Origin of the sequence: Streptomyces sp. YIM 130001, from assembly GCF_003574445.1 — a bacterium.
Lineage (GTDB): Bacteria > Actinomycetota > Actinomycetes > Streptomycetales > Streptomycetaceae > Streptomyces.
In genome coordinates, this window is sequence record NZ_KZ984560.1 from 1 (window position 1) to 57671 (window position 57671).

A 57671-nucleotide genomic window follows, 5' to 3' on the forward strand; every position below is an offset into this window, starting at 1 on the left:
GTCGTCCCCGATCCCTGGGCGGCGATCTCGAGCCTTCGACAGGGAGGGCGCCCCAAGAGTGGCCGGCGAAGCTCCCCTTGGCCGGCCACCATGCCAAGCATCTGCATGCTGCGCGTTCTCATGTCATGGGCTGTCTGTCCGTCCGCCAAGCCTCACCCGACTGCGCCCTGTTCTGCATGTTCGCCTTCTCCGGGGAGTTGGACGTCACCAGCGTCGGCACGTTCGCCGATACTGTCGTCCGTTCCCTCGAACAGGGCGGGCGGCACTTCTGCCTCGATCTCTCCGGCCTCACCTGGTGCGACAACGGCAGCCTCTTCACCCTGCTCGGGATCCGGAACGCCGCCAACCACGCAGGCGGCAGCCTCTCCTGCACTGCCGTCAGCACACCCGTCCGCGAAGCTCTCTACCGCACCGGCCTTAACGAACTCCTGCCGGTCGTACCTGGCTAGACGCCTCGCGGGTCCGGGCAGCCGGGGCCACATCCCTCTTCCGATCAGGCCGGGCGTCTTTCTATTCTCCATGTGGGGCCCGGCTCATAGCCGTTCCGCCCCTGGCCCCCTGCCCCCGGGTCGTGACGCAACCACCTGCCCGCTGGGGCCGCACTGCCGACAAACACGGCTCCAGCCCGGCTCTTCAGGCGCGACAGGACAGTGGGGCCACTCCCGCGGCCCGCACCTCTCATGCCAGAAGGGCCCCGCGGGGACCGAACGAAGGGGAGCTCCGGTCCCCGCGCCCGTCCCGGCTGCCGCCCTCATAGCGGCAGCCGGGGCCGTCAGCGTCCCACTCCACCGACGCCACGTCTGCACGACGGAAGCTCCGACTCAGACCACCCTGCGACCTGAACCTGAAACGCAGCACCAACAGCCCGGCGCCCCTTGCCGGACAGCGCACGTTCTCAAACAGGCACTTACCACTCCTGCGTGACATTTTGTCTCCGTGGACATGCCGGTGAGGAACTGCCGACCGAGTCGCCGCGGTGCAGCACTCTTGGCAGCGCCTGCGCCATGTCGTAAATCTTGCTGGCCGCTGTGGCATCCTGCTCGGCTCTCAGGGGGATGGTTGATGACCGAGGCTCTGTACGGCCTGCTCGGCGCGCTCGGAGGTGCTCTGATCACCAGTGCTGCCGCCTACTGGGGTCCGCTGCAGATGCAGCGCCGTGCCTTCACGGCCGACGCCGAGCGCGCCGAATTGACCCGGCGGGAGGCAGAGTCCGAACGCGAATCGGCCCGGCAAACGGCAGGAAGTCGTCGACGCCCAGGCGGTTCCACGGTGGCATCGGCATCCTGGCCGGGGCCGGGCTGGCCGCGTCGAATGCCCACAGGTCGTCCGCCGACGCCTCGCTCCACCACTTGCCGCGGCTCCACAGGAAATCGAAGAACAGGCAGTAGTCGTCCGTGTAGTTGCGTTTCGTCTCCGGCGCGAGATGGGCGAACGACGACCGGCACAGGTACCAGTTCAGCACCTCGTCGATGCGGAAGTCCGGAGAAAGAAGAATCGGATCTCCAGGATGAATCCCAACACGATCCTCACGTACAGCCAGGTCCTCCCACCCGGCCAGAACCGCTACCCGACACCCCGCCACCCGACGATCCTCGGGCACCCAGAACGTACGCCAACCCGGCACGCCACCATCCCTGCTCGATCCGCTTCAACACGCCAATCCAACAGGGAAGACCGGGACTCCGATCTCCTCCGCCACTGGCTCACCCGAGCCCTCGCCGCCGAGAACGCCCAGGACATCTTCGAGACCGACCAGCCCCACGACCTGCTGCCGGTACTCGACTTCGAGACCGAGGAGCGCCATGACCCCTGACCGGACTCCCCGAAAGCCCTACAGCCCCGTCGAGATCCAGGCCCAGGAGCAAGCCCGAAAGGGCCTGCTGCTCATCCTCGACAGCCGCGGCATCGACGTCCCCGAGGACGTCCGCCGACGCATACTCGGCTGCCAGGACCTCAAGGTTCTCCGCACCTGGCTGACTCGAGCCGCCACCGCTCCGACCGCCGCAGCCGTCACCGCCGACGCCGGCAACGAGGCGTAGTCGCGGGTCGGCGCCGCCACCCCGTCCGCTCCCCGCACCAGTGACCCAAGCCCGTCCACAGGTGACCGGAAGACCCTTGACGCTGCCCGGGGCTGGAAATATCTTTCAAGGGTGAGCAATCAGCTGAAGGAAATTTTCACCGGCGACGCGCCGCCCGCCCCGGCGGCCCTCGCGGCCAAGGTCCGCACGCTCGGGCCGTCCATGACGCGGTCGATGCACCGCGTCGCCGAGGCCGTGGCCGGTGATCCCGCAGGCTGCGCGGCGCTGACCGTCACCGGTCTCGCCGAGCTCACCGGCACCAGCGAGGCCACGGTGGTCCGTACGGCCCGCCTCCTCGGGTACCCGGGATACCGGGACCTGCGGCTCGCCCTCGCCGGGCTCGCCGCCCAGCAGCAGTCCGGCCGCGCGCCCGCCGTCACGGCCGACATCGCGGTGGACGACCCGATCGCGGACGTCGTCGCCAAGCTCGCGTACGACGAGCAGCAGACCCTCGCCGACACCGCCGCCGGACTCGACACCCACCAGCTCGGCGCCGCCGTCGGCGCGCTCGCCGCCGCCCGCCGCATCGACATCTACGGCGTCGGCGCCTCCTCGCTCGTCGGCCAGGACCTCGCCCAGAAGCTGCTGCGCATCGGCCTGATCGCCCACTCGTTCAACGACCCGCACCTCGCGGTGACGAACGCGGTGCAGCTGCGCGCCAAGGACGTGGCCATAGCGATCACGCACTCCGGTTCGACCGTCGACGCCATAGAGCCGCTGCGCGTCGCCTTCGAGCACGGCGCGACGACGGTCGCGATCACCGGCCGGCCGAGCGGCCCCGTCTCGCAGTACGCGGACCACATCCTGACCACGTCCACGGCCCGCGAGAGCGAGCTGCGCCCGGCGGCCATGTCCTCACGTACGTCCCAACTCCTCGTCGTGGACTGCCTGTTCGTCGGCGTGGCGCAGCGGACGTACGAGACCGCGGCGCCCGCGCTCAGCGCTTCGTACGAGGCGCTCGCCCACCGCCACACCCCCCGGACGAGCCGATGACCACGATCGAGTCCGCCGCCCGTGCCGCCCCCGGCCCGCGAGCCGACCCCGCTCCCCGGGCCGCCCCCGGCGACCTGGCCGAGCAGCCGACCTGACGGCCCCGGCCGCCCGAGACGTCCCGCCACCCGCACCCGTCTCCCCGCACCGCGCACACCTCCGCGTACACGAAAGAGCCGCCACCCCCATGACCTCCACCACCGACGCCACCACCCCCGCCGGCCCCGGTAATTCCACCGGCGGCTCCGGCACCTACGGCGAACTCCGCGCCCAGTTGGCCACCCTCACCACCGAGGCGTTCCGCCCGGAGCTCGCGGAGATCGACCAGCTCTCCACCGAAGAGATCGCCCGGACGATGAACGGCGAGGACAACACGGTCCCCGGCGCCGTCGCCGCCCAGCTTCCGCAGATCGCCGCCGCGATCGACGGCACCGCGGAGCGGATGGCCCGCGGCGGCCGGCTGATCTACGCGGGCGCCGGCACCGCGGGCCGGCTCGGCGTGCTGGACGCCAGCGAGTGCCCGCCCACCTTCAACACCGACCCGGCGGACGTCGTCGGCCTGATCGCGGGCGGCCCGTCCGCCATGGTCACCGCCGTCGAGGGCGCCGAGGACTCCAAGCAGCTGGCCGCCGAGGACCTGGACTCGCTCGGACTGACCGCCGACGACACGGTGGTCGGCATCTCCGCCTCCGGCCGCACCCCGTACGCGATCGGTGCCGTCGAGCACGCCCGTACGCGCGGCGCGCTCACCGTCGGCCTCTCGTGCAACGCGGACAGCGCCCTCGGCTCCGCCGCCGAGCACGGCATCGAGGTCGTCGTCGGCCCGGAGCTGCTCACCGGTTCGACCCGCCTGAAGGCGGGCACCGCCCAGAAGCTCGTACTCAACATGCTGTCGACGATCACGATGATCCGTCTCGGCAAGACGTACGGGAACCTGATGGTGGACGTCCGTGCGTCCAACGAGAAGCTGCGGGCCCGCTCCCGCCGCATCGTCGCGCTGGCGACGGACGCCTCGGACGAGGCCATCGAGTCCGCACTCACCGCTGCCGACGGCGAGGTGAAGACGGCGATCCTGATGATCCTCGCCGATGTCGACGCCGACACGGCGAACACCCTGCTCACCACCTCCAAGGGCCACCTCCGCGCGGCCCTGACCTCCCACACCCCCGCCACCGACGGTCCCTCGACCGTCTGACCCGGCACCGCCACGACCCCGTACCGCTGAGCGAACAGCGCCGAACAGCAAGGCCCCGCACCATGGCTTCAGACAACAAGAACCGCGACACCGCCGCCGCGATCCTCCCGCTTGTCGGCGGCGCCGGGAACGTCACCTCGGTCGCCCACTGCATGACCCGGCTCCGCCTGGGCCTGCGCGACTCCTCCCTCGTCCAGGAAGAGGCTCTCAAGGCCCTGCCCTCGGTGATGGGGGTCGTCGAGGACGACACGTACCAGATCGTGCTCGGCCCGGGCACGGTCGCCCGGGTCACCCCGGAGTTCGAGCGCCTCGTCGAGGAGGAGCGTCCCGACGACGAGGCCGGGGCGCCCGCCGCCCCGGGCGGAGACGGGCACGCGGCGACCGCCGAGGAACTCGCCGAGCAGGGCGCGGCGATACGCGCGGCCCGCAAGGCGAAGAACCAGACGCCGTTCAAGCTCTTCCTGCGCCGGATCGCGAACATCTTCGTTCCGCTGATCCCGGCCCTGATCGGCTGCGGCATCATCGCGGGTCTCAACGGCCTGCTGATCAACCTGGAGTGGCTGCCCTCCGTCACCCCGGCGCTCGGCGCGATGGCCTCCGGATTCATGGCGCTGATCGCCGTGTTCGTCGGCTTCAACACGGCGAAGGAATTCGGCGGTACGCCGATCCTGGGCGGTGCGGTAGCCGCGATCATCGTGTTCCCGGGTGTGGCCGACATCGAGGCCTTCGGCCAGAAGCTCGCGCCCGGACAGGGCGGTGTGCTCGGCGCTCTCGGCGCCGCTGTCCTCGCCGTGTACATCGAGAAGTGGTGCCGGCGCTGGGTCCCCGAGGCGATCGACGTCCTGGTGACCCCGACCCTGACCGTCCTGGTCTCCGGTCTGGTGACCATCTTCGGCCTGATGTTCGTGGCCGGTGAGATCTCCACGGGCATCGGTACGGCGGCGAACTGGCTGCTCGACAACACCGGCGCGTTCGCGGGCCTGGTCCTCGGCGGGCTCTTCCTGCCGCTGGTGATGCTGGGCCTGCACCAGGCGCTGATCCCGATCCACACCACGCTCATCGAGCAGCAGGGCTTCACCGTGCTGCTGCCCATCCTGGCGATGGCGGGCGCGGGTCAGGTCGGCTGCGCGATCGCGGTGTTCAAGCGCCTCAGGCACAACACCTCGATCCGCAACACCATCAAGTCCGCGCTGCCCGCGGGCTTCCTCGGGGTCGGCGAGCCGCTGATCTACGGCGTCTCGCTGCCGCTCGGGCGTCCGTTCATCACGGCGTGCGTGGGCGGTGCTGCGGGCGGTGCGTTCGTCGGCTTCTTCTCGATGATCGGCGACAAGGTCGGCTCGACGGCGATCGGCCCGTCCGGCTGGGCGCTCTTCCCGCTCCTCGACGGCAACAAGGGCCTGGGCTCGACCATCGCGATCTACGCGGGCGGTCTCCTCGTCGGCTACGTGGTCGGCTTCGTGGCCACGTACTTCTTCGGCTTCAGCCGGGAGGCACTGGTCGAGCTGAACAGCGAGCAGGCGTCCGGCCCGGTCGTCGCGGCCGGTACGGGAGACGCTTCCGACGGACCCGACGACGGCCCGGCCGGCGGGACTCCGGCGAAGGAACCAGTCACGGTCTGACCCGGCGGCATTCGGGACTTGAACGTACGAGGGCGGCTCTCACCGAGTGGGGGCCGCCCTCACGCGTTCCCGGGACTTCCGTTCCGGTTCGGGAGCGTCGCGTCCGGTCCGCCTCACCCCTCGGTCCGGTCCCGGTCCCTCCCGGCCCGCCGCGCCCAACTCGGCGCCCATGTACCGCCGTCGACGACCTCGGCTCCACCGATCGCCACCTCGGCCGCTCCATCCACCGCTCCGCCGTCCACGAGGACGGAACGCGCCCCTTCCAGGTACCGGCGGAACGCCCCGAGCCCCGGATGCGGATTGTCCGTGCGCCACAGCAGGCAGTGCGGATAGACCGGCATCGGCCGGTGCAGCGGAATGCGGCGCAGATCGTGCCCACCGGGCCACACCAGCGGCGTCCGCTCGCTCATGAACGTGCCCAGGGTCGACGACTCGGCGACGGTGTCGAGCAGCACCTCGACGCCGAAGTCCGGGCCGACCTTGTCGATGACCAGGCCGAACTCGGCGGACAGATCGTCGTAGTACACCTCCCATTCGGTGCCCGGAGCATTGCCGGGCATCCAGATGCGGCAGCCGTCGAGCTGGTCCGGCCGGACCGCACGGGCACGGGCGAACCGGTGCCCGGGTCCGACCACGAGCTGCAGCGGCTCGTCCAGGACGGGCAGGCAGCCGACACCGTCGGGCAGTACGGTCCCGGGCTTGCTGACGGCCCGGAACGTCGCGTCGATCGTGCCGTCCAGGAGCGCGGCCACGGCCTCCTCGGCGTCGAAGAGAGTGACCACGTCGAGGTCGGTCTCCGGATGCCGGCGGTGGAACTCCCGCAGCAGTCCGGCGGGCGCCACGCGGCGCCCGATCACGTCGACCCGCAACGCCCGCCGCCCGGGCCGCACCGATGCCGCGGCCCGCTCCTCCGCCTGCAGCAACGCCCTGGCGTGCGGCAGGAACGCCTGCCCGTCGATGGTGAGCCGCGCACCGCGCGCGGTGCGCACGAACAACGGCACACCGAGCGCCGCCTCGAGCGCGGCGACGCGCTTGGACACGGCCTGCTGGGTGAGCGACAGATCGACGGCGGCCTGCTGGAACTGGCCCGCGTCGGCTGCCGCGACGAAGGTGCGTACGGCGTTGAGATCCACGGAGGACACCGTATCCCCGGGGCCTCTTCGGACAACGATTGGTTGTGGCTCATGGGCAGCCAGTTGTTTGATCCCAGGCCCGGCAGCTCGCTTGGATGTGGCGGGTCAACGGGAGGTTGATTCACCGGTGCCACGTTCTCTCGCCCCGAGCAGCTCCGCCACGAGCGGTTCCGATTCATTCGTCCACCTGCACAATCACACCGAGTACTCGATGCTCGACGGCGCACAGAAGCTGCGCCCGATGTTCCAGGAGGTCGCCCGCCAAGCCATGCCGGCGATCGCCATGAGCGACCACGGCAACATGTTCGGCGCCTACGAATTCGCCCGCGTGGCCAAGGAGTTCGAGGGCGTACGGCCGATCATCGGCATCGAGGCGTACGTCGCGCCGTCCTCGCGCTTCTCGCGCCGGCAGGAGTTCTGGGGACCCGGCGGCCGGCGCGCGGTCGGCGAGGACGGCGAGGGCTCCAAGGACGTCTCGGGAGGCGGCCGCTTCACGCACATGACGATGTGGGCACGGAACGTCGAAGGGCTCAGGAACCTGTTCTGGCTGAGCACCCGGTCCAGTTACGAGGGCCAGTTCCCGGCCGGCAAGCCGCGCATGGACCGCGAGCTGATCGCCGAACGGCCGGGCGGCATCATCGCCACCACCGGCTGCCCGTCCGGCGAGATCCAGACCCGCCTGCGGCTCGGCCAGTACGCCGAGGCGCGGGCCGCGGCGGGTGCGTACCAGGACATCTTCGGTCGGGAGAACTACTTCCTGGAGCTGATGGACCACGGCCTCGGCATCGAACGGGACGTCCGCGCCGACCTGTTGCGCCTCTCCGCCGACCTCGGCATCCCGCCGCTCGCCACCAACGACGCCCACTACGTCACCGAGGACCAGGCCGACGCCCACGACAACCTGCTGTGCATCGGCGTCGGCAAGAACAAGGACGACCCGAAGCGCTTCCGCTTCAACGGCTCCGGCTACTACCTCAAGTCCCCCACCGAGATGCGCCGCCTCTTCGACGGCCTGCCCGAGGCCCCCGACAACACCCTGCTGATCGCCGAACGCATCGAGCCCTACGACGAGGTCTTCGACCAGGTCGACGAGATGCCGCGCTTCCCGGACGTGCCCGAGGGCGAGACCCAGGAGTCCTGGCTGCGCAAGGAGGCGACCGCCGGACTGGTGAAGCGCTACGGCGACCCGGTGCCCGCCCACGTCATGGAGCGTTTCGAGACCGAGATGTCGGTCATCGGCCCGATGGGCTTCAGCTCGTACTTCCTGGTGGTGGCCGACATCTGCCGGCACGCACGGGAGAACGGCGTCCCGCTCGGCCCGGGGCGCGGCTCGGCCACCGGCTCCCTGGTCGCGTACGCCACCCGCATCACCGAGCTCTGCCCGCTGGAACAGGGCCTGCTCTTCGAGCGGTTCCTCAACCCCGAGCGCATCAACCCACCTGACGTCGACCTGGACTTCGACGACCGCCGCCGCGACCGCATGGTCCGCTACGTCACCGAGAAGTACGGCGACGAGTACACGGCCATGGTCAACACCTTCGGCCGGATCAAGGCCAAGAACGCCATCAAGGACTCCTCCCGCATCCTCGGCTACCCGTACGCGCACGGCGAGCGCATCACCAAGGCGCTGCCGCCCGACCAGAACGGCAAGTCCGCCCCGCTGGACGCGATCTTCGACACCGGCCATCCGCGGTACGGGGAGGCCGGCGAGATCCGCTCGCTCTACGAGGCCGATCCGGACGTGCGCAAGGTGATCGACACCGCCCGCGGGGTGGAGGGCCTCACCCGTGGCACCGGCGTGCACGCCGCCGCGGTCATCCTCTCCAAGACCCGCCTCACCGACCGGATCCCGCTGCACATGCGGGCCGCGGACGGGGTGCGCATCACCGGCTTCGACTATCCGTCCTGCGAGGCGATGGGCCTGGTCAAGATGGACTTCCTGGGCCTCAGAAACCTGGGTGTCATCGACCAGGCCATCGAGAACATCCGGGAGAACCGCGGAATCTCGCTCGCCACCGTCGACCCCATGGACGGCGACACGTCGAAGACGGTGATCCCGCTCGACGACCCGAAGACGTACGAACTCCTCGCCGCGGGCCACACGTTGGGCGTCTTCCAGCTCGACGGCGGCGGCATGCGCGCCCTGCTCAAGCTGATGGAGCCCACCCGCTTCGAGGACATCGCCGCCGCCAACGCCCTGTACCGGCCGGGCCCGATGGCGGCGAACGCCCACACCAACTACGCCCTCCGCCAGAACGGCAAACAGCGGCCCACACCCATCCACCCGGAGCTCGCCGACGCCCTGGAACCGATCCTCGGCCCGACCCACCATCTCCTGGTCTACCAGGAGCAGATCATGGCGATCGCACGGCAGTTGGCCGGCTACTCACTCGGTGGTGCCGACATGCTGCGGCGCGCGATGGGCAAGAAGAAGCCGGAGGTACTGGCCGCCGAGTGGGAGAAGTTCCACGGCGGCATGCGCGACAACGGTTACTCGGACGAGGCGGTCCAGGCCCTGTGGGACGTGATGCTGCCGTTCTCCGGCTACGCCTTCAACAAGTCGCACACCGCCGGATACGGCCTGGTCTCCTGCTGGACCGCGTATCTGAAGGCCAACTATCCGGCCGAGTTCATGGCCGCACTGCTCACCTCGGTCGGTGACGACAAGGACAAGGCCGCGCTGTATCTCGCCGACGCCCGCCGGGGCGGCGTGCGCGTGCTTCCGCCCGATGTGAACGACTCGGTGTCCGAGTTCACGGCGGTCGGCGACCATGTGCGGTTCGGGCTCAAGTCCGTGCGCAATGTGGGGGACGCGGTGATCGAGGCGGTCGTGGCGGCCCGGCGGAGCAAGGGCCGGTTCACCTCGTTCGCCGACTTCCTCGACAAGGTCGAGCTGCCGGCGCTGCACAAGAGGGCCGTCGACTCACTGATCAAGGCGGGCGCCTTCGACTCGCTGGGGCACACCCGCAAGGGCCTGTCGGCGGTGCACGAGTCCGCCATCGACGCCCTCATCCCGGTGAAGAAGGCCGCGGGCTTCGGCCAGGACGACCTCTTCGCCGCACTCGACGGCCCCGCGGCCGATGACGGGCCGGCCTTCGGCCTCGACTTCCCCATCGCCGATGCCGAGTGGCCCCGCCTCCAACTCCTCGCCACGGAACGGGAGATGCTCGGCCTGTACGTCTCCGCCCACCCGCTGGACGGCGCCGACCACATCCTGTCCGGCGCCCGCGACTGCACGGTCGCCGAACTGCTCGCCTCCGGCCGCACCGGCGGCGACGTACGCCTCGCGGGCCTGGTGGTCGACGTCCAGCGGCGGATGACGAAGCAGGGCAACACCTGGGCCGTGGTGAACCTCGCCGACCGTGACGGCACGGTCGAGGTGCTGTTCTTCCCGGCCGCCTACCGCCTCGTCGAACCGGCCCTCACCGAGGACAACGTCCTGTCCGTCACCGGAAAGATCGAGGACCGCGACGGGAGCCTGAACGTCTTCGGCCGCGAGGTCACCGTCCTCGACGTCTCCTCCGCCGAGCACGGCGCCCATCCCCCGATCCGCCTGACCCTGCCGTCCCACCGCATCACCGAGCGCTCGGTGCACGAACTGAAGCGCATCCTCACCGACCACCCCGGCGAAAGCCCCGTCCACCTCACGGTCCGCGGCCCCCGCAGAACCACGGTCTACGCCCTGGCCGCCCACGTGGACGCCACCACGATCGCCTCCGACATCAAGGGCACCTTCGGGCCGGAGGCGTGGACGGGGACGACGTGACCGGCCGGCCCGGCGTCGGGCGAGCGATCAGCCCGTCTCAGACCGGAAAACGTTCCGTCGGCAGGGTCGCGTCGAGCGCCTCGAGCCGGACCGCCTCACCGAACGGCACCCGCTCGGCGTGCTTGTACGCCCCGTTCAGCGGCCCGGTGAACAGAGTCGTCGTCGGTCCGTGCTCGTCGAAACGGTCGATGAGCAGGTAGGACTCGACGGGAGCATGGGCGTAGGCCCAGAGCTTCTTCGTCCGGTCGTCCCTGGCGTTGCTCTTCGAGGTGATCTCGACGACCAGCAGGGCGTCGGCCGCGTCCATCGGGTCGTTGACGTCCGGGTCCGCGCCGTCCACCAACTGCCGCTCCATCACCACCAGATCAGGGACGTACAGCTTGTCGAGCGGGGCGATGTGGATTCCGAGGGTCTGGTAGATGCCCAACTCATCGGAGATGCCCTTGTAAAGACTGCGCTGCACGGCGTCGGCGATGCCGTTGTGCAGCGCATGTGGCGGTGGTACCAAAACGATCTGCCCCTCGTCGATCTCCGCGCGCCAGCCCTCCGGCACGTCCAGGTCGCGCCATGACCGCAGCAGGTAGTCCCACTGGCGACCAGGGTGTGCCTGGCCGGACTCGACCATCGCAGCGGTCATCGCGGGTCCCTCCTCCATCGGCTTGCTGTAGGCCGAGCGTAGATCGACGGATCGGCGGACGGGCCGCCTTCTCCCAGCGTCGCACGATCGGGTGGGCGACGCAGCCACCCGTAGGGCCTGGCTGCAGGGCCGAGAACGCGATGCTGGGTGGGACCCACCGATCACAGGCGTACATGTTCCTGTACGTACAGGATTCGGTACGTGAATGATCTACACCCGAGGAGACCCTCACGCGGACGATGACTGGTCCCGCCGCATCACCGACGAGCACCGCCTCGTGTACAAGATCGTCGAGGACGAGATCCGCGTGGCCGCCTGCCGCTACCACTACGAGCGGTGAGCGACGCGGGCACGGAACGGAGAACGCCGAAGGGCGGCACCCCCCGAAAGCTGGGGTGCCGCCCTTCGGTTCAGGACGGTGATCGACCGGGGTCGATCAGAAGTCCATGTCACCGCCCGGCATGCCGCCCGGGGCGCCGCCGGCAGCGGCCTTCTCCGGCTTGTCGGCGATGACGGCCTCGGTGGTGAGGAACAGCGCGGCGATGGACGAGGCGTTCTGCAGGGCAGAGCGCGTGACCTTCGCCGGGTCGATGATGCCTTCGGCGATCATGTCGACGTACTCGCCGGTCGCAGCGTTCAGGCCGTGACCGACCTGGAGGTTGCGGACCTTCTCGACGATGACGCCACCCTCGAGACCACCGTTGACGGCGATCTGCTTGAGCGGGGCCTCGAGCGCGAGCTTCACGGCGTTGGCGCCGGTCGCCTCGTCACCCTCGAGCTCCAGCTTCTCGAAGACCGAGGAGGCCTGCAGCAGGGCCACGCCACCGCCGGCGACGATGCCCTCCTCGACGGCCGCCTTCGCGTTGCGAACGGCGTCCTCGATGCGGTGCTTGCGCTCCTTGAGCTCGACCTCGGTCGCGGCGCCGGCCTTGATGACGGCCACGCCGCCGGCCAGCTTCGCGAGGCGCTCCTGGAGCTTCTCGCGGTCGTAGTCCGAGTCGGACTGCTCGATCTCGGCGCGGATCTGGTTGACCCGGCCGTTGACCTGCTCGCTGTCGCCGGAACCGTCGACGATGGTGGTCTCGTCCTTGGTGATGACGACCTTGCGGGCGCGGCCCAGAAGGTCGATCGAGGCGTTCTCGAGCTTGAGACCGACCTCCTCGGAGATGACCTCGCCGCCGGTGAGGATGGCGATGTCGTTCAGCATCGCCTTGCGGCGGTCACCGAAGCCCGGGGCCTTGACGGCGACGGACTTGAAGGTGCCCTTGATCTTGTTGACGACCAGGGTCGAGAGGGCCTCGCCCTCGACGTCCTCGGCGATGATCAGCAGCGGCTTGCCGGACTGCATGACCTTCTCGAGGAGCGGCAGCAGGTCCTTGACCGAGCCGATCTTCGAGTTGGCGATCAGGATGTACGGGTCGTCGAGGACGGACTCCATACGCTCCATGTCGGTGGCGAAGTACGCCGAGATGTAGCCCTTGTCGAAGCGCATGCCCTCGGTGAGCTCCAGCTCCAGACCGAAGGTCTGGGCCTCCTCGACCGTGATGACGCCTTCCTTGCCGACCTTGTCCATGGCCTCGGCGATGAGCTCGCCGATCTGGCTGTCGGCGGCGGAGATGGAGGCGGTCGAAGCGATCTGCTCCTTGGTCTCCACGTCCTTGGCCTGCTCGAGCAGCGCGCCCGAGACGGCCTCGACGGCACGCTCGATGCCGCGCTTGAGGGCCATCGGGTTGGCACCCGCGGCCACGTTGCGCAGGCCCTCGCGGACCAGCGCCTGGGCGAGGACGGTCGCGGTCGTCGTGCCGTCACCGGCGACGTCGTCCGTCTTCTTCGCGACCTCCTTGACCAGCTCGGCGCCGATCTTCTCGTACGGGTCCTCGAGCTCGATCTCCTTGGCGATGGAAACACCATCGTTGGTGATCGTGGGGGCGCCCCACTTCTTCTCGAGGACGACGTTGCGACCCTTGGGGCCCAGGGTCACCTTGACGGCGTCGGCGAGCTGGTTCATGCCGCGCTCGAGGCCGCGCCGTGCCTCCTCGTCGAACGCGATGATCTTGGCCATGTGAAGTGGTCCTCCCGGACAGAAGGGGTCCCCCCACGCTCCCTTGGGAGCAGAGGGGGCGGATTTCTCCGGACCGCGCTGGCGCCCGCGACGGACGGCCTGCATGCTGTGTGGTTCCTTGCCCCACCCGGCTGCCGGCCTCACCGACCCGGTCCTTCTTTGTCACTCTCACTCGGAGAGTGCTAACGCCAATGATTAGCACTCACCCCACCCGAGTGCAAGCGCCTCGGGAGAGGCCGTACAAGGCGACCGACCGCCCGAACTCCTTGTACGGCCAGGGCTCCACCCCCTCGCACGACCCCGTCCGACGAAGGTCAGCGCAGGCTGTGAACCCGGTACGAAGCCGCGGACCACGCGGGCGCCCCGTCGACGGGCGTCAGCGTCACCGTGATCTCGCCCTTGCCGGCGGAGACCCGGCCCGGAATCTGGTAGACGTCCTCGAGCCAGCGGCGTTCGCTGTTGGCGAGCGGCTGTTGCCAGTCGGGCAGCTCGACACCGTCCACCGAGACCTTCACGTGCTGTCCCGCCGACCGCTGATCGGACAGGCGGCGCAGTTCCACTCCCTGGTTGCGGCGGTCGGTCGCGAGCGTGAAGGAGACCGGTGCCCGGGTCGCCCTGGTGTCGGCCTCGAGCGCCGGCGCGTGCCGCAGATCGCCCTCGAACCTCGAGTCGAGACCCTGGACGGGACCGGGAACGGCCGAGGTGTAGTCGTGCGCACGCTCGCTCTCGGCGTTCCCGAGGGTCAGGGTGTCGGTGCGGTGGCCGGACGGCTCGGACCGTCCGTACCAGTACGCGGTCGAGGAGTAGTCGGCCGCCACGTCGTTGGTCGGGCCGTGCTCGATGTCGAAGTCGATCGAGGAGGAGAACGGCACCGCGTCGTGCAGCATCAGGCGGAAGGCGCCGGTGCAGTCCTTGCCCTCGCCGCAGCCCGTCACGCCGCCCAGGTGAGTCGGGTTGCCGTGCCAGGGGGTGGAGAACGTCTCCCGGTTGAAGTACCAGCCCGCCTGGTAGAAGTCCTCGGACCCGGTGCCGTGGATCTGCGGGGTGCGTGCGCCGTCCACGTACACCCGCTCGTCGCCCTCCAGGAAGAACCGGTTGGCCGGGCCCTCCATGGAGTGCGTGACTCCGGCGAACTTGCCCTGTCCGGTGGCCTTCAGGAAGGTCCAGCTGCGGCCCTCCTCGGTGGGGCCCGCGTGCGAGTCGGTACGGAAGACCCCCTGGGCCCCGCTGCGCACCGCGCGGGCGTGCGCGGCCGAGGGTGCGGAGGTCACCTCGGCGTCGCCGGCGGTGACGGCGGTGTCCGAGCCGTTGTAGAGCTCGACGGTGGCCCGGGAGGAGAACGGCATCGGCCACCACGCGGACAGCGTGGACGACTCCGCGTCGATGCCGTACATCAGCGACCGCGCGTCGTTCATCGCCTGCCCGGAGCCGAAGAACTCACCGAGCGGGGAGTCGACGGTGCGGCGGCCGTCGAAGGAGATCCGCAGCCGGAGCCCTTCGAGGAGCTTGCGGGCGGCGCGTGCGTCGGCCAGCTCGTCCTCGTTCAGCGCGAGGGCGAAGGTGTGCTCGCCCTCCCAGGCCTGACCGGTGATCGCGTAGGCGTGCGCGGTCTCGTCGGCCGCGTCTGCGACGTCGACGGTGTCGGTGCGGCGCGCCTCGCCCCCGACCATGCTGTCGACCCAGTACGTGAACTCGTTGTAGTCGAGGGACGAGGAGACGAACTCGTTCGTCACGGTGATCCGGGACTTGCCTGCGGTCGCGGACGCGGGCAGCTCGACGCTCTGCTCGGCCCACACCCCGCCGCCGGCCGGCTCGCTCGCGGGCCACTCGGCGACCTTCTCGCCGTCCACGTGGATCGCGGCGACCTGCTCGTCGATGGACGGATCGAGACGCCGGGTGAGCCTGACTCCGTCGTTGTCCGGGTCCACGGCGACGGTGAACTCGCTGGAGCCGCCCTCGCCGAAGGCACGGCCCTCGTCGCTCTCGGTGCGCGGGGCGACGTGCTCGGCCTCCGGCAGCCGCACCTGGAGGGCGGAGAGCAGTCCGGGTCGGTTCGTGCGGGCGAGCGTCTGCGTCTCGCCCGGCGCGAGGTCCAGCTTCGCCTTCGCCGTGGCGGCTCCCGGGAGCGGGCTCTTCGGGTCGGCCGTGCCGGCCTTCCGCAGCGTGCGCACGACGTCCTCGGCCGGGTCGCCCGGATCGAAGGTCTCGACGCCGTCCGCGTCGGCGAAGGTGCGGTGCGAGACGTGGTGGAAGAGCGGGTTGCGCTCGGTGGTGATCCGCATCGACTCCCGGTACGGCATGGGCACTTCGATGTACACGCCGCCGGAGCTGTCGTCCGCGTTGCCGACCAGGGGGCGGACGAAGGGGGCGCCGAGTTTGCCGTCCACCACGTCCTGAAGCGGGGCGTCGACGACCTTGCGGCCGTCGAGTTCGACGGTGAGGTTGCCGGTGCGGCTGACGTCGCCGCCGTCGCGGGTGAACCAGAGGGCTCCGACCTCGCCCGCGCCACGGTGTTCGGCGATGACGCACCCGGCGTCGCTCTCGCGCAGGCAGGAGTAGCGGCCGTCGAAGCCGTCGTGGTCGTTGCCGCCGGTCCGGTCGAAGCTGGAGAACTGCTTCGTCTGCACGCCGCTGGTGAGGCCGGGCAGCCGGTCGAGCCCGCGGTACGTGTCCCAGCCGACGGGCCCCTTGGCGTCGCCGGAGCGCTGCGACGCGGCGGGGACCGGCCCGGGCGCCGCCTGCGCCGCCGCCGGTGGCCCGAGGGCGGCGGCGAGGATGAGGGCAAGGGCGGCCGCCACGGCGCCGCGTATCCCTCTGCGCTGTCGTCTCACGTGTGCCTCCTGCATCGATCGACCATGGGGCGGGCCCCTGATGACTGCTGTAATCGATTTCAAGCAATGAGCGGGAACGTAGAGGCAGTTGGAGGGCGGGTCAACGGTCCCGTACGCCTCGATTCCGAGGCATCGACCGTCACTGGAAGCTCAACAGGGGCTTTGCACAGGGCAGTTCGTGCAATCGATTTCACAACGCACGGGCGCCCGGCCGGAGTCGAAGCGGAGGTCAGCGGGTGATCGCGATCTCCGCGGCTTCGCCGGGCGCACGCCGAAGGGCCCGCACCCCGTGGGGTGCGGGCCCTTCGTCACGTCGTTGCGACCAGTCGCGCCGGCGCGTCTCAGACAGCTACGCGGACCATGTCCGCCTGCGGTCCCTTCTGGCCCTGCGAGATCTCGAACTCGACCCGCTGACCCTCTTCAAGGGTGCGGTAACCGTCCATCTGAATCGCGCTGTAGTGGACGAATACATCCGCACCACCGTCGACCGCGATGAAGCCGTACCCCTTCTCCGCGTTGAACCACTTGACGGTGCCCTGAGCCATGCCTAACTCCCCTATTACTGGCCCTTGCACGGAACCGCACTTCACGGATCCGGGTCAGACCTCACCCCCCAACGGCTTGGGGGTGTGCGCCGGAACGCGTCGACCGCGGCTGAATGTATCTGCCCAACTGCCGTCTGCAACAGGTCAATCGGACGAGAAATCTGGGCACGCCGGTTCGGGAGTATGCGGAGGATTCCCTGGAACCCAGGGCAAGTCGGGCCCGGCAAAAGGAATATAGGGAGCGAATTGCTCGAACACTTTGGCTACTTCTCATCGCAGAACCGGGCGGTTCTCATATGCTTCCGGCACACTCCAGGCACAGGGCGAAGCAGCGTTCCCAACTGTACCCCTCTCAACCATGCAGAATTGCCCCCTCCGCTTCTCTCTCGGAGGGGGCAATTCCGGTAACGCAGAGTGGTGCTGGGCTCCGGTGGCTCAGCCGCCGGCCACCGCCGGAATGATCGAGACGCCGGCGCCGTCCGGAGTCGCGGTCTCGAGGCCCTGCTCGAAGCGCACGTCGTCGTCGTTCACGTAGACGTTCACGAAGCGCCGCAGCTTGCCCTGGTCGTCCAGGACGCGCGCAGCGATCCCCGTGTGGTTCTTCTCCAGGTCCGCGATGACCTCGGCGAGAGTCCCGCCCTCGGCGGAGACCTCGGACCGGCCACCGGTGTAGGTACGAAGGATGGTGGGGATACGGACGTTCACGCTCATGAGTTCACCTCAAAATCTGGCCGCTCCGGCGGTTCGGGAGCGGGGGCCGGGGGCAGCGCCTCCGGTTTCGGGAAGGGGCGGGGTGGGGCTATTCGGCCAGCCCCGCGGCACGGAACGCGTCGAGCGACGGCTTGATCACCGCAGTGGCCTGCGACGTCGACGCCACCGCGTCCAACGTCTTCAGACCGTCCCCGGTATTGAGCACGACCGTGGTCAGCGCCGGATCCAGCGCCCCGGACGCGAGCAGCTTGCGGGTCACACCCACCGTCACCCCGCCCGCGGTCTCCGCGAAGATCCCCTCCGTACGGGCGAGCAGCTTGATCGCGTCGACGACCTGCTCGTCGTCCACGTCCTCCACACCGCCACCGGTACGCCGCGCGATGTCCAGGACGTACGGCCCGTCCGCCGGGTTGCCGATGGCGAGCGACTTCGCGATGGTGTCCGGCTTCTGCGGGCGCACCACGTCGTGGCCGTCCCGGAAGGCCGTCGACACCGGCGAGCAGCCCTCGGCCTGCGCACCGAAGATCTTGTACGGCTTGTCCTCGACCAGACCGAGCTCGATCAGCTCCTTGAGCCCCTTGTCGATCTTCGTGAGCTGGGAGCCGGAGGCCACCGGGATCACGAGCTGGTCGGGCAGCTGCCAGCCGAGCTGCTCGCAGATCTCGTACGCCAGGGTCTTGGAGCCCTCCGCGTAGTACGGGCGGAGGTTGACGTTCACGAAGCCCCAGCCCTCGCCGAGCGAGTCGCCGATGAGCTCGGAACAGAAGCGGTTCACGTCGTCGTAGTTGCCCTCGATACCCACGAGGTCGCCGCCGTAGACCGCGGCCATGACGACCTTGCCCTGCTCCAGGTCGTGCGGGATGAACACACAGGAGCGGAAGCCGGCGCGGGCGGCCGCGGCGCCGACGGCACCGGCCAGGTTGCCGGTGGAGGAGCAGGAGAGCGTGGTGAAACCGAAGGCGCGGGCGGCCTCGATGGCCTGGGCGACGACGCGGTCCTTGAAGGAGTGCGTCGGGTTGCCCGAGTCGTCCTTGATGAACAGGCCGCCGGTGACGCCCAGTTCACGGGCGAGGTTGTCGGCCTTGACGAGCTTGGTCCAGCCCGGGTTGATGTTCGGCTTCGACGCCACGTCGGCGGGGACGGGCAGCAGCGGCGCGTACCGCCAGATGTTGTCGGGGCCGGCCTCGATCTGCCGGCGCAGCGCCTCGGGGTCGCCGGTGGGCAGGTCGTAGGCCACCTCGAGCGGGCCGAAGCACAGCTCGCAGGCGAAGATCGGGCCGAGCGCGAAACGCTCGCCGCACTCGCGACAGGACAGTGCCGCGGCGGGTCCGAGATTCACGGACGCGGTGTCGGCGGCGGGGGTGGTGTCTGCTTCGGCGGATTGCACAGCCATGGAGGCGAGGCCCTTTCTCCTCATCTTTCTTGCGACGCACTTCGCCGCAAGACGGATTTGGCACCTTCCCTAGTCGGGAGCCTCACTGTGCTGATCACCGGTCCTTGGCACCGTGCGGTGCGGACGGGTGGCGAGACCGACTGGAGGGTTGCCGGGGCTTCAACGGGCCGTTCCCTCTGCCCCTCTGGATGAGCGGTATGTGGTTGTCGGCGGACGCCCCCGGCATGCGACGGTCATCCGCGTTGTTCAAGACTGTAACCGAAGGCAGTCACTGTTGAGATAGTCGTCCGAACGGCGAGATGGATCACAGCGCTACGCCTCGGACCGAACGACGACACCTGCAGGCGAGGGGACACGGGACGTGCTCGAAGAGGTGGAACGCTGGCTGACCAGGCGTTCCTGGTCGGTTTCCGACCGCCGGACGGACCTCCTGCTCGACGCGAAGGCAGGCCGGGGCAGCCGGATCAGCGTCGTGCTGCCCGCGCTCGACGAGCAGGCGACGGTCGGCGCGATCGTCTCGACCATCCGGCGCGAGCTGATGAGCCCGGCCGTCCCGCTGGTCGACGAGCTGGTCGTGATCGACTCCGGGTCCCGCGACCGCACCGCGGAGGTCGCGGCCGCGGCGGGTGCCCGGGTCGTGCACCGGGACGCGATCCTGCCGCGGATTCCCGCCCTGCCCGGCAAGGGCGAGGTGCTGTGGCGTTCACTCCTGGTGACCGGCGGCGACATCGTGTGCTTCGTGGACGCGGACCTCAGGGAGTTCTCCGCCGACTTCGTGCGCGGGATCGTCGGGCCGCTGCTCACCGATCCGGACGTGCAGTTCGTGAAGGCCATGTACGACCGGCCGCTCGGCGAGGTCGCCGACGAGGACCACGGCGGCGATCCGGGCGGCGACCAGGGCGGCCGGGTGACCGAGCTGGTGGCGCGGCCGCTGCTCAATCTGCACTGGCCGCAGCTGGCCGGTTTCGTGCAGCCGCTCGGCGGCGAGTACGCGGTCCGGCGCTCGCTGCTCGAGCAGCTCCCGTTCCCCGTCGGCTACGGCGTGGAGCTGGGCCTGCTCGTCGACGCGCTGCACACCGTGGGCCTCGACGCGCTCGCCCAGGTCGACGTCGGCGTGCGCAAGCACCGGCACCAGGACAGCCGGGCGCTCGGGCGGATGGCCGCCGCGATCTACCGCACCGCGCAGCTGCGGCTCGCCCGCGGTCATCTGGTGCGGCCGCGGCTCACCCAGTTCGAGCGCGGGCCCGGCGGTTTCGAGCCACACACCCGTCCGGTCGACACCGAAGAGCGCCCCCCGATGGGAAATCTCGCCGAGTACCAGGCCCGTCGTGTGGCGTAACGCATGATTGCTCCGCTTATTGCATAAATTCCGCCTTTATGTGGTTCAGACGGACAAAAGGGAAGCGGCCGCGGGCCGCCGCACGATTCACCGGGGCCCTGATCGCCTCGGCCACGGCCGCGACGGCGCTCGTCGGCACCGCGTCACCCGCCGCAGCTGACGTGATCGAACCCTTCACCAAGCGCTACGACGAATCCCTCTACGGCGATTTCAGGACCATCGGCAACACGGTCATGGGCTGCCCGACCACCCCCGCCGACATGGCGGCGCGATGTGCGGTCGCGGCGAGCGGCGAGGGCTCCGACAACAACAACACCTTCGACATGCAGCGGGTCGACACCACGGGCACCACCCCCGGCTACGGCTCGAGCACCGGCCAGGTCGAGATCCCGCCCGGCGCCGAGGTCGCCTACGCCCGCCTCTTCTGGGGCGGCAACGACGGCACGTACAAGTTCGGCAGGAACCAGCTGCAGCGCTGCGACGTGTCCGGCGCAGATGTCGAAGGCTCCCCCGGCGACCCGCTCGACGCCGTGCCCGAGGTGGGCGTCGCGGGCGGCGCGGCGAGCAAGGTCTCACCGCGGAACATGGTCCAGGACCCGACGGACACCAACGGCCCGCACTACTACACCGGCGAGGCCGACGTGACCTCGCTGTTCAGCGGCGTCACCGGCACCGGCGCGCCCCTCCCGGTCTCCGTCGGCGGCGTCTGGGCGCCGAACGGCAAGGGCTGTGTGGCCGGTTGGTCAATGACAGTGGTCTACCAGTACGACGCCCCGAACGAGCGGTACGCCCCGGACCGCCGCAACGTCTACGTGTACGGCGGCCACGTCCTGCAGCGCTCCACCTCGCCGGCCACCACGGTCGGCGTCGACGGCTTCTACCGCACCGCGGGCAAGCCGCGCGCGAGCGTCACGGCGTACGAGGGTGACTGGAACACGCCGGGCGACCGCTTCCTCGTCGACGGGCAGAACGTCACCGAGGCGCACACCGGCAACACCAACAACTTCTTCATCAGCGAGGACGACGGCTCGGTCGACCCCAGGTACCGCAACAACCTGAGCATCGACGCGAAGGAGTTCGACGTCCCCGAGGGCGCCATCCCGGAGGGCGCCACCGACGCCGATCTCACCTTCGAGACCAAGGGCGACACCTATGTCCCCTCCGCTCTCGCCTTCTCCGTCCCGGTGCCGGACCTGGAGGTGACCAAGACGGCGAGCCCGGCGAAGGTCCACCCCGGGGACACCGTGACGTACACGGTGAAGGCCAAGAACGTCAGCCGACTCCCGTACCCCAACGCCAAGTTGACCGACGACCTGACCGACACCCTGGACGACGCGACGTACAACAAGGACGCGAAGGCCACCATCGGGCAGGTCGGTTACGACGAGCCGCGGCTCTCCTACACCGGGGACATCCCGGCCGGTGAGACCGCGACTCTCACCTACTCGGTCACGGTCGACGACCCGATGCGCGGCGACGGCAAGCTGCGTAACGACGTGGATGTGCTGACCCCTCGCTCCAACTGCGACGAGGACAGCACCGACCCGGCCTGCGGCGCCACGCCCGAGGTCGATCCGTCGGCCCCGCCGGTGCCGCCCCTGACCGTGGAGAGCAGCCCGCAGGACGGCGAGATTCCGCCGTGCACCTCCACCACCAACACGGTCAGGATCACCAACCAGAGCAAGGACCCGCGCAGGGACGCGTCCTTCGAGTGGCCCGTCCGCAAGGGCGACAAGCCCGTCGCGAGCAGCGGCGAGATCGTCCGTGAGGGCTCGACGTACGTGTGGCGGGGCGACGTCGCCGCGCGGAGCACGGTCACCGTCACGCAGGAGGTGAAGGCGTCCTGCACCGCGGGCGAGAAGGTCGTGATCCCGGTGACCTCCCGGGTGGAGAAGACCAACTGCCCGTCCGCCGCCGAGCGTCCGGCGCGGGGCACGGGCCCCTGCGTGTCCGTGATCCTCGCGGAGCGGGAGCAGCACCGTCCGCCTCCGGCGTCGGAGTCGCCTGATCCCGGTCACCATGACGGCGGGCCGAAGCCCGGTCACGACGGTGGGCCGAAGCCCGGTCACGACGGTGGTGGCCTCGCCAATACGGGATCCAGCGACGGCACGCTGCTGTACGGGGGCCTCGCACTCGCCCTCGGCGCGCTCGGCGTCCTGATGCTGGCGCTCTCACGCCGCCGCCGGTAGCCGGAACACGGCCCCGCTCCCCGGACGCAGTCAGGGGAGCGGGGCCGACGCCGAGGGCGGCCGCAGGACACCGGGGCACCCCCGACGTTTGCCGGTCCCCCGCACCGGCTAGGTAACGCCACATGCCCGATCAAGCAGCGCAGCTGCTCGTCGCGTCGAATCGCGGCCCCGTCTCGTACCGCCTCACCGGCACCGACCCCCGCACGCTGGAAGCACAGCGTGGCGGGGGCGGTCTCGTCTCGGGGCTCTCCGCCATCGGTCCCGACGCCGGCGCCCTGTGGGTGTGCGCCGCGCTCGGTGACGGCGACCGCGAGGCGGTCGCCCGCGGGGTCGGTGAGCCGGGCGTGCGGATGATCGCGATCGAGCCGGAGGTGCAGGCCGACGCGTACAACGGCATCGCGAACTCGGTCCTGTGGTTCGTGCACCACATGCTCTACCAGACGCCCCAGGAACCGTCGTTCGGCCCGGATTTCCGCCGCCAGTGGGCACATTACGAGAGGTACAACCAGGCGTTCGCCGAGGCTCTCGCCGCCGAGGCGGCGCCGGGTGCGGCCGTGATCGTGCAGGACTACCACCTCTCGCTCGTCCCCGGAATGCTCCGCGAGCTCCGCGACGACCTCCGCATCGGCCACTTCTCGCACACCCCGTGGGCGCCCATCGAGTACTTCCGCCTGCTCCCGGACGACGTGGCGCGACAGCTCCTCGAGGGCATGCTCGGCGCCGACCGTCTCGGGTTCCTCACCCGCCGCTGGGCCGACGCCTTCACCGCCTGCTGCACGGACCTGCTCGGCCCGGACGCCCTCGACGGCACCGAGACCGGTGTGCACGGTCTCGGCGCGGACGCCGGCTTCCTGCGCGAGCGCGCCCACCGCGCGGACGTCGAGGAGCGCATCACCGCACTGCGCGAGCAGATCGGCGGCACGGACCGCCGCACGATCGTGCGCGTCGACCGCACCGAGCTGTCCAAGAACATCGTCCGCGGACTGCAGGCCTACCGGCTCCTCCTGGAGACCCGCCCCGAGTGGCGCGAACGCGTCGTACACCTCGCCTTCGCCTACCCGTCCCGCCAGGACCTGGCCGTCTACCGCGACTACACCGCGGAGGTCTCCCGGGTCGCCGAGGAGATCAACTCCACGTACGGCACGCCTGGTTGGACGCCGGTGGTGCTGCACCTGAAGGACGACTTCGCCCGCTCCCTCGCCGCGTACCGCATCGGGGACGTGGCCCTGGTCAACCCGGTCCGCGACGGCATGAACCTGGTCGCGAAGGAGGTCCCGGTGGTCTCCGACGACGGCTGTGCCCTCGTCCTGTCCCGGGAGGCGGGCGCGGCGGCGGAGCTCTCGGACGACGCCCTCGTCGTCAACCCGTACGACATCTCCGCCACCGCCGAGGCCCTGCACCAGGGCCTGACGATGCCCGCCGCGGAACGCACCGCCCGCACCGCACGCCTCACCGCCGCCGCTACCGCCCTCCCGCCGGAGCGCTGGTTCCTCGACCAACTGGACGCCCTGCGCGGTCCGGCGACCTGAGCGCCGGAAGGACGGTTTCGGCCACTCGGTGGGCCTCCTCCAGGAGGGGATTGCCGGACAGGATGAAGGTGTCGACGCGCAGATCCTCGTACTCCTTGAGGCGCTCGACGACCTGGGCGGTCGAACCGACCACTGCGGTGCCGGGACCCGGCCGGAACAGGCTCATCCCGGGCCAGAGGTTGGGGTGTTCCTCCAGTTCGCGGGCGTGCGCCGGCACCTTGCCGCCGTGCTGCCGGAACTGCCGCTTCCAGCCGACGCCGTCCTCGTCCGCCCGCTCGCCCAGCTGCCGGGCGTACGTCGCGTCGCTGGTGACGTCGAGCAGCCGGTCGGCCGCCGCCCAGGCCTCCTGCTCGGTGTCGCGGACGATGAGGTGGAGGCGCAGCCCGATGCGCAGGGTGCGACCGTACGCGGCGGCCCGTTCGCGCACCCGGTCGAGCTTCTCCTTGAGCAGGTGCGGGGGTTCGCCCCAGGTCAGGTAGACGTCCACATGTTCCGCGGCCATCTCGATGCCGGGGGCGGACGAGCCGCCGAACCAGAGCGGGATGTGCGGATCCTGTACCGGCTTCAGGTCACGGAAGGAGGCGCCCGCGTCCGAGAGGTCGTAGAACTCGCCCTTGTGGTCGAAGACTTCACCTGCGGTGAGCCGCTTCACGATCGACCAGTACTCGGCGCTGAGCTCGTAGCGCCGGTCGTGCTCGACCTGGAGGCCGTACTCGCGCAGGGTCCGGGTCGAGCCGTTGACCACGTTGAAGCGCAGCCGGCCGCCGAAGAGGGTGTCGAAGCTGAGCGCCATCTTGGCCAGCAGCGTCGGTGAGATCAGTCCCGGGTGGACGGCGAGCAGTGGCTTGAAACGGGTGCTGGTGGATGCCGCGAGCGCACTGCCGAGCGGCCATACGTCGTAGAGGTCGGTGGCCAGGAGTGCGCCGGTGAAGCCGAGACGTTCGACGGAACCGGCCAGTTGCTGGAGATAGCCCAGGTCGACGGGCCTGCGTCCGGCCGGCTCCCAGGGGTAGGCGCCTTCGCGCGGAATGATGTACCAGAGGACTTCGGAAGCCATCGCCGTCCGCCCTCAGCTCTGCGCGGTGACGGTATGCGCGACGGCGGCCGCCACGGTCACCGGGCGGTCGATGAAGCCCGTACGCAGGAAGATGTCGGCCGCTTCCTGCTGCTCGGCGAGGAACGCCTCGTCGACCTGCTCGATGCGCCACGGCAGGGACCGCAGCGCCTCTTCCCAGTCGTCGACCGTTCCGGGCTGCTGCTCGGACGCCAACCGGGCCGTCTCGTCGGGGTGTTCGGCCGCCCAGGAGTCGGCGCGCGCGAGCGCCCGGGTCAGCGCGTCGACGACCTCCGGCCGCTGCTCGGCCAGGTCACGCCGGGTGAAGAACACCGAACGGTCGCTGATCACCTCACCGGTGGGGACCAGCACCCGCAGGCCTCCGGCCCGGCGCGCGGCCGCCAACTGCGGGCCCTGCGCGACCCAGGCCGCGATCTCCCCGTCCCGCAGCAGCCGCTCGCTGCCGGCGTCGCTGCGGACGGCGGTGATGTCGGTGGCGTAGGAGAGGCCGGCGTCGTCCAGGGCCTTGGCGATCAGATGGGTCTGCCAGGAGCCGATCGCCAGGTGGACGGTGCCGCCCTTGAGGTCGGCGACGGTACGCGCCGGGCTGTCCTCGGTGACGAGGAGCGCGCCGTGCTCGGGGCGCGGCGCGGAGACGGCGGTGTAGACGAGGTCGTGGCCGGCCGCCTGGGCGGTGACGGGCGGGGTCGAGCCGGTGCCGCCGAAGTCGATCACACCCTGGCTGAGCAGCTCGCCGGTGCGGACGCCGTTCGTGTACGGGTGGAAGGCCACGGTCTCGCCGACGGTGGCGAGTTCCTCGGCCGCGAAGTCGAGGTGGGGGCGGCCGGACAGGTGGGCGAGGTGGAAGAGGGTCGGGTTGCTGTGGTGCACACCGATGGTGATGGTCATTCAGATCACTCCGGATTCGACGGGGCGGGTCGGTTCTACGGGTTCGGCGGACTCGGTGGGTTCGGCGGATTCCGCGGATTCCGCGGGTTCGGCGGGTTCAGCGGGTTCGGCGGTTCGGGCTGGTGTGGTGGCACCCGACGCCGTTGCCGGTTCGGCGAGTTCGCCTGGCGGCTCGGCAACCTGCACCCCCAGGTCGTTCAGCAGCCGTCGGCGCAGCGCCGCCAAGGCCGGGTCTCCGGGATCGCGCGGCCCCGGCACGCCGACACGTTCGTCGGTGACGAGACGGCCGTCGCGCAGGACGCACACCCGGTCGGCGAGGCGTACGGCCTCCTCCACGTCGTGGGTCACGAGCAGCACGGCGGGCCGGTGCACCCGGCACAGTTCACCCACCAGGTCCTGCATCCGCAGCCGCGTCAGTGCGTCGAGCGCCGCGAACGGCTCGTCGAGCAACAGGAGTTCGGGCTCACGCACCAGCGCACGGGCGAGCGCGACCCGCTGCGCCTCACCGCCGGACAGCGTCGCCGGCCAGGCGTCCGCGTGCCGTTCGAGACCCACCTCGGCGAGCGCCCGGCTGCCGTGCCCGGCCCTGCCGCGCGGCAGACCGACGGTCACATTGGCCAGGACCCGCTTGGACGGAACGAGCCTGGGCTCCTGGAAGACGATCGTGCGTGCCTCGGGTACGAGCACCTCTCCCCCGTCGGCCCCGTCCAGCGCACCCAGAATTCGCAGCAGGGTCGTCTTGCCGCTGCCGCTCGCTCCGAGCAGCGCCACGAACTCGCCCCTGCCGATGGTCAGATCGAGCCCGTCGAGCACGGCCCGATCCCCGAACACCCGGCGCAGGCCGCTGACTTGTACGGCGGTACTCATCGGCCCGCCCCCGCTCCCGGGCCTGCCGTGCGCCAGGGCATCAGCACCCGCTCGAGCAGCCGGACGATCCCGTCCGCCGTGAGGCCGAGCAGCCCGTACACCAGGATGCAGACGGCGAGGATGTCGGTCCGGGCGTAGCTCTGCGCCTGGGACATCAAGTAGCCGATTCCCGCAGTCGCGTTGATCTCCTCGGCGGCGATCAGAGCGATCACGCTGAGCGTCATCGAGAGCCGCAGTCCGGCCAGCAGCGACGGGAGCGCGCCGGGCAGCACGACCTCGCGCACGATGCCGATCCGGCCGACGCCGAAGCTGCGCATCGCCTCGATCAGCTTGCGGTCGGTGTTGCGGACACCGCCGGCCGTGGAGACGTACATCGGGAAGGTCGTGGCGACCGCGATCAGCAGGATCTTCGCGATCTCGTTGATGCCGAACCAGACCATGAACAGCGGCACGAGCGCCAGGAACGGGATGGTGCGCAGCGTCTGCAGCGAGGAGTCGAGCAGCTCGTCGCCGAGCCGGGTGAACCCGGTGACGACACCGAGCGTGAGGCCGACGACGAGCCCGATGAGCAGGCCGATCCCGGAGCGGGTGAGCGAGGTGGAGAGGGCGTCGGGCAGCTGACCGTTGCCCCACAGCTCGCCCGTGGCCCGTACGACGTCGGCCGGTGAGGCGAGTACGTCGGGCGTGAGCACTCCGGTCGCCGCGGCCGCCCACCACAGGGCGAGCAGCGCGAGCGGGCCGAGGGCGCGCACGGTCAGGGCGTACGTCCGGGAGCGGGCCTTGCGGGCCGGCGGGCGCGGGGCGACCAGGCCGGCGGTCGCGGTGTCCCGCTGGGGCTCGCCGGCCTTCTGCCCTTTCTCGTAGGGGAGTTGGGCCGTCGCCATCACAGTTTCCCGATGTCGAGGATGTGTTCGGCGACGTCGACCTTGGTCCGGGTCACCTTCTGTTCGGCGTAGAACTCGGCCGCTTCCTCGAACCGTGCGACGTCCTGGTCGGTGACCGGCTCGACCGTGCCGCCCTGCCGGATGAAGTCGATCTGCACGGACTTGGCCTTGCCGGTGAGCGCCTGCGGGCCGCCGTCGGTGTTCACGTTCAGGTACGCCGCCGGGTCCTTCTTCTGCCGCACGCTGCCGTCGTGCAGATAGCGGTAGAGGGCCTTGACGACCTCGGGATGCTGCTTCGCGAACTCGGTGCGTACGGCGGTGAGGCTGTAGTTGTCCGAACCGATGGTCTTGCCGTCGGTGACGAAGTGCGCCTTGCCGGTGCCGAGTTCGGACACGGAGTAGGCGGCCCAGACGGCCCAGGCGTCGACCTTGCCGGTGTTGAAGACGGATGCGGTCTGGTCGGGCCGCAGATACACCCGCTCCACCTTGTCGGGCGGGATGCCTTCCTCGGCCAGCGCCTTGAGCAGCAGGTACTCGCCGGTGCCGCCCTTGTTGACCGCGACCTTCCGGCCGACCAGATCCTTGACGGAGTCGATTCCGGAGCCCTTCCGGGCCAGGATGCCCTCGCCCGCACCGTCGGGTGCGGTGGCGGTGAAGAACTTGAAGCCGGGTGTCTGGGTCAGCGAGGTGATGCCGGAGGTGATGGAGCCGGTGGCGACGTCGAGCTGGTCGGCGTTCATGGCCTGCGCGGACGGTTCGAAGGGGCCGGAGCTGCCGGTCCAGGCGACCTTGGCATTGACCTTGCCGAGCGCCTTGTCGAGCGATCCGTCCTTCTTTCCGGCGGCGAGTACGCCCGCATTGCCGGGGTCGGGAATGCGCACGGTGACCTGCTTGCCGCCGGAGCCGGCGGACGAGTCGGCCTCCGATGTCCCGCAGCCGGAGAGCGCGGCGAGCGCCACGGCGGAGGCGAGGGCGACGACCGCGGTCCGGGGGACTCGGGGCGTTCGAGGGTCTCGGGAGGTGCGGGGGGCTCGGGAGGTGCGGGGGATGCGCGCGGGGGTGCTGGGGATACGCATGGGGGTCCTTAGATGTCCTGACGGGGCGGGGTCGGGGAATCTGGCGAGGCGGGGCCGGGCGTTCCGGCCTCGTGCAGCCGGGCCGCGGCGCGGGTCAGCGGTCCCGGGTCCGCCCACTCGCCGACGTCGACGCGCTCGGGCAGGAAGCCGTGGCCGCGCAGCGCCTCCTCCTGGCGGACGAGCAGGGCGAGCCGGTCCTCGGAGAGGCCGGGGTGCAGAGTGCGGTGGGTGCCGGGGCGGTAGGCGCCGAGCACGCCCGTCGAGCCGGCTCCGGTCTCGGCGCCGAGAATCCGGTTCACCTCGTCCGGCCGGTCCGCGGCCCAGTCGGCGGCGCGCAGCAGGACGGCGAGGAAGCGGTCGACCAGGTCGGGGCGGGCGTCGAGCAGGTCCTGGTGGACGGTGATGGGGCGCGGCGTCCCGTTGTTCACCCGGTGGGCGGGATCAGGGAGTTCGTCGAGTTCGACGGCCACCTCGGCACCTGCGTCGCGCGCCGCCTCGACGGCGAGTGCCCCCTTCACGTAGACGGCGTCGACCTCGCCGCGGCGCAGGGCGTCCAGTTCGGCCGCCCACTGCCCGGTGTGCCGGCCGGCCGGGACGTCGACCCGTACGGCGTCCTCGGGAGCGAGTCCGGCGGAGGCGAGGGCGCCGTCGAAGCCACGCAGCGCCATGGCCCGCCAGAAGTCGATGTCCAGGTCGTGCCGCGGTACGGCGAGGCGACGGCCGCGCAGGGCGCCGGCGCCCCGGATGCCGGACGTCGGCGAGACGAGCACCGTCTGCCGTTCCTCGATCCAGGTGAGGCCGACGAGCCGGGTGCGCTGTCCGCGTGAACGGGCCCACAGGGCGGGCACGTTGCCGCCCTCCCGGAAGAGTCCGGGCAGGGCGTGCGTGTAGTGCGTACGCCGGGCGGCGGCGTCCACGTCCCGGCCCCCGTCCTGGAGCGACCGTACGGCGATGCCCTCGGGGGCGAACTCGTCGGCGAGCCAACCGCGGTCGGCGGCGATACCGGTCGCGGTGGGGACGGGACAGCGGGTGTACCAGAGGGTGTCGGGTGTGGCGAGGGTGGTGGAGGGCGGTGCCGTGGTCCGGTGGGCGGGAGCGATCGGCATGGTGGTTCCCGGGGTTGGGGTGCGGAAGGGTGCGGGTGCCCTGGGCTGGGCGGGACGGGACGCGGCGGACTGGAGGCATCGCCGTCATCGCAGGCATCGACGACATCGCCGGTTCCCGTCCGGTCGTACGCAAGGGCGGCAGCAGGCGGCAAAGAGGCCGATCGGCGGGCGCGTGTCCGTCGGAGGAGGCCTACAGGGGGTGACCAGTCGGCGGTGCGTGCTCCTGGCTGTACGCATGGCCGCGCCGACGCATGCGCTCACGGCTGTCGGCGACAGCTCTGCTCACGGGTGCGCTCATGGCCCTACCGACGGATGTGTTCACGCACGTGCCCGAAGGCCCGCTGATGAGCGCGATCACGGCGACCCGTCGCCGCGGGTCAGCAACAGCAGGCGCTGGAGACGCGGCCCAGGTCGATATGGCGGCGCAGGGTGAGCCCGTACGGAGCGGGCGTGAGCGGAACGGAGGCGGTGACGGACAACGCGCTGCTCCCTTCCCGCCTGCGCCGGCCCGGTGGCCGGCGACGATGGAAGCAGCCTGGCACGGCCCACGGAAGCCGGGCAAGCACCTTCCCATGATGTGGGACTCACTGTGAACTCAGTGTTTCCTGCCCGGAGTAGGCACGTTTTCGGCTGCCGTAATGTGGGATCTCCGAGGGGCCGTAGCCGACGCCGCCGGACCGACGAGGAAGGCCACAGGTGACATTCGTGAGACAGGCGGAGGCCGGGCGCGCGCCCGGCGGCGCGCAGGCCGTGCAGCGGGCCCTCGACATACTGCACTGTTTCCACGACAACGCCCCCGACCTCAGCGCCTCGGAGCTCGCCGGACGGCTCGGGCTCTCCACCTCGACCGCGCACCGGCTGGCCAGGACCCTGCTCGGCGCCGGGTTCCTGGAGCAGGACGCCCGGACCGCCCGCTACCGACTCGGGCCGGCCGTAACGGAGTTGGGCCGCCTCTCGTACCACCAGCGCGGCCTCCACCTGGCCTCGCCGGAACTGGCCGAGCTGGCCCGGCGCACGGGCGCGACCGCCGACCTGGCGATCCGCAGCGGCCCGTACGCGGTGATCGTGGCCGGCGGTTCGGTCACTCCGAAGGTCGGCCTGCGCAGACCACTGCACTCCACGGCCCTCGGCAAGGTGCTGCTCGCCTGGCCCCGGCCGGGCGAGGGCGGCCCCGAGACGCTGCCGCCGCTGCGCGCGTTCACCGATCGCACGATCGTCGAAGTCGAGGCTTTCGCAAGAGAGTTGGAGCAGGTGCGGGAGGCCGCCCACGCCCTCAACGACGGCGAGTCGGCCCACGGCGTACGCACCCTCGCCGTCCCCGTTCTCGACCGCGGCGGCTCCGCCCGCTTCGCCCTCGCCGTCCGCGCGACCCCCGAGGTGATCACCGACGAACGCATGCCCTGGTTCGTCGACCAGGCTCGCGCCTGCACCCATGCCCTGGAAGTACTGCTGCTCCCGCCGGGCGAGCGCGGCGGCCCCGCGTCCACCTGAGCGCGCACCCAACACCCCGGTAGGTCAAGGCAGTTGGGAGGCCAGCGCAGTCAGGAGGCTTGCGACTCCGGCCGGGCCGGGGACCACCAGGTCGGCGCGGGCGGCGAGTTCGGTGACCTCCGTGCTGCCGCTGCAGACCAGCAGACCGGTGCGGCCCGTGCCGTCGGTGCGGATCCGCTCGACCGCGGCGAACGCGGGCAGGTCGCCGAGGTCGTCGCCGGCGTAGAGGACGGATCGTGCGTCGTACCGCCGCAGGTGGTCGGTGAGTGCCACGCCCTTGTCCATGCCGGGCGGGCGCAGTTCGAGGACGTAGCGACCGGGTTCGACGATCAGTTCGTGGCGGGCGGCGAGCGCGTCCAGCGGTGCGCGCAGCGCGTCGAACGCGGCCGCAGGGTCGGTGGCGCGGCGGGTGTGCACGGCCACCGCACGCCCCTTCTCCTCGATCCAGCTCTCGTCGCGCAAGCCCGAATCGGCGATCACGGAGGGGAGTTCGGCGAGCGTCGCGGCTACACCCGGGTGCGGCGGGGGCGCCTGCACGGTGCGGTTGACGGCGTCCCAGCGCTCGGCTCCGTAGTGACCGAGGACCACCAGATGCTCCAGGCCCGGCACTTGGCCGAACCCGCCGTACTCGACGGCGACGGCAGCGGGCCGGCCCGTCACCACGACGACGGACGCGACCTTGGGCGCCAGCGCGGTGAGCGCGGCCAGGACCGCGGGGTGTGCGCGAGCACGGGTGGGGTCGGCGACGATCTCCGCGAGGGTCCCGTCGAAGTCCAGCGCGACGACGGCGCGCTCCGGCTCCTCCCGCACGGCCCGCAACGCGTCCCGCCCCGCGGGCGTGGTGGGTTCGGGCAGCGCGGCACGGTGCGACTCGGTCCCCATGGCAGCGACCCTACCGAGTTCCCGCCCCTCCGGCGATCGAGGACATCGTGGGTCCGGCCCGACCGGCGCTCGAAGGTGGCCCGCGGGGCCGCCGCACCGAAAGGGCCGACAAGCCCTACCGCGCGCCCCTCCGCGCCTCCCGCAGCCGACGGAGGCGGTTGACCGTGACGGGGTCGTGGGCAACGGCCCGGACATCGTCCAGGAGCGCGCCCAGGCGCTGGTAGTAGCGAGCCGGCGACATGCCGAGGTCCTCGCGGATCGCCCGCTCCTTCACCCCGGGCGAAGGCCACTCGCGCCGCTCCATGGCCAGTACGGCCAGGTCCCGCGCCGAGAGCCCGCCCTCGGGACCGTCGGCCGCCGCCTGCTCCTCCTCGCTCATGCGCCCACGCTAACGCGCACCACGGACACCCCCAGCGTCCGCTACTCCGCCGCCTCCGCGGCCGTCGCGGCGTTCTGCAGACTGCTCAGCACGTCCGCCGCGCTGCCGGCATCCGATACCGCCCCACCGATCTGCTTCTTGATCTCCGCGCTGACCTGCGCCCAGGAGGTCTTGCCGACCGGGTACAGCTGCGAGGAGTCGAGCTCCTCGATGAACGGCTTGAGCGCCTTGTGCGAGGTGTCCGCCGCCATCGCTTCGGAAGCCGACGTCGTCACCGGCAGGATGTTGTAGCGCTCGGAGAATTCGACGACGTTCTTCTCGCTGTACGCGAAGTCGAGGAACTCGCCGATCTCCTCGCGGTGGCCGTTCTGCTTGAAGCCCATCATCCAGTCGGCCACACCCATCGTGGCCTCGGACTTCCCGTCGGGCCCCGGCATCGGCACCATCCCGAAGTCGACGCCCTTCGCCCTGGCCTGCTTCATCAGCGTCGGATGGCCGTTGAGCATCCCGACGTCGCCGCTCGAGAACGCGTCGAAGGCGTCCTGCCGGTTGAGTTCGGCCGGCGCCACCGGACCGGTGAGGCCCGGGGCGACCAGCTTGTCCTTCAGCCAGCCGAAGGTCTTCACGTTCTGCTCGTCATCGAGCGTGTACGCGCCGGTGTTGTCGGTGTAACCGGCGCCGCCGCTGAGCATCCAGATCAGAGTCTCAGCCGGCGCCTCCTCGGCGCCGAGCGGCAGCGCGAAGGGGTACTTCACCCCGTTGGCCTTCAGCTTCTGCGCGTCCTCGGCGAGCTGCGGCCAGGTCTTCGGCGGCGTGAGCGAGGCGTTCTCGAAGAGCTCCTTGTTGTAGAAGAGCAGTCGGGTCGAGGACGCGAACGGCAGGCCGTACTGCGTGCGCTTGAGTTCGCCGGCCTCGGTCAACGAAGGCAGGAAGTCGGACTGCACCGGTACCGAGAGCAGTTCGTCGGCGCTGTAGAGCTTGCCGCTCGCGGCGTAGTCGGCGTACGCGCCGATCTGGGCGATGTCCGGGGCCTCGCCCTTGCGGACCATGGCGGCGACCTTCGCGTCCACGTCCTTCCAGGAGTAGACGTCGACGTCGACCTTGATGCCGGAGTGCTCGGCCTCGAAGTTCTTCGCCAGTTCGTCCCAGTACTTCTGCGAACTGTTGCCCGCGTTGTCGCCGTAATCGGCAGCGACCATCTTGAGTGTGACCTCGTCCGAGCCGGAGGTCATCCCGCACCCGGCGAGCACCGCCGTCATCCCCAGTGCGGCCGTCGCCGCCGTCAGAACAGTCCTACGCCGCTGCACCGCTTGTTGCCCCTCATATGTTGCCGCAGTCCTCCGTCGGCCGCTCCCCCGTGCAAAGGCCGCCCAATAGGTCTACACCACCCACATCTCGCTTCTGCAACGGCCAGGGCGCTGCCGCACGGCGGGCGCACCGTTGCCCGCGGTCCTTCCCACCTGCTATGCACGTGCCATCCCGCTGTCCTGCCTGTTCGAGGAGCCGCACGCGCATGTCACGTACCGCAGCAGAAATAGCAACGCAGCCGAGCTGCTGGCGCCGCGCGGCCGAGGCCGCCGCGGTCTTCGAAGGGCTCCCGCAGCCCGGCGAGCGGGTCGCGGTCACCGGTTGCGGCACGTCCTGGTTCATGGCGATCGCCTACGCGGCGCTGCGGGAGGCCGCGGGACAGGGCGAGACCGATGCCTTCGCGTCGTCGGAGTTCCCGGGCGGGCGGGCCTACGACCGGGTGGTGGCGATCACCCGGTCCGGCACCACGACCGAGGTGCTCGACCTGTTGCGCGAACTGCGCGGCACCGTACCGACGTCGGCCCTCACCGCCGATCCGGGGACGCCCGTGATGGACACCGCGGACGCCGTCGCCGTACTGGACTTCGCGGACGAGGAGTCCGTCGTACAGACCCGATTCGCGACCACCGCGCTGTCGTTCCTGCGGGCCGGGCTCGGGGACATCCCCGGGGTGAAGTCCGTCGCGGACGCGGCCGTCGACGCGGAGCTCGCGGTGACCGAGCCGCTGCCGGAGGCGGTGCTCGGCGCCGAGCAGTGGACGTTCCTCGGCCGCGGCTGGACGTACGGGCTCGCGCTCGAGGCGGGCCTGAAGATGCGGGAGGCCGCGGGCGCGTGGACCGAGGCGTACCCGGCGATGGAGTACCGGCACGGGCCGATCTCGATCACCGGACCCGGGCGGGTGGCGTGGATGTTCGGGAGCCTGCCGGAGGGTCTCGCCGGGGACGTGGACCGGGTCGGCGGCCATCTGGTGGCCCGCCAGGACGCGGACCCGCTGGCGGATCTGATCCGGGCGCAGCGGCTGGCCGTCGCGCTGGCCGAGTCGAAGGGCTACGACCCGGACCGGCCGCGGAACCTCTCGCGGAGCGTGATCCTCTCCTGACCGAGCCCGGTCCTCCGGCGTTCGACGGCGCCGGAGGACCGGGACGCGGGCCCTGCCGCACACGCCGAAAACCGGGGTGACGCACCGCCCGGAAGCGGGGATCATAGGGGCCATGTCCGGCCCCTATGTGATCCGAGGAAACGTCGCCCTGCCAGAGTCCGAACTGGCATGGCGCTTCACGCGTTCCTCAGGACCCGGCGGCCAGCACGTCAACACCAGCGATTCCCGCGTGGAGCTCCGCTTCGACCTGGCGAGGACCGAAGCGCTGCCGGACGTCTGGAAGGAGCGCGCCCTGGAGCGCCTCGCCTCCCGCCTCGTCGACGGCGTGATCACCGTACGAGCCTCCGAGCACCGCTCCCAGTGGCGCAACCGCGAGATGGCCGCCACCCGCCTCGCCTCCCTCCTCGCCGAGGCGACGGCCCCGCCACCGCGCCCCCGCCGCGCGACGAAGATCCCCCGCGGCATCAACGAACGCCGCCTCCGCCAGAAGAAGGCCCGCAGCGACACGAAGCGCGGCCGCTCCGGCAAGAACTGGACCTGAGACCGGTGCCTGCCCGGACACTCCGCCCGGCGTCGGCGGGCGACGTCGAAGCCGTGGCCGCACTCCGCGCCGTCGTCCTCCGCCCGGACCTGGAGCGCCTCGGGCGCTACGACGAGCACCGCGTACGCAGGCGCCTGCGCGACAGCTTCGCGCCCGCCCATACCCAAGTCATCGAAGTGGACGGCGAGTTCGCCGGCTGCGTGGCCCTGCGCCCGGCCGCGGACGCCCACTGGCTGGAGCACTTCTACCTGACCCCGCACCTCCAGGGCTCCGGCATCGGCACCAGCGTCCTGCGCGAACTCCTCGCCCGGTGCGACGACCACGCCGTCCCCGTCCGCCTGAACGTCCTGCGCGGCAGCCCGGCCCGCCGCCTCTACGAACGTCACGCCTTCACCGTCGACTCCGCGGACCCGGTGGACGTCTTCATGTCCCGGACGCCGGCGGTCGGGGCGATGCCACGGGTGGCGAGCTGAACACGAGTCGCCCTCAGCGCCGCGCACAGCGCATCTTCAGGCGTCCGATCCGACGGTCCCGAAGACACGGATCCGCAAGCCGCCGGGCCGGGCACGCCTGGGACCGACCGTGCGGCGCACGCCCTTCCACTCGGTGCGCAGGCCCTCGACGCCCGCCGTCGCATCGCGCGGAACCCTGATACGGGCCCCGCCGGTGCCGAGCAGCAGCTCCACACCGACCATCCAGTACTCGAGGACTGCCGGCCCGCAAACAGGCGCGGGTGCCCCCTGCCGAAGGCGGACTCGACCTTGAGTGCCCCTGGTGCGAGTGCCGCCGGCCGGCTCCAGAGACTGGCCGAAGCTCTACGCGACGCGGCAGGACTCGGCGAGCGGTCGCAGGGCGTGCACAGCGTGCGTCGCCGAGCCCCACGCGGTCACCGACTCCCGCGACGCCCTCCGCCGGATGACGCTCGACATGAAGTCCGGCAGGGCCGAGCGCCTGCTCCGAGCGGGCCGAGCCCGCGCGGGACGCGGTGACCCGGCATCGAGGCCGCCGCGGGCCCCGGTCACCATGGTGCGATGGATCATCGCTACGTCGGCATCCCGGAGTTGACCGGCGTCCCCCGCGTCGCCGTCGTCATCGACGTGATGCGCGCCTTCACCGTGGCCGCCTGGGCCTTCTCGCGCGGCGTCGAGCGGATCGTGCTCGCCTCGACGGAACGTGAAGCGCTCGACCTGAAGGACGCCAACCCGGGTTGGCTGGCGCTGAAGGACGGGGCACCGGCCGCCGGATTCGACGCGGTGAACTCGCCCGGCCTGCTCAGGTCACGCGATTTCACCGGGCGCACGTTGGTGCAGAAGACGACGGCAGGGACCGTGGGCGCGCTGGCCGTGGCGGACGCCCCGATGGTCCTGTGCGCGAGCTTCGTGGTGGCCGGCCCGACCGCGCGGTTCCTGGAGTCCGAGGGGTGCGGTCCGGTGACGTTCGTGGTCACGGGTGAGGGAGGCCGGGCCGACGAGGACCTGGCCTGCGCCGAGTACATCGGTCGGCGCATCGCCGGCAGCGAGGTCGAGGCGGACCCGTATCTGCGACGGGCCAGGTCGTCCCGTGCCGCCGCCGACCTGGCCGGCGGGCTGCGGAGCGGGTACCACCCGGACGATGTCGAACTCTGCCTGGAGATCGACGTTTTCGCGTTCGCGATGGTCGCCCGCCAGGAGGAGTCCCTGACCGTACTGCGCCCCGTCGCGGTGCCGGCCGCCCGGAGCCGGCTGCCCTGACCGGGCCGGCCCGGCCCGGCCCGGCCCGCCCGCTTTGTCACGGAACCGTCGCGTCCTCCCCCACCCCTGCAACGCCGAGCCGACCGCCCGACGTCCCTCCGAAGAGACACGTACATCGGCAGCGGTTCGGGGGAACGATGGACGGTACACAAGGACAGGAACAGGCAGGCCAGTTGGACGGGCTGATGCGCGAGATCCGCCGTCAGGCCCAGCACTCGGCAGGGCCGGACGTACAGCGCGTCCTCGACTGGCTGCACGAGCGGACCGGCGCCCAGCACGCCCTCGTCACGGACGCGCGCGGCTCGGTCGAGACGGCCACGGCCGGCTTCCCGGATGACGTGCTGCGGCCACTGGCTCCGCTGCTCACGCGGTTGTCCGGCGGGCAGTTGGGCGCTGCCGCGACCCGGTCCGGCGCGCTGCACGTGAGCTGCGAAGCCCTCGGACCGTACGAGCCACGGCCCGTGCTCGTGACGGTCGGCGGGTCGGAGCCGACCCGGGACGCCCGCGCGCTCACGTCCTACACCGGCAGTGTGCTGACGCTGCTGCGCCGTGCGGTGAGCGGCGACCGGAGCCGGCTCGGGTACCAGCACAAGGCCCGTCAGCTGCGGTTCGCGGTACTGCACGCGTTACTGGCGGGCGAGCCGCTGCTCGCCCGGCGGATGACCAACGGTGCCGTGCCGCCGCTGCTCGACGCCGCCCGTGTGCGCGTCCAGCTCCTGCGCTGCCCTGCGGACCGGGACCGGATCGCGCGGATGCGGGAGGACGCGTCCGGCTATCACGGCAGGGACCTGCTGGTGCACTGCCCGGTCTTCAAGGACCACTTGATCTGTCTCGTCGCGGAGGACGACGAGGCGGCGGGCCCGCGGGGCGACCGGGCGGACCGTCCCGGCGAGTTCCTGCGGCGCCTCGTACGGGACAACCCGGGTTACGCGCTGGGGATCAGCGGCGCGCACCCGCTCGAAGCGACGGCAGCGGCGTACGCCCAGGCCGCCCACGCCCTGTCCGCCACCCGTACCGCGGCCGACCGCGTGGTGTTCCACGACGGCCGGAGCTCTTTGGCGGATGTGCTCCCCGCCGGCCCGGCCCGGCGGTGGGCCGATTCGCTGCTGCGGCCACTGGACTCGGCGCCGAAGTCCGGCATCGAGGTCACCCGCCTGGCGATGAGCATGCCCCGGTCCGGCGTGGCCCGCCTGCTCGGCCTGAGCCGCAACACGGTGGCCGCACACCTCAGGCGTACGGAACTGTCCCTGGGCCGGAGCCTCACCCACGTCCGTTCCAGGGCGGCCGTACAACTGGCCCTGACCCTGCGCGCCGGGGACGGCAGGGGGGCCGGCGACGGCCGTCAACCGCCGCCCAGCCTGGACGACTTGCTGAGCGGTGAGCCGGCCGCGGCCTGGGCCGGCGCCACGCTCCGGCCCCTTGAACCCGGCCACCGCCGCACCCTGGAGGCCTGGATCGACGCCGACACCGACGCCAAGGAGACCGCCTGCCGGCTCGGCCTCAGCCGCAACACGGTGCGGGCCCACCTGCGCGCCGCCGAGTCCGCGATCGGCCTCGACCTGCTGACCCACGGCACAGCGGTCCACGACGTGGTCCACGCCCTGTCCATCACATCCGCCCGCACGGCCCGAGCGCAGTGAACGCAGCGGTCCGGGCGTCACCCCGCGAGCTCATGGCACGGGGTGGTCCGGACATCGCGCCGGACGGCCTGAGCACCGTGCACAACCGGCCCCGGATTCTGCGCACCGTGCACATTGGCCCTGCCCCACGACTCCGCCTACCGTCGTGGCAACGGTCATCGGGGGAGGCCGTACCGGCTCCGGGGGGAGCCGTGCCACCCCTGGCGACCGCAGCGGCCTCGGGGGAGGCCGTCGGGGGACGCACCGCCCGGGGGAATCGGTGCGGAGAAGAGAGCACATCATGAGCATCCTGAAGTCGCGCGGATTCCGCTCCGCAGTGGTCACGGCCACCGCACTCGGCACGGTCGCGGTCGCCGGTACGGCCGCCTCGGCGGAGCCCGTGGACGCGCAGGCCGGCAAGTGGAAGTCGTACGGCACCATCTACGACGGCAAGCCGGACAAGGGCGGCATCGACGTCATCACCGCCCGCTACTGGAGCGGCAACAAGAAGACCCAGGCCGCCATCAACTTCCAGTCGTACGGCGAGGTCTGGACCGCGCACAACAAGACCGCCACCACCGCGACGGTCTACGGCTACGTCAACGGCAAGCTGAAGGTCTCCAAGAAGCTGGCCGCGGGCAAGAAGTGGCGCAAGAACGACAGCTTCGGCGAGGGCAAGGACGTCTCGGTCAAGGTGAAGCTGCACAAGCGGGGATCCGCCTCGCACGGAGGCGGCCGCAGCTGACCCCTGCCGCCACTCACAGGCGATGGTCCGTCCGGTGCACCGGACGGACCATCGGCGTTCGCGTCGAGAAGGGCGCGCGAAGTCACCCCAACTGCCGGTACTTCCCCCGGAAGTACGTCAGCGGACCCCCCGAGTCGGACGGCAGCGACGCGGTGAGGACACGGCCGATGACGAGGGTGTGGTCGCCGGCCGGGACGCGCTCTTCGGTGCGGCACTCGAGCGTGGCGAGGGCGCCGCCGACCAGGGGCGCCAGGGACACCTCACCGCGGGTGTAGGGGATGTCGTCGAAGAGGAGGCGGTCGCTGATCCGGCCCTTCATGGCGAAACGGCCCGCGATGTGCCGCTGGCTCTCGGAGAGCACCGAGACGCCCCACAGCGGCTGTTCGTCGAGCAGGTCGTCCATGCGGGAGCCGTTGCGCAGGCTGACGAGCACCAGCGGCGGGTCGAGCGAGACCGACATGAAGGCCGTCGCCGTCATCCCCACGTCCTCGCCGCGCGTGATGTCGTGCCGCCCGGCAGGGGAGGCGGCGCTGGGCGGGTCCTCGCCGAGGGGCGGTTCGCAGGCCGTCACCAGGACCACGCCGGCGGCGAGCCGGGACATGGCGGCGCGGAACTCGTCGTTGCTCACCCCCTCAGCATGCACAGAGGGGTGGGGTACGCGTGGGACGACGGTGGACTCGAGCACAGGGACACGACCTTCAGTACGAGGGGTACACGTCAACGCTAATCGCGGCCGCGGCGCGGCACATCGGGCCGGGGTCCTAGGTCCGCGGCCCGGCCGGTCCTCCACGTACCCCCGCCGAGTACCCGGGCCGCGCGCCGGGCGTGTGCCCGCGCATCCGAGGGGATCATCGCTCCACCACCGACCCTGCCACCTGCGCGAAGGGCTGCTTTGCGTTCCGTAAGGGCGGGCGGCCGGCTGGGGGCGCGACGTCGCCTGCGCCCCATCTGCCGCGCCCCGCTTGTGACTTGAGTCACAGGGGTCAGAATTTGTTGACCCTGTGTACCGGGCGTACAGCTCACTGTGATTCAGTGGCGGAGACCCTAAGGCACTGAGTGCTGACTGAGTGCCGACCGCGTACGAAGAGACGGCCCGCAAGCCCTCCGCCCGGGGCGGAGGAGGCAGACGGGCGGGCGATGCGAATCCTGGAGTTGCTGTCGAGGTCTCGGGGAGAGCGAGCATGGAGACCGAGTCGGAGCCCTACGTCCGCCTTGCGACCCTGCGACAGCTGCACCAGGCCGTCGCGGAGCTGAACACCGCCCGGAGCCTGGCGGACACCCTGCAGACCGTCGCGGACGGCATGGTGAGCGGCCTCGGCTACGGACTGGCGTGCGTGAACCTCGTACGGCCCGACGGGGACCTGGTCATCGCCGCCTTCGCCGGCGACCCGGCGGCAGAGGCCCTGATCACCGGACGGGTCGGGTCCCGCAGCTCCTGGGACCGCCGCCTCGCGATGGGCGAGGCCTGGGGCGACCTGCGGTTCATCCCGCACACCGAGGGCTGGGTGCTCGACGAGGACGACGTCCCGCAGTGGCACACCGACGGCCCGGCGCCCCGCTTCGAGGACGAGTGGCACCCCGCCGACCGGCTCTTCGCCCCGATGTACTCGCCGACCGCGGGCCGCGAACTGCTCGGCGTCATCTCCGTCGACCGGCCGCGCAACGGCCGGCTGCCCGGCGCCTGGGCCCGCGAGGCGCTGCAGATGTACGCCTTCCAGGCGGCGATTGCAATCAGTAACGCCCGCCTCCGAGCAAATATGCAGCGCGCCCTGGTCCGCCTGGAGCGGGAGCAGCAGGCACTGCGTGCCAGCGAGGAGTCCTTCCGGCAGGCCTTCGAGTACGCCCCCTCCGGGATGGCCATCGCCGAGATGGGCGGCGACCAGCACGGCCGGATCCTGCGGTCCAACGACGCCCTGTGCCGGCTCCTCGGCCGGAACGCCTCGGCGATGCGGCGGTACTCGTTCTCCGATCTGGTGCACCCCGAGGACGTCGGCACCCTGCTGCGCACCTCGGCCGAGGGCGGGCGGGCCGAACTGCGCCTGGTCCGCCGTGACGGCACCTATCTGTGGGTCTCGCTGCGCAACTCGGTGGTCGCCGACGCGGCCGACGGGCCGCGCTTCCTGCTCACCCACGTCGAGGACATCGAAGAGCGCAAGCGCCGCGAACTGCAGCTCGCCCACCGCGCCTCGCACGACTCCCTCACCGGCCTGCCGAACTCGGCCGAGCTCCGCTCCCGGCTCGCCGCCCGCCTGTGCAGCATGCCGCTCTCCGTCCAGCCGACCGCCATCGACGCCCTGGACGCGGCATACGGTGCCCCGTCCGCGTACGACCCCGTGCAGGACAGCGGTGGCCACACCTTCCGCTTCGACACTCCCCCGCCGCCGCTCGGCGCCTACGACCACCACGTGCACGTGATCGGCCCCGAGGGCGAGACCGACGACGGGACGAAGGGGCTCGCGGTGCTCTTCTGCGACCTCGACGGCTTCAAGTCGATCAACGACCGCTTCGGTCACCACACCGGCGACGCCGTCCTCATCGAGGTGGCCCGCCGTCTCACCGGCGGCGTGCGGGACGGGGACACGGTGGCGCGGCTCGGCGGCGACGAGTTCGTGGTGCTCGCGGACGGCCTCGGCCGCGCGGACGCCGCCGACCTCGCGGTCCGGCTGCGCAGCGCGATCATCCCGCCGATCCGGGTCGACGGACGGGCCGTACGCGTCGGCGCGAGCTTCGGTATCGGCTGGGCACACTGCGGAATGACCGCCGACGAAGTCCTGCAGTCGGCCGACCAACGGATGTACATCGAGAAACGATCGCGTGCCAAACAGCACAGGCGGGCAGGATAAGGCCAGGTCAGAACGTTGTCAGGGGCATCGACCCCCGTGCCGCACGCCGGGAGCGGGTAGGCTCGGCCGGATTGAAGAGCGACGAGCCGTCGACAGCACCTGCACAGAGCACCACGGCGTCGCGCTGCCGACGCAGTACTCGACCTGCATGAGGAGTGACCAAGGGATGACGCCCGGCAACAACGGCGCGAGCACGCCCGAGGACGACGACCCCTTCGGCTACCTGTACGCGGACGGCCAGGCAGCCGGCGCCACCCCGCCCAGCGGCGGCGGTGGCTACGGCTACCCCGGCGGCAGCCGCTCCTACAACCAGGTCCGCACGGTCGGCGAGCGCCAGTACGGCGCCCCGCAGGCCCCGCAAGGGCAGGTACCTCCGCAGCAGCAGGCGTACGGCGCGAACCACTACGCGGCGCCCGAGACCTTCCCCGGCGCTGCCGACGGCTCCCGGCAGGGACCGCCGCCCGCGCAGTACGGGCAGGGCGCGCCCGGCGGCCGTGGCCGCGGCGGCCCGAACACCAAGGGGCTGCTGATCGGCGCGATCGCGGTGGTCGCCGCGGTGCTCATCGGGATCGGTGTCGCGATGGCGACGGGCGACGACGGTGACGAGAAGGGCGGCCAGGCCTCCGGTTCGAGCGGCCAGAACGAGGGCCCGGCCGAGAGCGTCGAGCCCAAGGACCCGGCCGACGACAAGGACAAGGACAAGCCCGAGGCGGAGCTCCCCAAGGAGGACGCCAAGGCCCTGACCCTCGCGGGCGGTACGACGACGGCCTCCGAGTACGAGGGCGCCGAGTCCGCGGGCGGCGTGTACGTGGCAGGGCTCAACAACCCCGGCGCGTCCGCGACCTGGACCGTCGACGACATCGCCGCCGCGGGCAAGTACACGCTCTACGTCAGCTACAGCGTGCCCGGCAAGGACGCCTCCACGACCCTCACGGTCAACGGCAAGTCCCAGACCCGCCCGCTGAACATGAAGAACTTCAGCGGCGCGAAGGAGGGCGACTGGGAGAAGGGCTGGACCCGCACCTTCGCGAACGTCACCCTCACCAAGGGCACCAACACCCTCAAGGTCTCCTGCGAAGAGGGCGACAAGTGCGAGGCCGACCTCGACCAGGTCTGGCTCGTGAAGGGCTGGCCGAAGAGCTGACCCGCGCCGGGCGGCGGTCGGCGGCCACCGAGTCCGCGACCGCCCGTTCAGCTGCCTGCGAGCAGTCCCAGGAAGTGGGCGACCGTCCCGGCCATCGCCTCGCGGGCCGGGACGAGGTACTTGCGGGGGTCGACGGTCGTGGGGTGGGCGGCGAGGAACGCCCGCACCTCGCCCGTGAAGGCCGTGTTGAGGGCCGTGCCCACATTGATCTTCACCATGCCGGCGGCGACCGCGCGGCGGATCTCCGTGTCCGGTACGCCACTTGAGCCGTGCAGCACCAGCGGGACCGGGACGGCGTCGCGCAGGGCCGCGATCAGTTCGTGGTCGAGGGCCGCCGTGCGTTCCGTCATCGCGTGCGAGGAGCCGACGGCGACGGCCAGGGCGTCGACGCCGGTGGCGGCCACGTAGGCGGCGGCCTCGGCGGGATCCGTACGGACTCCGGGAGCGTGTGCGTCGAGAGCCGGCTCACCCTCCTTGCCGCCCACGCGGCCGAGTTCGGCCTCGATCCACACACCGCGCTCGTGACCGCGGCGTACGGCGTCTGCGGTGGCCCGTACGTTGTCCTCGTAGGCGAGCTTCGAGGCGTCGACCATGACCGAGCCGTAGCCCGCGTCGAACGCGGCGGTCAGCAGGTCCGCGGAGACCACGTGGTCCAGGTGCAGCGCGAGGCGGGCGGAGGAGACGCGGGCGACGGCGGCGGTGGCGGCGGTGACCGCCTGGATGCTGCCGCCGTGGAACTTCACCGCGTTCTCGGATATCTGCAGGATGGCCGGGGATCCGGCCCGCTCCGCGCCGGCCGCGACGGCTTCGGCGTGCTCCAGCGTGATGACGTTGAAGGCGGCGACGGCGGTGCCCTTCTCGCCGGCCTCGTCGATGAGTTCGGCGGTGGACGTCTGCGGCATGGGTCCTGCGCTTTCCGGGGTTCGAGGGCGGCGCTCAGGGGGCGGAGGGCGGCACGGTGGCCACCTCCGTGACGGTGACTCGGGGGTGCAGCTCCACGTAGGTGGAGCGGTCGAACTCGCCTGCCACGGGGGCCGCGACGGTGGCCGCGGACAGGGCGACGGCGCTACTCAGACGGGCGGGCCAGTCGTCGCCCCGGGCGATGCCTGCCAGCAGTGCGGCGACCGCGGAGTCGCCGGCGCCGGTGGGGTTTCCGCGTACGGGAGCCGGGGGTGCTGCGCGCCAGCCCCCTTCGGGGGTCACGGCGAGGAGGCCGTCCGCGCCGAGTGAGGCGACGACGCCGTGGGCGCCGCGCCTGCGGGCGTCCCGGACGGCGCGCAACGGCTCGTGGTGGCCGGTGAGTTCGGCCAGCTCGGCGGCGTTCGGCTTGATCAGGTCGGGACGGGCTGCGATACCTCGGCGCAGGGGTGCGCCGCTGGTGTCCAGGAGCACCGGAACGTCCATCGCGCGGGCGGCGCGCACGAGGTGGGCGTACGCGCCTACGGGTACGCCCGGCGGCAGGCTGCCGCAGAGGGCGACCGCGGAGGCGGAGGGGAGCAGGTCGCGGCAGGCGCCGAGGAGGGCGTTCCATTCCTCGGAGGAGATCAGGGGGCCGGGCTCGTTGAGCTGGGTGGTGTCGCCGGTCTCGCCGTCCACCACCGCCACTGTGCGGCGCGTTGTGCCGGAGGTGGGGATCAGGGCGTCCGTGAGGGCTGTTGATCGGGGTGTGGGGGGTTCGGGGTGGTTGTGGCTCTTGGGAGCGGCGCCGTTGCGGCCTTGCGGGTCGCCGTGGCCGCTGCCGCCTTTCGCGTCGTCGGCGAGGAGGGATCTCAGGGTCTCGCCGGTGGTGCCGCCCGCGAAGCCGGTGACGGTCACCTCGTGACCGAGGGCGGCCAGCACGCGGGCCACGTTGAGGCCCTTGCCGCCGGGTCGTTCGGTGACGGCGGTGACCCGGTGGCTGGCGTGCGGGGTCAGGCGTGGGACGCGGTAGGTGATGTCCAGGGCGGTGTTCAGTGTGACCGTGAGGATCACGGGTGCCACCCCCGGTAGGACGTCTGTGCGTACACCATTCTGATCATGCCAAATCCTGGGCCCGCGGCCCAGCCCCTTGGCCCCAACCACCTTGGGTTACGTACGTCTTGGGGTGGTCCGGACGGGATGTCCGGTGGGTGGGGTCGGGGAGCGGGGTCGGGGCGGGGGCCGGAGCGTGGGCCCGAGGGCTGCGTGGATCAGGAGCTGGGCGGGAGAGTCGGTGGCGGTCGGGGCGGATCGGGGGGCCAGTCGGGGGCCGATCGGTGGCGGTCGGGGGCGGTCAGGGGCGGATCGGGAGCCGATCGGTGGCGGTCAGGGGCGGATCGGGGGCCGGTCGGGAGCCCATCGGTGGCGGTCAGAGGCGGATCGGGAACCGGTCGGGAGCCCACCGGTCGCGGTCAGAGGCGGATCGGGAACCGATCGGGAGCCGACCGGTGGCGGTCAGAGGCGGATCGGGAACCGATCGGGAGCCGACCGGTGGCGGTCAGAGGCGGATCGGGAACCGATCGGGAGCCGACCGGTGGCGGTCAGAGGCGGATCGGGAACCGATCGGGCGCGAGCGGTGTACATACGGCATGAGCGCACGGACGAACGACCCGACGAACTCGGACGACTCGACGAACCCCGCGACCGGGCCCGGCACGACGGCGGGGTCGCCCTGCGCGACGGCCGGCTGCGGCGCGCCACCGAGCCCGCGTACGAGGCCAAGTCCCGTGCGGGGGCCGGGATCAGGGTTCTGGAGGCGGCTGGCGCGTGGTGTGGTCGACGGCTGCCTCAAGCCGGCTGCGCAGCGCCTCCGGGTCCCGCGCGCTGTTTTCCCGTCGGCGCTCTCACCGCCCCGCCTCCGCGTGGGCGTGGGCGGGGGCGGGGGCGCTCCGAGGGATGCGGTGCTCGGCCGGTCGGCAGGACCGGTCCGGATCGAGCGCGGTGAAGGCGACGGCGTGCCCGAGGAGGGGGTGTCCGAGGAGGGGGTGCCCGAGGAGGGGGTGCCCGAGGAGGGGATTGTGCCGCCACCGCAGAGAGGCACGCTCCGCCCAGGCGTCATCGCGGTCGATCCGCGTCCGCGGGAAGACGGCGCTGCTGTCCGCGTCGATGGCGGCGAAGGGGATCACGTACGTGTAGGTGCCGTGCCGTTCGGTCCGCGGTACGAGCCCGTGTTCGTGCACCCGGTGCTGCCGAAGGAACCACTCGGCGAAGCCGTGGAGCGGCGGCACTCCCAGCAGAAGCAGCGTCCCGAGACCCACCGGCGGCCCGGGCGGCCCGACGGCGGCGAGCAGCACGAGCGGGACGGCGGGCACCCCCGGCAGGATCCACCCCGCGACGCGATGCGGCCGGAACACCCGCAGCGCCCCGCCCAGTTCACCCGGCAGTTCCCGGCGTGGGAACACGGCCACCCTCGTTCCGCGCGGTTCACCGGCGCGGAGGCCCCGCTTCGGCACGGCGGTTCTCGGGGCAGCGATCGCGCACCGTCCGGCGGCTGCCCGGACGGGTGTCTCCCGGGCGTTCTCCTAAACGGTCGCCGCCGCGGGCTCCACGATCCACTCGCCCTTGCGCATGACGCCCTTGACGTCGAACTCCGCGTCCAGGACGACCAGATCGGCGTCCTTGCCGGGCTCGAGGGAGCCGACGCGGTCGAAGGCACCGAGCAGCCTCGCCGGGTTCTCCGAGATGGCGCGGACGACGTCGCCCGGCGGGATCCGGTCGACCGTCACCGCCCGCTTGAACGCCCGGTCCAGGGTGAGCGTGGATCCGGCGATCGAGCCGCCCTCCACGAGCCGCGCGACGCTGTCCTTCACCTCGACCTCGAGCGGGCCGAGCATGTAGCGCCCGTCGCCGAACCCGGCCGCGTCCATCGCGTCCGTGATGAAGGCGACCCGGTCGGGGCCCGCGTGGTGGAAGGCGAGCTCGAGGGCGGCGGGATGCAGATGCGTACCGTCGTTGATCAGCTCGACCGTCACCCGCTCGTCCTCGAGCAGCGCGGCGATCGGCCCCGGCGCCCGGTGCCCGAGCGCGGGCATCGCGTTGAACAGGTGGGTCGCCACGGTGGCGCCGGCCTCGATCGCCTCGGCCGTCTGCTCGTACGTCGCGTCCGTGTGTCCGACCGCGGCGATCACCCCGTGCTCGGCGAGCAGCCGTACGGAGTCGATACCGCCGGCCATCTCGGGGGCGAGCGTGACCATCCGGGCCGCGCCGCGCGCCGCGTCGAGCAGCTTCCTGACCTCGGCCGGGTCGGGGTCGCGCAGCAGTTCCTCGCTGTGCGCGCCCTTGCGGCACGGCGAGATGAACGGACCCTCGAAGTGGATGCCCGCGATCTCACCCTGCTCGGTCAGCTCCGACAGGAAGCCCGCCCGCTGCGCGAGGAAGTCCATGTCCCCGGTGACGGTGGAGGCGACGACCGTGGTGGTGCCGTGCTCGCGGTGGGTGCGCACGCCGGTGAGCACCTCGTCCACGGTGCCGGAGGTGAAGGAGCCGCCACCGCCGCCGTGATTGTGAATGTCCACGAAGCCGGGGACGATCCAATGGCCCGACAGGTCGAGGGCGGGGGCCCCCTCCGCGGCGTGCCCGGCGATGCGGCCCGACTCGTCGACGATCACACGTCCGTCCGTGACCGTGCCGGTGGGCAGCACCACACGGGCGCCGGTGAGTACCTTGCGTGGGGCCATCAGGTGGATACCTCCGTGGACGGTCGTGGGTCGGTGCCGGGCCGGTCGTCGGGTACGGACTCGGGTGCCCCGGGGACGGGTTCCCTCGCCGTGGCGATCGCCGCCCCGGTGGCGTCGGTCGCCGCTTCCGCCGCCGCGAGCAGGTCCCAGGCGAGCAGACCCGCGCCGAGACAGCCGGCGGTGTCCCCGAGAGCTGCGGGCACGATGCCGGGCAGCGGCTGGAACGTGATGCGCTCCTCGACCGCCGCCCGCAGCGGTACGAACAAGGTTTCCCCGGCTTCGGCAAGCCCGCCACCGATGATCAGCGTCCGGGGGTCGAGCAGGGTGAGGGCGGTGACCAGACCGTCGGCGAGCGCGCCCACGGCCTGCTGCCAGACGGCGACGGCCCGCGGGTCGCCCGAGTCCACCGCCTTCGCGCAGTCCGCCGCGTCGGCTTCCGGATCACCGCTCGCGGCCGCCCAGGCCTCGGTGACGGCGGAGGCGGAGGCGAGCCGCTCGAGGCAGCCGTGCTGCCCGCAGCCGCAGGGCGGTCCGTCGGGACGTACGACGACGTGGCCGATCTCGCCCGCGGAGCCGTGCGCCCCCGGCTCGACCCGGCCGTCGATGCCGATCGCGCCCGCGATGCCCGTGCCGAGCGCCAGGAAGAGGAAGCGGTCCGCGCCGCGGCCGGCTCCGAGCCGCCCCTCGGCGAGGCCCCCGGTGCGTACGTCGTGGCCGAGTGCGACGGGTACGCCGATGCGCTCGGAGAGCAGGCGGCGCAGGGGGACGTCGCGCCAGCCCAGATTGGCCGCGAAGACGGCGATGCCCTGTTCGGCGTCGATGATGCCGGGCACCGCGACGCCGGCCGCCTCGGCCGGGACGCCGAAGCGTTCCTCGCCGACTCGGCGCAGTTCGGCGGCGAAGGCGAGGATGTTCTCCACGACCGCGTCCGCGCCGTGCTCTCGGCCGGTCGCCCGGCGGGCCTCGTGCAGCAGCGCGCCGTCCGCCCCGACCAGGGCGGCCTTCATCCCGGTGCCGCCCACATCAAGGGCGATGACGTGTCTCACGGGGACAGTGTCTGCGAGAAGCGACGAAAGGTCTAGTCCACTTTCTGGTCCACTTGCCGCGCAAGTTGCCGCGCAAAGACGACGGCGGTGCCCACCTCGGATTGCCCAGGCAGCCGAACACGCCCCCGTCCGGGATCTCTCCCGCCCCAGAAATAAGGCAAAGAAAGCAAAGGCGGCCGGAACCTGGCGGACCGTGATGGGCGTTAGGGAGAGTGACGGTAGCTTCGTCCACAGTACGAAGCCCGCGCGAACCTAAGGGGAAGGGACTTCCATGGCTGTAAGCCTGTCCAAGGGCGGCAACGTCTCGCTCACGAAGGAGGCACCCGGCCTCACCGCCGTCACGGTCGGCCTCGGCTGGGACGTCCGCACCACCACCGGTACGGACTTCGACCTCGACGCCTCGGCCATCGCGGTCAAGGCGGACGGCAAGGTCTACTCCGACGGCCACTTCGTCTTCTTCAACAACAAGGCGACGCCGGACCAGACCATCGTCCACACCGGTGACAACCGCACCGGCGAGGGCGACGGCGACGACGAGGCGATCAACGTCAACCTGGAAGGCCTGCCCGCGGAGATCGACAAGATCGTCTTCCCGGTCTCGATCTACGACGCCGAGACCCGCACGCAGAACTTCGGCCAGGTGCGTAACGCGTACATCCGCATCATCAACCAGGCCGGCGGCGCCGAGATCGCCCGCTACGACCTGAGCGAGGACGCGGCCACCGAGACCGCCATGGTCTTCGGCGAGCTCTACCGCAACGGCGCGGAGTGGAAGTTCCGCGCCGTCGGCCAGGGTTACGCCTCCGGCCTCTCGGGCATCGCCCAGGACTTCGGCGTCAACCTCTGACCCGTCGCCCCACCGTTTCGACAACGAACCCCGGCCTCCTGGGCCGGGGTTCGTTGCGTGCGCGCCGCAGCGACGCTCATCGCGTGTGGCGCCGGAGCGAGTTGTTCCGTGCGTGCGGCGCCGGGCCGCTACGGCTTCGCCGGTCTGCCGTCGCCGTTCAGCCAGGTCTTCCAGATCGAGCGGAGTGCCGCGCGGTGGCCGGCGCCGGCCTGCTTCTCGGCGTAGGCGGTGAAGTCCGCGGTACTCGCGTTTCCGTGACGGCGGCTCGAGGCCCAGCCGCGGAGCAGCGTGCGGAACGCCTTGTCCCCCACGGTCTGCCGCACCTTGTGCAGCACCATCGCCCCGCGTTCGTAGACGGGGCTGTCGAAGAGCCGGTCGCCTGAGGGAGGTTGGGCCGGGGGGAAGGCCCACAGGTTCTCGCGCTCGTCCGGGTCGTCGGTGAAGTCGCCCGAGTAGAGCGCCTGGAAGGTCTCCTCGGCGGAGTCGCCGCCGTGCTCCTCCTCCCAGAGCCACTCGGCGTAGGTCGCGAAGCCCTCGTTCAGCCACAGGTCGCGCCAGGTCTTCGGCGTCACGGAGTTGCCGTACCACTGGTGGGCCATCTCGTGCACCACCAACTCGACCTCCGGCGGCCCCGGATAGACCGGCCTCGTCTGCGTCTCCAGGGCGTAACCCGCCTCCTGCGCCCGCCCGACGACCGCGCCCGCCGAGCCGAACGGATACGGCCCGAACACCCCCTCCTGCCAGCGCACGACCTCCTCGAGCCGGCCGAGGACCTTGCGGCTGCCGGCCACCTGGGAACGCTCGACCGCGGTGTACACGGGCAGCCGGGACCGCGTTCCGGAACCGTTCGCGTCCCGCTTGCCGCCCCGCCGCTCGATGGCGTACTGCTTCGTCTCGAAGTCGCCGACGGCCACCGTGGCGAGATAGCTCGCCATCGGCTCGGCACTCCGCCAGGTGAAGGTGGTGTTCCCGCCGTGGTTGCGCTCGCCCTTCAACTCCCCGTTCGAGACGGCCTTCAGGCCCTTGGGGACGGTGACCTCGATGTCGTAGGACGCCTTGTCCGAGGGGTGGTGGTTGCCGGGGAACCACGTCATGGAGCCGGTGGGTTCGCCGAGGGCCAGGGCTCCGTCCTCGGTGGGCAGCCAGCCCTCCTGCGAATCGTCCTCGTCCGTGACCGTCCGCGGTTTGCCCCGGTACCTGACCTTCGTGACGAACTTCGCCCCGTCCGCGATGTCGCCCGGTGGCCGCACGGTCAACTCCTGGCCGGTGCGGCTCACGGCCGCCTTCTTGCCGTCGACGGTGACGGTGCGGACGGTCATACCGAGGAGATCCAGGTTGAACGCGCTCAGGTCCTGCGTCGCCCGCGCCGTCACCTCGGCCTCCCCTTCGAGCCGCCCGGACTCGGGGTCGTAGTCGAGCGTGAGTCCGTAGTGCCGTACGTCGTACCCGCCGTTGCCCAGCCGCGGGAAGTACGGGTCGTCCACCCCCGCGGCCCCCGGCTTGCCCTCACCACCGGGACCGCCGCACCCGGAGAGGAGCAAGGCGGACACCACGACGAAGACCGGGACGACGGTGAACGCGGAGGTCACGGGCGGCACGAGGGCCGTACGGATCGGCATCCCGCGATCGTAGGCGCGGCACGAGCGCGGTGCCGCTCCTCCGAGGGCGGTTCTCCGGGATGAGAGCGGCGCTGGGGTGAGAGCGGCGCTGGGGTGAGAGCGGCGATCCGCGAAGAGAGCCGTGCTCTCGGAATGGAGGCATCACTGCTCCACCCGGAGAGCGGTGATCTCAAGTGAGAGCACTGCTCTCTCCGTGAAGCACCGCTCGCTAGCGAGAGCACCGCTTCACGCAGAGAGCACCGCCTCCATTCCGAGAGCACCGCTCCACTCCCAGAGCACCGCTCCATTCCCAGAGCAGCCGTCGCAGGCGAGAACAGTGCTCCACTCCACCAGGCGACCGCCGCTCCCGAACAAGACGGCCACTCCACGCGCGGAGCACCGCTCACGACCGAGAGCAGCCGTCACAGAAGAGAGCGGTGCTCTCCCGGGGGGAGAGAGCACCGCTCTCGGTTTGAAGTGCGCCGCGCGGGCATGAACCGGTGGGCGCGGGGCGGGAGTTGGGCCCGGAGGGATCAGGCGGACCCGGGGACGCCCAGGACCGCGGCGCCCAGGGGGCGGTGGCCGGCCGGGAGGCGGCGGGTGTCGCCGCTCGCCAGGTCGACGACGGTGACACCGTCCCAGTAGCCGTCGCGGGTGAAGCCACCGGTCACATACGCCGTACCGCCGTCCGGGGACACGGCCACGTCCTCGTGCGGGCTTTCCAGCGGGATCACCCGCTCGTCGCCGTCGGGGCCCCGGACGGTGAGGGAGGGACCCTCGTCCTCGGCAGGGTTGATGGGCCCGGTGCCGACCGCGAGGAGGGTGCCGTCGGGCGTCAGTCGGGCGCCGTGCTGGTGGGTGTCGGCCGTCATGGGTTCGATGTCGACGTCGCCGGTGCGGGGATCGAGTACGGCGAGGCGTTCGCCCTCGAAGGGCAGCAGCAGTCGGCCGTCGTCGCGCACGGCCGCATAGTGCGGCTTGAGCCACGAGCCGAGTCCTCCCTCGGTTCCGTAGGGGGCGACCTCGAAGCGGCGGGTCTTCAAGGTGTCGGTGCGTACGGCGGTGACGTCGAAGGAGTCGTGGTTGGTCGCGTAGACCTCGGAGCCGTCTCGGGAGACGTCCACGTCGAAGGGGCGGCGGCCGGTCTCGACGGTGTCGGTGACCTTGCGGGTGCCGGTGTCGATGATCTCCAGGGCACCATTGCCGTCGGGGACGTTGACGCCGACGTAGACGTGCTTGCCGTCCGGCGCGAGGGCGATGCCCATGCCGCCGCCGCGGTACTCGCCCGTGGTGACGGGGCCGGTCTCGGTCTCGTACGGGATGCGGTCGATGCGGGTGCGCTTCTCGGTGTCGACGACGGCGACGCCCTCGGCGGTCGCCACCCAGGCGCGTCCGTCGTCGCCGACGACGAGCCCGTAGGGGGCGGTGCCGACCTCGACGGTGTCGAAGGCGCCCTTGCCCTCGGCGGGGTCGGCGAAGGTGACGGTGTCCGAACCGAAGTCGGTGAGCAGCAGGGTTCCGTCGGGAGTGCGCGTCGGGCCGCCGGTGGTGCGGTCGGCGTCGGCGCGTTCGGTCGTGGCGGGTGTGCCGGTGCGGCGGTCGGCGGCCTCGGAGCCGGCCCCGTCCGCGCCCGCCGAACAGCCGGCCGCGGCGAGGAGGGCCGCGGTGACGATGCCGGCGGCCCTGACCACCCGCGACCGCACGGCGCCGGTCCGCGTCCCGCGTGCCGGCGCGCGCGTCTCGCCGTGCGTTGCGGTTCGCGTCGCCGTACGGGTTCCGTTGCGCGCCGTAGTACGCATGATCGTCACCGTGCCCCTCCTGTGTGCCGGCCGGCATGCCGCGCCGGCGCCGTCCAGCCATGCCGTCCTGCGCCGCAGCACTCCCGGGTACGGCGGGAGTGCTGCGGGTGCTCCGGTGCCGCGGAGGTACCGCGGCGTGCTGCGGGGGTGTTACTTGCCGAGCGCCGCGACGCCGGCCTGGGCGAACTTCTCGTCCAGGTCGCCGCTGGGCGCACCGGCGACGCCGATGCCGGCGATCGGGGCGTCCTTGGCGGCGACCGGGGCGCCACCGGCGAGGAAGAGGGTGCCCGGGATGTCCTTCAGGGTCGGGGCGTCCTCGAGGCGCTTGGTCAGCTCGGAGGTCGGGGCGTTCCAGGAGACGGCGGTGAACGCCTTCTTCTCGGCGGCCTCGTAGGACTGCGGGCCGGCGCCGTCGCCACGGACGGTCAGGACGGTGTTGCCGTTGCGGTCGACGACGGCGACGGAGACGCGCTGGTTCTCCTTCTTCGCGGCGTCGAGGGTGGCCTGCGCGGCCTTCTGCGCGGCGGCGGCCGTCAGGTGGGTGGACTGCTGCAGGTTCTTGTTCGACGCGTCGGCCTCGACGGCGGCGGGGGCGGCGGCCTCGGGGGCGGAGGCGCTCGCCGAGACAGCGCCGAAGGTGCCCGCGCCGAGGGCGGCGACGGCGACGGTACCGGTGATGACACGGGTGCGCAGGGACAGCTTCTTCACGGTGGAGCTCCTGGGTCTGTGTAGGCGGTGACTCGGCACCGGGCGCGACGATCGGATCGGGATCGGATCGGGATCGGATCGGGATCGCCGTGGTCCGGTGGGGGTTCACCGGATCCGGTCGGACCACGGCGGCCCGGTCCGGCCGAGCGGTTTCTTGCTCTGCCTCCATGCTCGGCCCGGAACCGGGCCCGACCCCTCGACGTACCGGCTGCGCTCCGCGCGCGACTCGGTGGACAGGGGTGTCGTCCGATCGGTTGATGCGCGGCGGGGCCCAGCGGGTGCGGACGATCGCGGACCGGGGCTACGCGCGGCACCCGGGCACGCCTGACCAGGCGAAACCCGGGCACGTCACGGGCGTACGGAAGCGGTCCCGCCACCCAGCGAGGGCGACGGGACCACGGAGCGGCCTACGGAGCGGGGCACCGCCCCCGGAGGACGGGAGGGCGAGAGGACGAGAGGGCGAGAGGAAGACCGGAGCCTGCGCCTACCGCGCGGGCAGGTTCCGGTGCGCGCGCTCGTGGAGCGCGATAGCGGCGGAGACCGAGACGTTGAGCGACTCCGCGGCAGGATTGATCGGGATGGAGACCGAGTCGGCCGTGAGGCCCTCGAAGTCGTCCGACATCCCGGTCTTCTCGCTGCCGAAGAGCAGCGCGAGGCGTCCTTCGGTGTCGTGCAGATCGCGTACGGCGAGCTCGCCGTCGGCCTGGAAGGCGACGAGCCGCGTGCCCGCGTCGCGCAGCGCGGCGACCGCCTCCTCCCGCGAGGCGAGGACGACGGGGAGCGAGAACACGTACCCCCGGCTCGCCCGGACCAGGCGGCGGTCGGCGACCGTGCCGAGGTCGCTGTCCACCAGGACGATGCCGCCGGCCCCGAGGGCGAAGGCGGTGCGCACGATGGCGCCGATGTTCCCGACGATCTTCACGCCGTCCAGGATGATCAGGTCGCCGGTCGTCTCGGCCAGATCGGCGAAGCCGCGAGCCTTCGGGACGCGGACGATGCCGAAGGCCTTGGGCTTCTTGTCGCCCTTGAAGATCTGGTTGACGACAGCGGTGCCGATCAGCCGGACCGGGATGTTCCGTTCCTGGCAGGCATCGAGCAGCTCGTTCGGCAGCGGGACGGACTCCAGGCCGTACACCTCGATGAAGTCGAGACCCGCGCGGATGCTCTGCAGCAGCGGCTCCGGGTCCTCGATCAGCGCCGTCTTGACCACGGAACGGGAGGGCTTCGTGACGTCCACGATCCTCTGTACGGCGGGATCGGACCGGTTGGTGATGACGTCGAGGCTGACCATGGCGGCACCCTATCGCCGATCGCGGGGCCGCCCGAATCCGCAGGTGGCCGCCGGTCGGAGCGTCCCGTTGCGCCGTGCGGACCCCCTCCGGGGGAGACTGGGAGACGCGGTCTCCGGGCCGGTCCGAGCGGACGGCGCAGGCCCGAAGCACCGGGCGTCCCGGAACCGGCCCATCGAACGACGTGAGGAACCACCGTGGCGGACCGCGACCCGAGGCAGCGCTCGGGGCCCGACACGTCCCCTGCGAGAGCAGCGGGTGCTACGCCGGCCACGGCGGACACCGCCCCGACGGCGGGAGCCGACCCGCGCTGGCTGACCGCCGTCATGCACACGGCGTTCTTCCTGCTGCTCGCGGCCTCGCTGGGCCGCTACCTCATCCGGCACCCCGGCGCCCCGGCCACCGGCTGGGTGATCGTCGTCTCCACGCTCCTGGCGATGCTCTACGTACTCGGCCCGGCCCTCGGCAACGCGCCATCCCGGCGACGTCTCGTCTGGCTCGGTGCCGTGGTCGGCGCGTGGCTGGTCCTCGTACTGCTCGCACCGAGCTTCGCCTGGTGCGCGGTGCCGCTTTTCTACTCGGGCCTGCGCACCCTGCCCCAACGGGCCGCGCTCGTCCTGGTCGCGGTACTCACCGCGTTCGTGGTGGGCGCTCAGGTGCGGCTCTCCGGGGTCGATCTGAATCTGATCGTCGCGCCGCCCGCGGTGGCCGCGATCGCGCTCGCGGTGTTCGTGCACACGCAGCGCCAGTCGCAGCGGATCGCCGCCACCGAACGCCGCGAGGGCACCCTCGCCGAACGCCAGCGCCTCGCCATGGAGATCCACGACTCCCTGGCGCAGGGCCTGACCAGCCAGCAGATGCTGCTCCAGGCCGCCGACCGGGTGTGGGACAGCGATCCGGCCAAGGCGCGGGCCCATGTCCGTACGGCGGAGTCGTTCGCCGAGCGGAATCTCGCCGAGGCGCGCCGCTTCGTCCACGACCTGGCGCCCGCCGACCTGGCCGAGGGCGGTGGCCTCGAAGCGGCGCTGCGGGCGCTGGCCGAGCGCGAGTCGGCCACCGTCGGCGCGTCCCGGCGCGCGGACGTCGCCCCGCTGACCGTGCAGGTACGGGTGGACGGCGCGTCCGTCGCGCTGCCCGAGCGCGTGCAGTCCGCGCTGCTCCGGATCGCGCAGGGTGCGCTGGCGAACGTACGGGAGCACGCGGACGCCCGTTTCGCGGCGCTGACGCTCAGCTATCTGGACGACCAGGTGATCCTCGACGTCGCGGACGACGGCCGCGGGTTCGAGCCGGGGCCCCGGCCGGACCAGAGGGCCGCGGCCGACCGGGACGCTGCCGGGGACACCGCCGCATCCGGCGCGCGGCACGAGGCCCCGCCGTCCGGCGCCTCCCGCGGTCACGGACTCCCCGCGATGCGGGCCCGGGTACGGCAGTTGGGCGGAGCGCTGACGGTCGAGTCACGGCCCGGCGAGGGGACGTTCGTGTCGGCGACGGTTCCCCTGGAAGCCCGGACCTCTTCGGCCCACGCCGAGCAGCCCACGCCGACCGCCACCGCCACCGCCACCGCCACCGCCACCGACCGCGACGCGTCCGACCCGCGGGCCGCTCCCTCCCCCGGCATCCGGCCCGGTGCCTCCGCCGCAGCCGCACCGTCCGGGCCACGATCGTCCCGACGACCACACCCGGCGGCCCCGGGCCACCCTCCCGCCCAGGCACCCGCACCACCCGCACCACCCGCACCACCCGCCACCGAGCCCCACTCGACCCCGCAGGCCCCGGCCACCCCGCCCAAGGAGACCCCGTGACCGCCACCCCGGACCCGGCACCCCGGCCCGGTACCCATCCGGACTCCCCCGCGGACTCCACCCCGGCCCCCGCGCCGGCCGGCACCCCCGGCGGCGCGCCCGCCCGCGTACGCCTGCTGCTCTGCGACGACCACGTGGTCGTACGGGCCGGGCTGCTCGCCCTGCTCGGCAGCGCCCCCGGCATCGAGGTGGTCGGCGAGGCCGGGACGGGCGAGGAGGCGGTGGCCCTGGCGGCGAAGCTCAACCCCGACGTG

50 protein-coding genes, 2 pseudogenes and 1 riboswitch (1 of these 53 running past the window's edge) are annotated in these 57671 nt (G+C 71.5%); of the genes and pseudogenes, 23 read left to right on the forward strand and 29 right to left on the reverse strand.

What is annotated here, in order from left to right:
* Positions 1-125 precede the first annotated feature (125 nt).
* Positions 126-449 carry an STAS domain-containing protein gene (locus DSC45_RS22485; protein ID WP_119293730.1) on the forward strand — a complete coding sequence of 108 codons (324 nt, stop codon included), beginning with the start codon at positions 126-128 and terminating at the stop codon, positions 447-449.
* Between the two features lie 713 nt (positions 450-1162).
* On the opposite strand, the gene DSC45_RS22490 is transcribed toward DSC45_RS22485, so the two are convergent.
* Entirely contained in the window at positions 1163-1462 is a 300-nt protein-coding gene (locus DSC45_RS22490; RefSeq protein ID WP_119293731.1) for a hypothetical protein, read from the reverse strand.
* Between the two features lie 45 nt (positions 1463-1507).
* On the opposite strand from DSC45_RS22490, the gene DSC45_RS22495 reads away from it, so the two are divergent.
* From DSC45_RS22495 to DSC45_RS22515, 5 genes are all read left to right on the forward strand, one after another.
* Entirely contained in the window at positions 1508-1813 is a 306-nt protein-coding gene (locus tag DSC45_RS22495; RefSeq protein WP_119293732.1) for a hypothetical protein, read from the forward strand.
* Positions 1803-2039 carry a hypothetical protein gene (locus DSC45_RS22500; RefSeq protein WP_119293733.1) on the forward strand — a complete coding sequence of 79 codons (237 nt, stop codon included), beginning with the start codon at positions 1803-1805 and terminating at the stop codon, positions 2037-2039. Before DSC45_RS22495 ends, DSC45_RS22500 begins: the two co-directional genes overlap by 11 nt.
* Before the next feature lie 111 nt (positions 2040-2150).
* Positions 2151-3071 (forward strand): MurR/RpiR family transcriptional regulator, encoded by a 921-nt coding sequence (locus tag DSC45_RS22505; protein WP_119293734.1) that lies wholly within the window; start codon positions 2151-2153, stop codon positions 3069-3071.
* 184 nt (positions 3072-3255) lie between these two features.
* Complete coding sequence (murQ, locus tag DSC45_RS22510; RefSeq protein ID WP_119293735.1) at positions 3256-4263, forward strand: N-acetylmuramic acid 6-phosphate etherase; 1008 nt, start codon at positions 3256-3258, stop codon at positions 4261-4263.
* 62 nt (positions 4264-4325) lie between these two features.
* Entirely contained in the window at positions 4326-5882 is a 1557-nt protein-coding gene (locus DSC45_RS22515; RefSeq protein ID WP_119293736.1) for a PTS transporter subunit EIIC, read from the forward strand.
* 113 nt (positions 5883-5995) lie between these two features.
* Here DSC45_RS22515 and DSC45_RS22520 read toward each other — a convergent pair whose 3' ends face one another.
* A complete protein-coding gene (locus DSC45_RS22520) occupies positions 5996-7015 on the reverse strand; it encodes a LysR family transcriptional regulator (RefSeq protein WP_119293737.1) in 1020 nt (339 codons plus the stop codon).
* Positions 7016-7142: 127 nt separating this feature from the next.
* On the opposite strand from DSC45_RS22520, the gene dnaE reads away from it, so the two are divergent.
* Positions 7143-10781 carry a DNA polymerase III subunit alpha gene (gene dnaE / locus DSC45_RS22525; protein WP_276145468.1) on the forward strand — a complete coding sequence of 1213 codons (3639 nt, stop codon included), beginning with the start codon at positions 7143-7145 and terminating at the stop codon, positions 10779-10781.
* 37 nt (positions 10782-10818) lie between these two features.
* On the opposite strand, the gene DSC45_RS22530 is transcribed toward dnaE, so the two are convergent.
* A complete protein-coding gene (locus DSC45_RS22530) occupies positions 10819-11418 on the reverse strand; it encodes a Uma2 family endonuclease (protein WP_119293738.1) in 600 nt (199 codons plus the stop codon).
* A 244-nt stretch (positions 11419-11662) separates the two neighbouring features.
* On the opposite strand from DSC45_RS22530, the pseudogene DSC45_RS22535 reads away from it, so the two are divergent.
* Positions 11663-11758: pseudogene (locus DSC45_RS22535) on the forward strand (type II toxin-antitoxin system YoeB family toxin); the annotation flags it as partial.
* Between the two features lie 96 nt (positions 11759-11854).
* Here the strand turns inward: DSC45_RS22535 and groL are convergent.
* From groL to thrC, 5 genes are all read right to left on the reverse strand, one after another.
* On the reverse strand, positions 11855-13480 hold the full coding sequence (gene groL, locus DSC45_RS22540) for a chaperonin GroEL (RefSeq protein WP_119293739.1): 1626 nt from the start codon (positions 13478-13480) through the stop codon (positions 11855-11857).
* 314 nt (positions 13481-13794) lie between these two features.
* A complete protein-coding gene (locus DSC45_RS22550) occupies positions 13795-16311 on the reverse strand; it encodes a glycoside hydrolase family 172 protein (protein WP_240434779.1) in 2517 nt (838 codons plus the stop codon).
* A 341-nt stretch (positions 16312-16652) separates the two neighbouring features.
* A complete protein-coding gene (locus DSC45_RS22555) occupies positions 16653-16856 on the reverse strand; it encodes a cold-shock protein (protein WP_037653356.1) in 204 nt (67 codons plus the stop codon).
* 435 nt (positions 16857-17291) lie between these two features.
* Positions 17292-17567 (reverse strand): MoaD/ThiS family protein, encoded by a 276-nt coding sequence (locus tag DSC45_RS22560; RefSeq protein ID WP_119293742.1) that lies wholly within the window; start codon positions 17565-17567, stop codon positions 17292-17294.
* Positions 17568-17655: 88 nt separating this feature from the next.
* On the reverse strand, positions 17656-18984 hold the full coding sequence (thrC, locus tag DSC45_RS22565) for a threonine synthase (RefSeq protein ID WP_119293743.1): 1329 nt from the start codon (positions 18982-18984) through the stop codon (positions 17656-17658).
* Positions 18978-19155, reverse strand: a riboswitch (SAM riboswitch). It overlaps the preceding gene by 7 nt.
* 166 nt (positions 19156-19321) lie before the next feature.
* Here thrC and DSC45_RS22570 point away from each other — a divergent pair.
* The 3 genes from DSC45_RS22570 (at position 19322) to DSC45_RS22580 (ending at position 24017) form a co-directional block, all read left to right on the forward strand.
* Positions 19322-20299 (forward strand): glucosyl-3-phosphoglycerate synthase, encoded by a 978-nt coding sequence (locus DSC45_RS22570; RefSeq protein ID WP_119293744.1) that lies wholly within the window; start codon positions 19322-19324, stop codon positions 20297-20299.
* A gap of 38 nt (positions 20300-20337) precedes the next feature.
* Positions 20338-22488, forward strand: coding sequence for a DUF7927 domain-containing protein (locus tag DSC45_RS22575; protein WP_119293745.1), 2151 nt, complete (start codon positions 20338-20340; stop codon positions 22486-22488).
* A gap of 122 nt (positions 22489-22610) precedes the next feature.
* Positions 22611-24017, forward strand: coding sequence for an alpha,alpha-trehalose-phosphate synthase (UDP-forming) (locus DSC45_RS22580; RefSeq protein ID WP_119293746.1), 1407 nt, complete (start codon positions 22611-22613; stop codon positions 24015-24017).
* Here DSC45_RS22580 and DSC45_RS22585 read toward each other — a convergent pair.
* The 7 genes from DSC45_RS22585 to DSC45_RS36940 form a co-directional block, all read right to left on the reverse strand.
* Positions 23950-25074: an LLM class flavin-dependent oxidoreductase gene (locus DSC45_RS22585; protein ID WP_119293747.1), complete on the reverse strand. Its 1125-nt coding sequence runs from the start codon at positions 25072-25074 to the stop codon at positions 23950-23952. The two genes, DSC45_RS22580 and DSC45_RS22585, sit on opposite strands and share 68 nt — an antisense overlap.
* Positions 25075-25086: 12 nt before the next feature.
* Entirely contained in the window at positions 25087-25980 is an 894-nt protein-coding gene (locus DSC45_RS22590; RefSeq protein WP_119293748.1) for an ABC transporter substrate-binding protein, read from the reverse strand.
* Complete coding sequence (locus DSC45_RS22595) at positions 25981-26847, reverse strand: ABC transporter ATP-binding protein (protein WP_205571397.1); 867 nt, start codon at positions 26845-26847, stop codon at positions 25981-25983.
* Positions 26844-27731 carry an ABC transporter permease gene (locus DSC45_RS22600; protein WP_119293749.1) on the reverse strand — a complete coding sequence of 296 codons (888 nt, stop codon included), beginning with the start codon at positions 27729-27731 and terminating at the stop codon, positions 26844-26846. Before DSC45_RS22600 ends, DSC45_RS22595 begins: the two co-directional genes overlap by 4 nt.
* Entirely contained in the window at positions 27731-28807 is a 1077-nt protein-coding gene (locus tag DSC45_RS22605) for an NrtA/SsuA/CpmA family ABC transporter substrate-binding protein (protein WP_119293750.1), read from the reverse strand. Before DSC45_RS22605 ends, DSC45_RS22600 begins: the two co-directional genes overlap by 1 nt.
* Positions 28808-28815: 8 nt before the next feature.
* The gene (locus tag DSC45_RS22610) at positions 28816-29913 is read right to left on the reverse strand and encodes an ABC transporter substrate-binding protein (protein ID WP_119293751.1); all 1098 of its coding nucleotides are present in this window, start codon (positions 29911-29913) and stop codon (positions 28816-28818) included.
* A gap of 377 nt (positions 29914-30290) precedes the next feature.
* On the reverse strand, positions 30291-30392 hold the full coding sequence (locus DSC45_RS36940; protein ID WP_346426671.1) for a putative leader peptide: 102 nt from the start codon (positions 30390-30392) through the stop codon (positions 30291-30293).
* 226 nt (positions 30393-30618) lie between these two features.
* On the opposite strand from DSC45_RS36940, the gene DSC45_RS22615 reads away from it, so the two are divergent.
* On the forward strand, positions 30619-31404 hold the full coding sequence (locus DSC45_RS22615; RefSeq protein ID WP_119293936.1) for an IclR family transcriptional regulator: 786 nt from the start codon (positions 30619-30621) through the stop codon (positions 31402-31404).
* A 24-nt stretch (positions 31405-31428) separates the two neighbouring features.
* On the opposite strand, the gene otsB is transcribed toward DSC45_RS22615, so the two are convergent.
* The 3 genes from otsB to DSC45_RS22630 all read right to left on the reverse strand — a co-directional run bounded on the left by otsB (position 31429) and on the right by DSC45_RS22630 (position 33972).
* Positions 31429-32286 (reverse strand): trehalose-phosphatase, encoded by an 858-nt coding sequence (gene otsB / locus DSC45_RS22620; RefSeq protein WP_119293752.1) that lies wholly within the window; start codon positions 32284-32286, stop codon positions 31429-31431.
* Between the two features lie 115 nt (positions 32287-32401).
* Complete coding sequence (locus DSC45_RS22625) at positions 32402-32665, reverse strand: DUF3263 domain-containing protein (protein ID WP_119293753.1); 264 nt, start codon at positions 32663-32665, stop codon at positions 32402-32404.
* A 41-nt stretch (positions 32666-32706) separates the two neighbouring features.
* Positions 32707-33972: an ABC transporter substrate-binding protein gene (locus DSC45_RS22630; RefSeq protein ID WP_240434780.1), complete on the reverse strand. Its 1266-nt coding sequence runs from the start codon at positions 33970-33972 to the stop codon at positions 32707-32709.
* Positions 33973-34178: 206 nt separating this feature from the next.
* On the opposite strand from DSC45_RS22630, the gene DSC45_RS22635 reads away from it, so the two are divergent.
* From DSC45_RS22635 to DSC45_RS22645, 3 genes are all read left to right on the forward strand, one after another.
* Positions 34179-35072, forward strand: coding sequence for an SIS domain-containing protein (locus tag DSC45_RS22635; RefSeq protein ID WP_119293755.1), 894 nt, complete (start codon positions 34179-34181; stop codon positions 35070-35072).
* Positions 35073-35184: 112 nt separating this feature from the next.
* The gene (gene arfB / locus DSC45_RS22640) at positions 35185-35613 is read left to right on the forward strand and encodes an alternative ribosome rescue aminoacyl-tRNA hydrolase ArfB (protein WP_119293756.1); all 429 of its coding nucleotides are present in this window, start codon (positions 35185-35187) and stop codon (positions 35611-35613) included.
* A 5-nt stretch (positions 35614-35618) separates the two neighbouring features.
* On the forward strand, positions 35619-36086 hold the full coding sequence (locus DSC45_RS22645) for a GNAT family N-acetyltransferase (protein WP_119293757.1): 468 nt from the start codon (positions 35619-35621) through the stop codon (positions 36084-36086).
* 36 nt (positions 36087-36122) lie between these two features.
* Here the strand turns inward: DSC45_RS22645 and DSC45_RS22650 are convergent, their stop codons facing one another.
* The gene (locus DSC45_RS22650; RefSeq protein WP_119293758.1) at positions 36123-36308 is read right to left on the reverse strand and encodes a hypothetical protein; all 186 of its coding nucleotides are present in this window, start codon (positions 36306-36308) and stop codon (positions 36123-36125) included.
* A 336-nt stretch (positions 36309-36644) separates the two neighbouring features.
* Between DSC45_RS22650 and DSC45_RS22660 the strand changes: the two genes are divergently transcribed.
* The 3 genes from DSC45_RS22660 (at position 36645) to DSC45_RS22670 (ending at position 39707) form a co-directional block, all read left to right on the forward strand.
* Entirely contained in the window at positions 36645-37343 is a 699-nt protein-coding gene (locus tag DSC45_RS22660) for a 2-phosphosulfolactate phosphatase (RefSeq protein WP_119293760.1), read from the forward strand.
* A gap of 137 nt (positions 37344-37480) precedes the next feature.
* Complete coding sequence (locus DSC45_RS22665) at positions 37481-38983, forward strand: helix-turn-helix domain-containing protein (protein WP_119293761.1); 1503 nt, start codon at positions 37481-37483, stop codon at positions 38981-38983.
* A gap of 280 nt (positions 38984-39263) precedes the next feature.
* A complete protein-coding gene (locus tag DSC45_RS22670) occupies positions 39264-39707 on the forward strand; it encodes a hypothetical protein (protein WP_119293762.1) in 444 nt (147 codons plus the stop codon).
* An 82-nt stretch (positions 39708-39789) separates the two neighbouring features.
* Here the strand turns inward: DSC45_RS22670 and DSC45_RS22675 are convergent, their stop codons facing one another.
* Positions 39790-40392 carry a flavin reductase family protein gene (locus DSC45_RS22675; RefSeq protein ID WP_240434781.1) on the reverse strand — a complete coding sequence of 201 codons (603 nt, stop codon included), beginning with the start codon at positions 40390-40392 and terminating at the stop codon, positions 39790-39792.
* Between the two features lie 496 nt (positions 40393-40888).
* On the opposite strand from DSC45_RS22675, the gene cdgB reads away from it, so the two are divergent.
* The gene (gene cdgB / locus DSC45_RS22680; RefSeq protein WP_119293763.1) at positions 40889-42550 is read left to right on the forward strand and encodes a diguanylate cyclase CdgB; all 1662 of its coding nucleotides are present in this window, start codon (positions 40889-40891) and stop codon (positions 42548-42550) included.
* Positions 42551-42716: 166 nt separating this feature from the next.
* Positions 42717-43694 carry a carbohydrate-binding protein gene (locus DSC45_RS22685; RefSeq protein WP_119293764.1) on the forward strand — a complete coding sequence of 326 codons (978 nt, stop codon included), beginning with the start codon at positions 42717-42719 and terminating at the stop codon, positions 43692-43694.
* Between the two features lie 47 nt (positions 43695-43741).
* Here DSC45_RS22685 and DSC45_RS22690 read toward each other — a convergent pair whose 3' ends face one another.
* From DSC45_RS22690 to DSC45_RS22715, 5 genes are all read right to left on the reverse strand, one after another.
* A complete protein-coding gene (locus tag DSC45_RS22690; RefSeq protein WP_119293765.1) occupies positions 43742-44596 on the reverse strand; it encodes a class II fructose-bisphosphate aldolase in 855 nt (284 codons plus the stop codon).
* 34 nt (positions 44597-44630) lie between these two features.
* Positions 44631-45665 (reverse strand): 1-phosphofructokinase family hexose kinase, encoded by a 1035-nt coding sequence (locus DSC45_RS22695; RefSeq protein WP_119293938.1) that lies wholly within the window; start codon positions 45663-45665, stop codon positions 44631-44633.
* Positions 45666-46495: 830 nt separating this feature from the next.
* Complete coding sequence (locus tag DSC45_RS22705; RefSeq protein WP_162929305.1) at positions 46496-47053, reverse strand: hypothetical protein; 558 nt, start codon at positions 47051-47053, stop codon at positions 46496-46498.
* A gap of 120 nt (positions 47054-47173) precedes the next feature.
* Positions 47174-48328: an N-acetylglucosamine-6-phosphate deacetylase gene (gene nagA, locus DSC45_RS22710; protein WP_119293768.1), complete on the reverse strand. Its 1155-nt coding sequence runs from the start codon at positions 48326-48328 to the stop codon at positions 47174-47176.
* Positions 48328-49374 (reverse strand): ROK family protein, encoded by a 1047-nt coding sequence (locus DSC45_RS22715; protein ID WP_119293769.1) that lies wholly within the window; start codon positions 49372-49374, stop codon positions 48328-48330. The genes nagA and DSC45_RS22715 overlap by 1 nt, the downstream gene beginning before the upstream one ends.
* A gap of 271 nt (positions 49375-49645) precedes the next feature.
* Here DSC45_RS22715 and DSC45_RS22720 point away from each other — a divergent pair, with 271 nt between their 5' ends.
* The gene (locus DSC45_RS22720; protein WP_119293770.1) at positions 49646-50221 is read left to right on the forward strand and encodes a TerD family protein; all 576 of its coding nucleotides are present in this window, start codon (positions 49646-49648) and stop codon (positions 50219-50221) included.
* 128 nt (positions 50222-50349) lie between these two features.
* Here the strand turns inward: DSC45_RS22720 and DSC45_RS22725 are convergent, their stop codons facing one another.
* From DSC45_RS22725 to nshR, 4 genes are all read right to left on the reverse strand, one after another.
* Positions 50350-51840, reverse strand: coding sequence for a M1 family metallopeptidase (locus DSC45_RS22725; RefSeq protein ID WP_119293771.1), 1491 nt, complete (start codon positions 51838-51840; stop codon positions 50350-50352).
* Positions 51841-52352: 512 nt separating this feature from the next.
* Positions 52353-53627 carry a YncE family protein gene (locus DSC45_RS22730; RefSeq protein ID WP_240434782.1) on the reverse strand — a complete coding sequence of 425 codons (1275 nt, stop codon included), beginning with the start codon at positions 53625-53627 and terminating at the stop codon, positions 52353-52355.
* 141 nt (positions 53628-53768) lie between these two features.
* Entirely contained in the window at positions 53769-54326 is a 558-nt protein-coding gene (locus DSC45_RS22735) for a GlcG/HbpS family heme-binding protein (protein ID WP_119293772.1), read from the reverse strand.
* Positions 54327-54810: 484 nt separating this feature from the next.
* Positions 54811-55617, reverse strand: coding sequence for an NshR/TsnR family 23S rRNA methyltransferase (nshR, locus tag DSC45_RS22740; protein WP_119293773.1), 807 nt, complete (start codon positions 55615-55617; stop codon positions 54811-54813).
* Positions 55618-55941: 324 nt separating this feature from the next.
* Here nshR and DSC45_RS22745 point away from each other — a divergent pair.
* Both DSC45_RS22745 and DSC45_RS22750 read left to right on the forward strand, forming a co-directional pair.
* A pseudogene (locus tag DSC45_RS22745) lies at positions 55942-57114 on the forward strand (sensor histidine kinase); the annotation flags it as partial.
* A 416-nt stretch (positions 57115-57530) separates the two neighbouring features.
* Positions 57531-57671, forward strand: the 5' end (the start) of a protein-coding gene (locus tag DSC45_RS22750) for a response regulator (RefSeq protein ID WP_119293940.1). It continues 465 nt past the right edge of the window; only the first 141 of its 606 coding nucleotides appear in the window; its start codon is at positions 57531-57533; its stop codon lies beyond the right edge, outside the window.

Coding starts and splice junctions, on each gene's coding strand:
- DSC45_RS22625 (WP_119293753.1), bottom strand. CDS start 32,665: ATGAGCGAGGAGGAGCAGGCGGCGGCCGACGGTCCCGAGGGCGGGCTC.
- DSC45_RS22515 (WP_119293736.1), top strand. CDS start 4,326: ATGGCTTCAGACAACAAGAACCGCGACACCGCCGCCGCGATCCTCCCG.
- DSC45_RS22635 (WP_119293755.1), top strand. CDS start 34,179: ATGTCACGTACCGCAGCAGAAATAGCAACGCAGCCGAGCTGCTGGCGC.
- DSC45_RS22665 (WP_119293761.1), top strand. CDS start 37,481: ATGGACGGTACACAAGGACAGGAACAGGCAGGCCAGTTGGACGGGCTG.
- nshR (WP_119293773.1), bottom strand. CDS start 55,617: ATGGTCAGCCTCGACGTCATCACCAACCGGTCCGATCCCGCCGTACAG.
- otsB (WP_119293752.1), bottom strand. CDS start 32,286: ATGGGGACCGAGTCGCACCGTGCCGCGCTGCCCGAACCCACCACGCCC.
- cdgB (WP_119293763.1), top strand. CDS start 40,889: ATGGAGACCGAGTCGGAGCCCTACGTCCGCCTTGCGACCCTGCGACAG.
- DSC45_RS22600 (WP_119293749.1), bottom strand. CDS start 27,731: ATGGCGACGGCCCAACTCCCCTACGAGAAAGGGCAGAAGGCCGGCGAG.
- nagA (WP_119293768.1), bottom strand. CDS start 48,328: ATGGCCCCACGCAAGGTACTCACCGGCGCCCGTGTGGTGCTGCCCACC.
- DSC45_RS22560 (WP_119293742.1), bottom strand. CDS start 17,567: ATGAGCGTGAACGTCCGTATCCCCACCATCCTTCGTACCTACACCGGT.
- murQ (WP_119293735.1), top strand. CDS start 3,256: ATGACCTCCACCACCGACGCCACCACCCCCGCCGGCCCCGGTAATTCC.
- DSC45_RS22595 (WP_205571397.1), bottom strand. CDS start 26,847: ATGAGTACCGCCGTACAAGTCAGCGGCCTGCGCCGGGTGTTCGGGGAT.
- DSC45_RS22530 (WP_119293738.1), bottom strand. CDS start 11,418: ATGACCGCTGCGATGGTCGAGTCCGGCCAGGCACACCCTGGTCGCCAG.
- groL (WP_119293739.1), bottom strand. CDS start 13,480: ATGGCCAAGATCATCGCGTTCGACGAGGAGGCACGGCGCGGCCTCGAG.
- DSC45_RS22670 (WP_119293762.1), top strand. CDS start 39,264: ATGAGCATCCTGAAGTCGCGCGGATTCCGCTCCGCAGTGGTCACGGCC.
- DSC45_RS22720 (WP_119293770.1), top strand. CDS start 49,646: ATGGCTGTAAGCCTGTCCAAGGGCGGCAACGTCTCGCTCACGAAGGAG.
- DSC45_RS22500 (WP_119293733.1), top strand. CDS start 1,803: ATGACCCCTGACCGGACTCCCCGAAAGCCCTACAGCCCCGTCGAGATC.
- DSC45_RS22685 (WP_119293764.1), top strand. CDS start 42,717: ATGACGCCCGGCAACAACGGCGCGAGCACGCCCGAGGACGACGACCCC.
- DSC45_RS22660 (WP_119293760.1), top strand. CDS start 36,645: ATGGATCATCGCTACGTCGGCATCCCGGAGTTGACCGGCGTCCCCCGC.
- DSC45_RS22495 (WP_119293732.1), top strand. CDS start 1,508: ATGAATCCCAACACGATCCTCACGTACAGCCAGGTCCTCCCACCCGGC.
- DSC45_RS22690 (WP_119293765.1), bottom strand. CDS start 44,596: ATGCCGCAGACGTCCACCGCCGAACTCATCGACGAGGCCGGCGAGAAG.
- arfB (WP_119293756.1), top strand. CDS start 35,185: ATGTCCGGCCCCTATGTGATCCGAGGAAACGTCGCCCTGCCAGAGTCC.
- DSC45_RS22485 (WP_119293730.1), top strand. CDS start 126: ATGGGCTGTCTGTCCGTCCGCCAAGCCTCACCCGACTGCGCCCTGTTC.
- DSC45_RS22590 (WP_119293748.1), bottom strand. CDS start 25,980: ATGACCATCACCATCGGTGTGCACCACAGCAACCCGACCCTCTTCCAC.
- DSC45_RS22555 (WP_037653356.1), bottom strand. CDS start 16,856: ATGGCTCAGGGCACCGTCAAGTGGTTCAACGCGGAGAAGGGGTACGGC.
- thrC (WP_119293743.1), bottom strand. CDS start 18,984: ATGAGGAGAAAGGGCCTCGCCTCCATGGCTGTGCAATCCGCCGAAGCA.
- DSC45_RS22605 (WP_119293750.1), bottom strand. CDS start 28,807: ATGCGTATCCCCAGCACCCCCGCGCGCATCCCCCGCACCTCCCGAGCC.
- DSC45_RS22725 (WP_119293771.1), bottom strand. CDS start 51,840: ATGCCGATCCGTACGGCCCTCGTGCCGCCCGTGACCTCCGCGTTCACC.
- DSC45_RS22575 (WP_119293745.1), top strand. CDS start 20,338: ATGTGGTTCAGACGGACAAAAGGGAAGCGGCCGCGGGCCGCCGCACGA.
- DSC45_RS22650 (WP_119293758.1), bottom strand. CDS start 36,308: ATGGTCGGTGTGGAGCTGCTGCTCGGCACCGGCGGGGCCCGTATCAGG.
- DSC45_RS22585 (WP_119293747.1), bottom strand. CDS start 25,074: ATGGCTTCCGAAGTCCTCTGGTACATCATTCCGCGCGAAGGCGCCTAC.
- DSC45_RS22580 (WP_119293746.1), top strand. CDS start 22,611: ATGCCCGATCAAGCAGCGCAGCTGCTCGTCGCGTCGAATCGCGGCCCC.
- DSC45_RS22610 (WP_119293751.1), bottom strand. CDS start 29,913: ATGCCGATCGCTCCCGCCCACCGGACCACGGCACCGCCCTCCACCACC.